General features: G+C 53.3%; 35 protein-coding genes and 1 pseudogene. 17 read left to right on the top strand and 19 right to left on the bottom strand.

The genetic code is table 11. The features are described from left to right. Positions 1-153: 153 nt before the first annotated feature. The 5 genes from Q0932_RS19170 to Q0932_RS19150 form a co-directional block, all read right to left on the bottom strand. Complete coding sequence (locus tag Q0932_RS19170; protein ID WP_299356660.1) at positions 154-1,413, bottom strand: glycosyltransferase family 4 protein; 1,260 nt, start codon at positions 1,411-1,413, stop codon at positions 154-156. Next, on the bottom strand, positions 1,413-2,372 hold the full coding sequence (locus Q0932_RS19165) for a glycosyltransferase family 2 protein (protein WP_299356658.1): 960 nt from the start codon (positions 2,370-2,372) through the stop codon (positions 1,413-1,415). Before Q0932_RS19165 ends, Q0932_RS19170 begins: the two co-directional genes overlap by 1 nt. 120 nt (positions 2,373-2,492) lie before the next feature. Further along, entirely contained in the window at positions 2,493-4,091 is a 1,599-nt protein-coding gene (gene xrtD / locus Q0932_RS19160) for a VPLPA-CTERM-specific exosortase XrtD (protein ID WP_299356656.1), read from the bottom strand. 211 nt (positions 4,092-4,302) lie between these two features. Further along, positions 4,303-5,703, bottom strand: coding sequence for a hypothetical protein (locus Q0932_RS19155; RefSeq protein ID WP_299356654.1), 1,401 nt, complete (start codon positions 5,701-5,703; stop codon positions 4,303-4,305). Between the two features lie 16 nt (positions 5,704-5,719). After that, on the bottom strand, positions 5,720-6,352 hold the full coding sequence (locus Q0932_RS19150) for a polysaccharide biosynthesis/export family protein (RefSeq protein ID WP_299356652.1): 633 nt from the start codon (positions 6,350-6,352) through the stop codon (positions 5,720-5,722). Between the two features lie 247 nt (positions 6,353-6,599). Between Q0932_RS19150 and Q0932_RS19145 the strand changes: the two genes are divergently transcribed. The 4 genes and pseudogenes from Q0932_RS19145 to galU all read left to right on the top strand — a co-directional run bounded on the left by Q0932_RS19145 (position 6,600) and on the right by galU (position 9,660). Further along, the gene (locus Q0932_RS19145) at positions 6,600-6,917 is read left to right on the top strand and encodes a sugar nucleotide-binding protein (protein ID WP_299356650.1); all 318 of its coding nucleotides are present in this window, start codon (positions 6,600-6,602) and stop codon (positions 6,915-6,917) included. 26 nt (positions 6,918-6,943) lie between these two features. Continuing rightward, a pseudogene (locus tag Q0932_RS19140) lies at positions 6,944-7,303 on the top strand (sugar nucleotide-binding protein). A 1-nt stretch (position 7,304) separates the two neighbouring features. Next, on the top strand, positions 7,305-8,180 hold the full coding sequence (gene rfbA / locus Q0932_RS19135) for a glucose-1-phosphate thymidylyltransferase RfbA (protein WP_299356648.1): 876 nt from the start codon (positions 7,305-7,307) through the stop codon (positions 8,178-8,180). A 580-nt stretch (positions 8,181-8,760) separates the two neighbouring features. Further along, positions 8,761-9,660, top strand: coding sequence for a UTP--glucose-1-phosphate uridylyltransferase GalU (galU, locus tag Q0932_RS19130; protein ID WP_299356646.1), 900 nt, complete (start codon positions 8,761-8,763; stop codon positions 9,658-9,660). A gap of 710 nt (positions 9,661-10,370) precedes the next feature. On the opposite strand, the gene Q0932_RS19125 is transcribed toward galU, so the two are convergent. Together Q0932_RS19125 and Q0932_RS19120 are read right to left on the bottom strand one after the other, a co-directional pair. Then, on the bottom strand, positions 10,371-12,803 hold the full coding sequence (locus tag Q0932_RS19125; RefSeq protein WP_299356644.1) for a tetratricopeptide repeat protein: 2,433 nt from the start codon (positions 12,801-12,803) through the stop codon (positions 10,371-10,373). A 75-nt stretch (positions 12,804-12,878) separates the two neighbouring features. After that, positions 12,879-13,580 (bottom strand): sugar transferase, encoded by a 702-nt coding sequence (locus tag Q0932_RS19120; protein WP_299356642.1) that lies wholly within the window; start codon positions 13,578-13,580, stop codon positions 12,879-12,881. A gap of 610 nt (positions 13,581-14,190) precedes the next feature. Here Q0932_RS19120 and Q0932_RS19115 point away from each other — a divergent pair. From Q0932_RS19115 to Q0932_RS19100, 4 genes are read left to right on the top strand one after another with little or no spacing between them, the layout of a single operon-like run. After that, entirely contained in the window at positions 14,191-15,045 is an 855-nt protein-coding gene (locus Q0932_RS19115) for an AAA family ATPase (RefSeq protein WP_299356666.1), read from the top strand. Further along, positions 15,046-16,599, top strand: a complete 1,554-nt coding sequence (locus Q0932_RS19110) for a lipopolysaccharide biosynthesis protein (RefSeq protein ID WP_299356640.1) — start codon at positions 15,046-15,048, stop codon at positions 16,597-16,599. Positions 16,600-16,643: 44 nt separating this feature from the next. Continuing rightward, complete coding sequence (locus Q0932_RS19105; RefSeq protein ID WP_299356638.1) at positions 16,644-17,492, top strand: CpsD/CapB family tyrosine-protein kinase; 849 nt, start codon at positions 16,644-16,646, stop codon at positions 17,490-17,492. Next, entirely contained in the window at positions 17,473-18,366 is an 894-nt protein-coding gene (locus Q0932_RS19100) for a glycosyltransferase (RefSeq protein ID WP_299356636.1), read from the top strand. The genes Q0932_RS19105 and Q0932_RS19100 overlap by 20 nt, the downstream gene beginning before the upstream one ends. A 62-nt stretch (positions 18,367-18,428) precedes the next feature. Here Q0932_RS19100 and Q0932_RS19095 read toward each other — a convergent pair whose 3' ends face one another. From Q0932_RS19095 to Q0932_RS19085, 3 genes are all read right to left on the bottom strand, one after another. Continuing rightward, positions 18,429-19,241 (bottom strand): VPLPA-CTERM sorting domain-containing protein, encoded by an 813-nt coding sequence (locus Q0932_RS19095; RefSeq protein WP_299356634.1) that lies wholly within the window; start codon positions 19,239-19,241, stop codon positions 18,429-18,431. 245 nt (positions 19,242-19,486) lie between these two features. Continuing rightward, positions 19,487-21,664, bottom strand: coding sequence for an adenylate/guanylate cyclase domain-containing protein (locus Q0932_RS19090; RefSeq protein WP_299356632.1), 2,178 nt, complete (start codon positions 21,662-21,664; stop codon positions 19,487-19,489). Positions 21,665-21,718: 54 nt separating this feature from the next. Continuing rightward, positions 21,719-22,414 (bottom strand): FecR domain-containing protein, encoded by a 696-nt coding sequence (locus tag Q0932_RS19085; RefSeq protein WP_299356664.1) that lies wholly within the window; start codon positions 22,412-22,414, stop codon positions 21,719-21,721. Between the two features lie 493 nt (positions 22,415-22,907). Here Q0932_RS19085 and Q0932_RS19080 point away from each other — a divergent pair, with 493 nt between their 5' ends. Next, entirely contained in the window at positions 22,908-23,591 is a 684-nt protein-coding gene (locus tag Q0932_RS19080; RefSeq protein ID WP_299356630.1) for a DVUA0089 family protein, read from the top strand. 10 nt (positions 23,592-23,601) lie between these two features. Here the strand turns inward: Q0932_RS19080 and Q0932_RS19075 are convergent, their stop codons facing one another. The 5 genes from Q0932_RS19075 to Q0932_RS19055 all read right to left on the bottom strand — a co-directional run bounded on the left by Q0932_RS19075 (position 23,602) and on the right by Q0932_RS19055 (position 27,347). Next, positions 23,602-25,212, bottom strand: coding sequence for a hypothetical protein (locus tag Q0932_RS19075; protein WP_299356628.1), 1,611 nt, complete (start codon positions 25,210-25,212; stop codon positions 23,602-23,604). A 108-nt stretch (positions 25,213-25,320) separates the two neighbouring features. Continuing rightward, entirely contained in the window at positions 25,321-25,587 is a 267-nt protein-coding gene (locus tag Q0932_RS19070; protein WP_299356626.1) for a hypothetical protein, read from the bottom strand. A gap of 36 nt (positions 25,588-25,623) precedes the next feature. Beyond that, the gene (locus Q0932_RS19065; protein WP_299356624.1) at positions 25,624-26,124 is read right to left on the bottom strand and encodes a glycosyltransferase; all 501 of its coding nucleotides are present in this window, start codon (positions 26,122-26,124) and stop codon (positions 25,624-25,626) included. After that, on the bottom strand, positions 26,121-26,606 hold the full coding sequence (locus tag Q0932_RS19060) for a UDP-N-acetylglucosamine--LPS N-acetylglucosamine transferase (RefSeq protein WP_299356622.1): 486 nt from the start codon (positions 26,604-26,606) through the stop codon (positions 26,121-26,123). Before Q0932_RS19060 ends, Q0932_RS19065 begins: the two co-directional genes overlap by 4 nt. Before the next feature lie 63 nt (positions 26,607-26,669). After that, positions 26,670-27,347, bottom strand: a complete 678-nt coding sequence (locus tag Q0932_RS19055; protein ID WP_299356620.1) for a rhomboid family intramembrane serine protease — start codon at positions 27,345-27,347, stop codon at positions 26,670-26,672. A 325-nt stretch (positions 27,348-27,672) separates the two neighbouring features. Here Q0932_RS19055 and Q0932_RS19050 point away from each other — a divergent pair, with 325 nt between their 5' ends. Then, positions 27,673-27,882: a hypothetical protein gene (locus Q0932_RS19050; protein ID WP_299356618.1), complete on the top strand. Its 210-nt coding sequence runs from the start codon at positions 27,673-27,675 to the stop codon at positions 27,880-27,882. Between the two features lie 105 nt (positions 27,883-27,987). Here the strand turns inward: Q0932_RS19050 and Q0932_RS19045 are convergent, their stop codons facing one another. Continuing rightward, entirely contained in the window at positions 27,988-28,743 is a 756-nt protein-coding gene (locus Q0932_RS19045) for a metallophosphoesterase (protein ID WP_299356616.1), read from the bottom strand. Positions 28,744-28,975: 232 nt separating this feature from the next. Here Q0932_RS19045 and Q0932_RS19040 point away from each other — a divergent pair, with 232 nt between their 5' ends. Both Q0932_RS19040 and Q0932_RS19035 read left to right on the top strand, forming a co-directional pair. Then, the gene (locus tag Q0932_RS19040) at positions 28,976-29,119 is read left to right on the top strand and encodes a PEP-CTERM sorting domain-containing protein (protein ID WP_299356614.1); all 144 of its coding nucleotides are present in this window, start codon (positions 28,976-28,978) and stop codon (positions 29,117-29,119) included. Positions 29,120-29,246: 127 nt separating this feature from the next. Next, positions 29,247-29,540: a VPLPA-CTERM sorting domain-containing protein gene (locus Q0932_RS19035; protein ID WP_299356612.1), complete on the top strand. Its 294-nt coding sequence runs from the start codon at positions 29,247-29,249 to the stop codon at positions 29,538-29,540. A gap of 87 nt (positions 29,541-29,627) precedes the next feature. Here Q0932_RS19035 and Q0932_RS19030 read toward each other — a convergent pair whose 3' ends face one another. Both Q0932_RS19030 and Q0932_RS19025 read right to left on the bottom strand, forming a co-directional pair. Continuing rightward, positions 29,628-30,656 (bottom strand): ParB N-terminal domain-containing protein, encoded by a 1,029-nt coding sequence (locus tag Q0932_RS19030; protein WP_299356610.1) that lies wholly within the window; start codon positions 30,654-30,656, stop codon positions 29,628-29,630. Positions 30,657-30,792: 136 nt separating this feature from the next. After that, a complete protein-coding gene (locus tag Q0932_RS19025) occupies positions 30,793-32,184 on the bottom strand; it encodes an AAA family ATPase (RefSeq protein ID WP_299356608.1) in 1,392 nt (463 codons plus the stop codon). A 513-nt stretch (positions 32,185-32,697) separates the two neighbouring features. Between Q0932_RS19025 and Q0932_RS19020 the strand changes: the two genes are divergently transcribed. From Q0932_RS19020 to Q0932_RS19005, 4 genes are all read left to right on the top strand, one after another. After that, the gene (locus tag Q0932_RS19020; protein ID WP_299356662.1) at positions 32,698-33,681 is read left to right on the top strand and encodes a replication initiator protein A; all 984 of its coding nucleotides are present in this window, start codon (positions 32,698-32,700) and stop codon (positions 33,679-33,681) included. A gap of 205 nt (positions 33,682-33,886) precedes the next feature. After that, positions 33,887-35,605 carry a type I secretion system permease/ATPase gene (locus tag Q0932_RS19015; protein WP_299356605.1) on the top strand — a complete coding sequence of 573 codons (1,719 nt, stop codon included), beginning with the start codon at positions 33,887-33,889 and terminating at the stop codon, positions 35,603-35,605. A gap of 6 nt (positions 35,606-35,611) precedes the next feature. After that, on the top strand, positions 35,612-36,910 hold the full coding sequence (locus Q0932_RS19010; protein ID WP_299356602.1) for an HlyD family type I secretion periplasmic adaptor subunit: 1,299 nt from the start codon (positions 35,612-35,614) through the stop codon (positions 36,908-36,910). Positions 36,911-38,424: 1,514 nt separating this feature from the next. Continuing rightward, positions 38,425-39,108 carry a hypothetical protein gene (locus Q0932_RS19005; protein ID WP_299356599.1) on the top strand — a complete coding sequence of 228 codons (684 nt, stop codon included), beginning with the start codon at positions 38,425-38,427 and terminating at the stop codon, positions 39,106-39,108. Between the two features lie 62 nt (positions 39,109-39,170). Here the strand turns inward: Q0932_RS19005 and Q0932_RS19000 are convergent, their stop codons facing one another. Continuing rightward, a complete protein-coding gene (locus Q0932_RS19000) occupies positions 39,171-39,785 on the bottom strand; it encodes a transglutaminase-like cysteine peptidase (protein ID WP_299356596.1) in 615 nt (204 codons plus the stop codon). 308 nt (positions 39,786-40,093) lie between these two features. On the opposite strand from Q0932_RS19000, the gene Q0932_RS18995 reads away from it, so the two are divergent. Then, on the top strand, positions 40,094-41,488 hold the full coding sequence (locus Q0932_RS18995; protein WP_299356594.1) for an efflux transporter outer membrane subunit: 1,395 nt from the start codon (positions 40,094-40,096) through the stop codon (positions 41,486-41,488). Positions 41,489-41,716 lie beyond the last annotated feature (228 nt).

Below are 41,716 nucleotides of genomic sequence, written 5' to 3'. Positions count from 1 at the left end.
AGCAGCCAATGACGGGTAGATATTCAAAAGAAGCCCTAAAAAGGAAGACAAAAGAACAAGAACTTTATAATTGGAGATGTACAATCGCATTAGATCTCCTCTGAACTATCCGAACGTTCGGGAAGGTCGGTTCCGCTTATTGAATACACAAGCCTACTTATTAGAGAGCCTTTGATTGTAATGTGTTTGTACCGTTTCCTGATAAAGATCCAACATTCGCCGTGCTTTAGTTTCCCAAAGGGCATCTTTGATTATCCGCTGGCGGGCCCCCTTGCTGAGCTGATTCCGTAATACTAAATCATCGGCTAGATTGGCTATATGTTTGGAAAGTGACAAGGCCAATTCATTCGGTTCGGTCAAAGGGCTCTTCAAGCCGCAGCTCTCATCGACAATGAATCCAGGCCCTCCGTAGTCTACAGTTATTACAGGCATTCCCCAACGCATTGCCTCATATATAACTCCCCCCATAGACTCTCGAAATGAAGGAAATAGTAGAACATCATGGCTCTGATAATAGTCCTCTATTTCATGTCTCGGTTTGCGCCCTTCAAAGCTAATTCTGTCAAGGACTCCCTTTTCCGCTGCCAGCTCTCGCACAACATCAATTTCCGGCCCATCTCCAATCACAGTTAAAGTAATTTTGGGTCTATTTTTTATTTGGGCGAGAGCCAAGATAGCTTCGCGTAGTCCTTTAGTCCTAACGGCACGGCCCACAAACAGGAGCTTTAGTACTTGTGGGGTGCCAGCCCGCTTAACACTGGGAGCAAGGCATTCCACACCGATGCCGAGAAAGGGCTCAAACCGGCGGAATGACATTTCCCCCATAACTTTTTGCATATATGGGGCAACACCCAGAACCAAGTCTGCCTCTGCAAAACCTCGGCGTAGTGCAACATCATATCTGAAGCGGTATTGATCTAGCTGCCGGAGTTTGGTGAACCATGGATCCGTACTTTTGTGGTGTTTAAAGTTTTTGGGAGTCGGAATGGCACCTCCTACTGGGCCAATAACATAAGGTACACCCAGCCCTGATAGCCTAGAGGTGTAACGGGGTGCGCGAGGCAAAATTTGATGTATTAAATCAAACTGTTCACCTTCTGCGATCCGTGCCTTAATCCATTGGCGTGTTTGTCTATAAAACCATGGGATGGCAGGCTTAGCCATCGCATTGAGGCGCTCGAACCGCATAAGCCAGGCGGGCTCCCTCCATGTATGTACTTCCAATTCAGGGAATTGTTTTGATACGGGTTCTCGTTTTGGGTTCTGCAGGACCAGCAGAATTGGAGAAACCTCACCAGTGTCGACCATAGCGCGGATTAATTGGTAGGAGGTGCCAACTTCACCTACATCATTACGATCTAGGTTGTGTGCTATGATTACTGGGCGCAACTGGCCTGTAATCTGTCGGTACATCAAATACCCCCCCGCCAAACAACTGATAGGTCACATACAACTGCACGAAAATGCTTAGCGCGTTGTTTGGTATAGGTGCCATTATCAAACAGGCTGCGAATTGACCAAAACACTGCTCGAGAACAATTAAATAGTGCAACTATAACCCAAGCAACAGCAGCAGAATAAATGCTCTTCTTTCGGTGAAGGCGTACCTTCGATCCTGCGAGTAAGATATCACGCTTATGACTCAATTTTTTAGCTGAAACTGACCCGTAATGCGTGAAGGTTCCTATGGGTGAAAACATCAAAATCCAGCCGACGCGCCGCATGCGATCACACCAGTCTGTTTCCTCTCCAAAGAAGAAAAATCCTTCGTCAAATGGGCCAACTTGGTCTAGTATTTCACGACGGACCAGTAAGTAGCATCCAGAAATGACCTCCACTTCTCGCTCCGTGTCTCGTTGCCAGTCGGTCATGTGGTAGCGCCCAAAAAATTTTGGCCATTTCAGTTTCCACAATCCCGAAGCCATAAGAAACATGTTGAGTAAAGAAGGAAACTGCTGGCAGGTCATCTGTGTAGTGCCATCGGCATTAAGGGCTTTGATACCCAAAGCTCCTACTTGGAGATTTTTATCCATATAGGCAACCGAAGCGGACAACGCGTCCCCATGCACCAGTGTATCTGAGTTCAATAGGAGAATGTGCCGCCCCTTAGAAATCTCGAAACCTTGGTTATTCGCGGCAGCAAAGCCTTTGTTTTCTTGATTCCTAATTAGGACTACATTTGGAAATTCACGTTCAATGGTGTCAGCTGATCCATCTTCAGATGCATTATCAATCAGTATGACTTCCGCTTTGATTTTGGGAGCTTCGGAGTTTTGCAAACTTTCAAAAACACTACGTAGACAATCACAAGTCATATCGCGTGTGTTCCAGTTCACCACAATAATTGATAAGTCTATATTCTTCTGTCCCAAATTTCTGCCGCTTTGCGATTGTTTCGAATGAGGCTTGATATTTCCGAAAAGCGGTACGAGTATGACTTCTCTATGGAAAATGAGAGTGTTCCCCTCATCTATGTCGGTAGGTAGGCACCACTAGTCCGGCACAAATTCGGGCAGCCGCTTCAGACTCTTGGCCATAAACTCTTGCAGCCGCGTATCCGCGTCGGCTTCCGTTTCATCTCCAGCAATAGCCGTCACAAACCGCACCATTGCACCGTCTGAACGGCCCATGGTCAGGCTGTCATAGATCACGCTGGCCTTGGCTTTGAAGTCGTTGGTCATGCGCTTACCTCGCTGTTCGAACCAGTAATAGACGAGCTGCTTGCTGAGACCCTTCTGAACCACAGCGCGGTTGACATCGAACATGCCATACCCGGTGCTGCTCATATCGACCTTATAGGGGTCCAAGCTGAACACTTCCCAGCCACCAACCGGAAGACAGACCTCGGGAGAGTGGATGCCGTCCCCTTCGGTCTGTTTGTGGTAGAATGCCACGAACAGGTTCACCATCTCTCCAGTGTTACCGGAAAAATAATTGGCGTTGAGATAATCATCCGCCCCCAGGACCACTTCCACTTCTGGTGTCAGACGAGAGGTTGTCCCGGACCATTCAGAGATCTGGCGGGGGAACAGGGCAAAGGGCCGTCGGTCAACCAGAACAGCTTCGCGGTCGCTCTGTGTGGCCCAGGCGGTGGAAACCATCAGTGTGATCAGCGCGGCAATGGCAAGGGCAGGGGAGGGGCGGATAGCCAGGATGCGCACAAATATTGGCCCAAAGCCTTGGGTGTCCAGATCAATCGCCTCGGCAAGAGGTTTGGGATCCTTGGTCAGCCGTTGCAGTGTGATGGCCATGACAAACAGGATGGCAATGCAGATCAGGAAGACAACCCATCCTTCAAAGAAATGCATGAAGCCTTCGGCCTGTTCAATACCATACCGGTTGACGAGTATGCCAATTACACCGATCCGCACAGAGTTCATCAGGACTGTCAGTGGCGCCGCTGAAAGCAATAGAACCGCTTTATGCCACATCGGTCCGCGATAGAGGATCGCAAAGAGATAGGAAAAGCTGAGGATCGGGAAGAGATATCGCAGCCCCGAACAGGCCTCGGCCACCTGAAGCTTGTAGACCCCGAGATCGATCACATTCCCCTCAAGGAAAACAGAGACACCGGCAAGGCTGACAAACCAGACACCCAAGGTCGAAGAGACCCATTGCAAGAAGATGGTCAGTTTCCAATAGAGGAACTGCGGCAGGGGCAGCATGAAGATCAGATGGAAGACGGGCAGTTGATGCCTGATCCCGCGTTTCCAGCCGAACACCGTCAACACTACGCCACTGATCCAGAGGATCATGGCGTAGGTCACAATGTCCGGAATACGCGTCAGATTTCCAAAAATCGCCAATATCAGAGCCGCAATGACAACCAGAACGCCGGGCCAGCGATCTTTCACATCCGGATCTGTCGGGGGCGACTGGCGCAGCTCGCGCAGAAACAGATACAGAGAGATGATCGGAATGAGAGGGCCGTGGCTATATTCTGGTGTTGTCCATGCATCTATCAGAGACACTAGCCCGATCCAGAATATGTGGATCGAACCGGCCACAAGGAGCAGAAACCAGAAAAGCCCCACCAGGTTGACCCTGACTGGTGAAATTCCAGAAACAGAAGCATTGTTCAAATTGGACATGTATCAACCCGAATTTTCAAACTCGTACACAATGGTAGTTTGCCAAATCGCCCCGATGCAAATAACAAGCACGAGATGGACCTTGCTGTAACTAGACTATTTTTAATAGATTTTGTCACAAAGGCCTACACATAGTGCAGAAACAGGTTGTTTCTTTTTCACCCCGTATTTGTTCCTGATTTGACTGCAACTGTTCCCAAAATTCACTACATCACCTAAGCGTTTCAAAGTCCCTCTCAAGCGTTAGAAATACTCCGTTGGACTTGGATGATGCACCACTGTCGGGATCAAAATACTTGTATTGATATCCGACCACCATGTTCCAGTCCTGGGTCAGGTCATGGATATAAGACGCATATAAACTGCCGCGTGACCGTCCGGCACCGGACGTTCCGATCCCCACCAGATTGATATCGGCCAAATAGAGATCAAAAGAGATCGCCGAGACATTCGTAACATCCACTCGATACCCCATGCTAAAGCGGTTTGTTTCGGTGGCTTGGTTCAGCTCGTCATCAATCGAAGCGGTGCGCGACAAAGATACATCGAAAGCACTGCGGGCGGTTTCCGTGCTATAGGCAAGCAACCCAATCGGCCGCGCGTCAAAATCTTCACCCGCCGCGGCCCCAAGGCTGAACTCAAACCGTCCGGATGGGCGCTCATAAACTCTGCCAAATTCGAGGGTTGTCTCGCGCCCGCGGCTGGTCAGTGTTGTATCCAGCGAGGCGGTAGCAACCCCATCTGGCATCAGGCGGCGATAGAAAATCTCGCCGACCGGGCCGTTGAGATTATTCTCAACACCAGGCAGGGCATCGAACGTTTCCACGACCTTGGAATGGCCCAGATCAACGCTCAGTCTATCGGTGGCCGAAATATCGTAGTCCAGACCAAAGGTCAGTCGCCGCGTATCAGTGTTAGTGCTACTCGCATTCTCGGCGCGGTAGTATTTTTCCGATACGTCAATTCGCCCGCGCGCCACATTGGAGAGCCTGAAATTGACACCAAGTCCCGCATAGTGCGTTTCGTTTGAATACAGCAACGGGTCTGTCACATCGCTATAGCTGTTTCTCCGGCTATTGATATCGATCACAAACCCCAGAGGAGATTGCAAACCGGTTTCCAGAAAAATGCCGCCATAGAATTCTTCACGAGTGCCACCGCCCCTGTAGAAATCCTGAGAGCCGATGTCGTCTTGCTGCAGCGGGTCCTGAAAGGCGAGGTCCGGTTTGTAGTAATTGGCAAAGACCGAGAGACGGCTGTTGGCCGCGTTTCTCATGTAAAAGAGATCAACCTTGGGATCGCGAAATCCTGAATCAGTGCCAATAATCGGATCATCCACGATACGCCCGACACCTTCGGCAAAGAAACTGAAAGAATCTGTTCCGTTTTCCGTCGTCACGCCAAACGAGAGGGCCGTATCGGAATAATAGGTTGCACCGGCGGAAGACGGATCCAGCCGGATATTGTCGTCGATGCCAAACTGTTGCCTAATCCCGAAGGTGAAAACCTGATCGCCGGCCTCCTGCGCCAAAACGGGAAGAGAGGCGGCGTCTATTCCAAAAACCGCAGCCCAGATAAGTATCCTAGGCCGCTTGCGATTGCTTCGGGTCATTTTTCTTTCTCTTGTGCTACTCGAACAACTTGCGCTGAGGTATCTTCACAACATCGCCCGGCGCCAGCTGCGTTCCGCCGCCGATCCCGGAATCCCCGCCTGCAGGGACACGATAGTTGAAACGATAGGTGGTTATTTTACCTGTTTGTGAATGGGTACGGTGCAGTTCAATCCGTTTGTCTGCTGCAAACGTGCCCAGCCCACCGGCTTCGGCGATGAACTGCAATAACGTGGTGCCGCGTTTGACTTCCTTGCGCCCGGGGGCTGCAAACTCACCAACCGCATAGACATCCATCGTGCCCCGCCCTGTGCTCGCACTGGGTTGGGCCGCTGCCAGAGAGGCGACGGACACATAGACATTCGGGGCGGCCGCAAAATTGGAGGCAAGCGCTGTACTCAGGCTCTGACGCAGCTGATCTACGGACTTGCCTTGCGCCTGAACGGTGCCCGCCATGGGGAAACTGATACTGCCATCTGGAAGAACCAGCGTACTCCTGTTGAGGCTGGAATCTTCCAGAACCTCAACCTGAAGTGTGTCGCCCGAGCGGATCACATAATTGTTCTGAGCCGTGGCAGATACCACACTCATGATCAGAAAGACCGCCATGACAGTGGCAGTTAGAAAGATTTTATTCAAACGCAGCAGCATCGTTGACCTTCTTAAGATAATTCCATGGTTACATTACCCTGATTTTGCCCCACCTTTGTATTGTAATGAAAGAAAAAAGGACAAGTGCGGCAGATTTATCGTCAACGGGACCTATCTCCTCAAATATCTACCTGAAATGCGGAACACTCCAGTGGAACTTTTACTGTACCACATCTTTTTTGTTGACCCTTTTCATATGCTTCCCTCCAGTGTAATAGCTTTTAATTATTAGGCACTTGAGAAAGCCATGTCTTTGTTAGAGGTTCTTCCAACCCGCTTGCCCGAGTTTTTATGCCCCTCCCCACAACGCTTTGGCGGCAACCGGGATTTTTTCAGCGAACGCTGGAATCGTCAACGTATGGCGCAGGCCTGTTCTGAACGCGATCTGCCTTTTGTGCATATCTCGACCGATTATGTATTCGACGGACAAGAAACCAGACCGTGGAAAATCACTGGTAAAACATACCCATTAGGCGCCTATGGGCGGCCCAAGCTGGCTGGTGAACAGGGTATTCGTGCGGCGGGAGGCCGGACCGCCATTTTGCTAACCAGTTGGGTTCTCTAGGCCATGGCACAAACTTCGTGAAAACAATGCTGCACCTCTCTGAAACACGGGCTTTGCTTACCATCGTAGCCGATCAGATCGGTGGTCCGAGGGCAGCCGCAGATATCGCTTCAGCCTGTCTGTCGATGGCCGAACAGGGGGGAGGCATCTATCAGTTCACCGGCACACCCAAAGTCAGCTGAGCGGATTTTGCACGTGAAGTATTTGCACAGGCCAACCGAGATATCCGTGTTGTCGACATACCCGTTGCGAATTACCCAACGCCGGCAGCACGGCCCGGGAACTCACGTATGGATTGGTCCGATTTACAAACTGATTTTGACATAGTACGGCCAGATTGGGGCATTAGCCTCGCCGCTGTTCTGAAAGAGTTGAAGGTGATTTGAGATGACTGCGCGCAAAGGCATTATTCTGGCTGGTGGATCTGGAACGCGGCTCTACCCAATCACGATCGGCATTTCCAAACAACTTCTGCCAATTTATGACAAGCCGATGATCTACTATTCGATCTCGGTTCTGATGCTTGCGGATATTCGCGAGGTAGCCATCATCACAACACCTCAGGATCAGGAGCAATTCAAGCGCACGCTTGGGGATGGCAGCCAATGGGGCATGTCTTTTACCTATATTGTCCAGCCCAGTCCGGATGGCCTGGCACAGGCCTTCATTCTGGCCGAAGATTTTCTGGCAGGAGCCCCTTCGGCACTGGTACTGGGGGACAACATCTTCTTTGGCCATGCCTTGCCAGACCTGCTGTCCCGCGCCAACGCCAAAGAGACCGGCGGAACCGTGTTTGGCTATCGCGTCGCCGATCCGGAACGCTATGGCGTGGTGGATTTTGACGCTGAGGGTCAAGCCATCTCGATTGTTGAAAAACCCGAGATTCCACCCTCAAACTTCGCGGTAACAGGACTCTATTTTCTCGATGGTGACGCCCCGGCACGGGCAAAACAGGTGACCCCGTCCGCACGCGGAGAGCTGGAAATCACGACCTTGCTCGAAATGTATCTGCACGACGGACTCTTGTCGGTTGAGCGCATGGGGCGTGGCTATGCCTGGCTTGACACAGGCACTCACGGAAGCCTTCTGGATGCGGGTAATTTTGTACGCACCCTGGAACAACGGCAGGGTCTGCAATCAGGTAGCCCCGACGAGATTGCGTTTGGGCAGGGGTGGGTCAGCCGTGAAGATCTGCTGGCGCGCGCCCAGCTGTTTCATAAAAACGACTATGGACGATATTTGAAAGGCCTCGCGCGGGAGTAAGGTGCGAGGCGTCAGTTGTCTGACACATGAAAAAGCCTTTTCATTGCATTCAGGCCTATCAGGGCAATACCCAGGAATTCCAGAATAGAACTTAGCTGCTTTGGATCCATCCCACTCCCAATCAGGATCCCAACGCAGTGAACCCCGGCGGCGCGGATCAGGATGAATACCGCCAGACACCCAGCCCGACCAAGGCCAGTCCGTTATATTTCAGGCTTGTTCGCATCCACCAAATCAGGAAATGAGAACAGTCAAACTGACTAATATCAGTAAAACAACAAAAACCAGCTGTATCTCTCATCGTTACTCATACCATCCCTGCAATTGGGCCAGGCATTTTCCTGTGGCTGTTAAAGCGGAATACAGATCCATTTACTTATTCACTGCCAGCAGGTGAAACAGGCTGCCAAAACATAGACCAAAACGGTGATCCCGCTGGAAAAATCCGAATCACCTATTGAAGGCATCCAGCATTCTGAAATACGCAGTTAATTCTCAACTTTGCCCTAAAAAAACCGCGAAGATTGCTTAGGTGGAAAGGATACCGAGGGTATTCGCAACACACTGAGAGTTCCATTTGATGCAGATCATCCGCAAAGCTGTATTTCCCGTTGCCGGCCTGGGCACCCGCTTCCTTCCGGCGACCAAGGCCATGCCGAAGGAACTCTTGCCAATTATCGACAAGCCTGTGATTCAGTTTGCCGTCGAAGAGGCGGTTGATGCCGGCATCACGGATCTGGTTTTTGTCACTGGCCGCACCAAGCGGGCCATTGAAGATCACTTTGATGGTAATCCAGAGCTTGAGTCCGTATTGGCTTCACGTGGTAAAGACGTATTGCTTGAAGAAATCCGCAGTATCATTCCATCAGGTGTGAACTGTATTTTTGTCCGCCAAGCCGAAGCTTTGGGACTGGGGCACGCGATCTTATGCGCAGAGCCCGTTGTGGGGCACGAACCTTTTGCCGTGTTGCTGCCTGACGACCTGATGGCAGGCTCCCCGTTGCCGACAAAGGCTCTTGTTCAGCATTTTGAAGAAACCGGGAAAAGCAGTATCTCTGTCACGCCCGTCGAACATAACATGCTGGATCAATACGGGGTGATTTCACCCATTTCCAACCTGCATACTGGCACCGTGCAGATTTCCGGCATTGTCGAGAAACCGGAGCCTGACAAAGCACCTTCGAACCTAGCAGCCATTGGGCGGTATGTTTTCCATTCGGAAATCTTCGATAAATTGCGCGTTCAGACGGCCGGGGTCGGTGGGGAAATCCAGCTGACCGACTCGATCAACGCTCTTGCGAAAGCCGGTAAGGTTGATGCTCTGGAATTTTCAGGCCACCGCTATGATTGCGGTTCAAAGTTTGGGTTCCTTGAGGCCATTGTTGATCATGCCCTGGAACATCCGGAATTTGGGCAAGACTTTGCATCTTTACTGCAGGCAAGGGCAAACCTTCTATCAAAGACGCGAAATATTGCCTGATACCGCCTGCACGGTGCGTACAGATATCACATTGTTTTCCAACAAGAGTCGGCCTACAGGGTAGCCCGCTCTCCAGGATGCATACACGACCGGTAACACTTGTTATGTTAAGTTTTTATTTTTTTCTCTGCAAACTTAAATCGCAGCGACGGAGCTCTCTTGTTGCATTCAGTCCCCAACATAAGGGTTACCCAACACAGGATTCCGGTTACTTTTGGATGAAGTAATGGGGAGAGCAACCAAACCGAGTTCCAACTCTATTGCATTTTCCGGTGACGTTTCCCCCATCTGGACACTCTCCTCCCAACACCCCTTAGCACAAACCCTAGGCAGCCCCGACTATATCCGCGACAAAGTCAGCCAGCTCTCTGTGCCGCCCAACGCTTGGCTGTATCAATTCAATCATTCCGCCTAGCAGGACAGCACCCGGCAATACAACTATCAACGCGCGCGGGAACAAAACCGCACAAGGTAAGGATAAAGCTCCAAAAGCAACAAGGTGATGGAGCTTGTCAGATCCCGGTGCACCCGGCGGCAAGGTGACCGGGATAAGGGCAAAGACGGAAATGACAATCGCAAGAACAACCGTCACAAAGAGTACCAGCCTGTGGCGGGGCGCACGGTGCTGCGGATGAGTGAGCCACTGCCATGCCCGATCAAACAGCAAATGCGCCTTCATTCCGCCCCGCTCATCAGAAGCCAGTCGGTTTTTAATTCTGTTCACCTGAAAGCCGGGCAATTTCTGCCTCGACCTTATCCATGAAATCGGGGCGACGTGCCCCGCCCTCTACCAGTTCCACTACTTTGCGGTACTGTTCCAACGCTTCTGCACTGAGACCGCGTGCGGCATAGTTCTCTGCCAGATGGAATTGAACAACGGGATCCAAGGTCAAAGCCTTTGCGGCAGGCTCCAGATATTCCAATGCTTCATCATGGTTTCCCAGCCTGTGGGCAATCCAGCCATAGGTATCTTGGAAGGCCGGCACCTCTGTCCCCCTCAAGCGCCGCGCAATATCATAGGCGCGCTGGAGGCTGGCATTATCGGTCCGATAAGTGGACACAAGGCTGGCAAGGTTGTTGGCAATAATGACGTTATTGCTATTTGCAGCATAAAGCTCTTCGTAGATGGTAATCGCACCATCGATATCGCCTTTTTGTTCGGCTTCACTGGCAAGGGCCCATTTGATTCTGGCACTGTCAGGCAGAGCCGTAAGTGCCAGGTTCAGAGTCTGGGACGCTGCATCAACATCCCCCTGGCTTCGGTGCAGCCTGTAAAGGGCTAACCAGATTTGCTCACTTTTCGGAAACTCTTCCGCCAGCTTCTGCAGAATAACCATTGCTTCCTTGCGCTGCCCATCCACAACCAGCACTCCTGCCCGCAAGTATCTGAGAGCCGGGGCATTTTGATCCTCTGCGGAAAGTTCATCTATATAGGCAAGGGCACCATCCACGTCATCTTGAATCAGCCGCAACCGAACAATTGAAGCTGCCGCCTGCAATCCCGAAGATTCTTCCGCCATTGATGTGAGAAACTGATCCAGTTCCTGCGCCTGGTTTTGACCCGCCAGCTTTCGTGCGGTCAGTTCATTTGCCATAGCATCCGCCTGACTTATGCCAAGGCGAGACAGTGTATCAATCACATGCTGTGCCCGAGCCCAGTCATCCATCTGGATGTAGAGCCCTCCAAGGGCAAACAACAGCGTGGGGTTGGCGCTTTGCAACCGCAAGGCACTCTTCAGAATGTCTTCTGCAGGCAGTAATTTTTCTTCAGAAATCAGGAACCTAGCATAGCGCAGCGATTCTTCCGGCGCACTCCCCGACGCCTCAACCGCCAGCGACAGCATTTCCCCCATGAGATCACGATTGCCGGTGCGTTCATGCGCATTGGCCATCAGAGTCATGACCTCTGCATCGCGGGGGGCCTGATCCAACGCAACACGCAATTCAACCAGGGCGTCGCCAGGTCGATCATCCTCAATCAGCCAGCCAGCCTTGATCTTGATGGCATCTACCTGGCTTGGATCGTGTTCCAGAACTTCCTCGATCTGTGCACGCGCGCCGACGGAATTTCCATTCCTGACAAGCATCTTTGCATAGGCCACTTTGATACGGTCCGCTTCTTCCGAAGCCTCCAGTCCTTTCAGAACATCTTCCATCTCTAGAAGGGCGGCATCCTTGTTGCCGGCCTCAAAATCCAGCCCCGCTCGAATGGATCGGAGCAAAGGTTCAAACTCTGTACTTTCGTTCAGCATCTGATCGATTTCGGCAATGGCTGTATCCCGATCACGCACCCGCGCCAAAAAGGCGACAAGCTCGAGCTTGGACGTTGCGTCTTCTTGATCATCACGTTCGGCTCGTTCCCTCAGATAGGCCTCTGCCTCATCCAGACGCTCTTCGGCAACAAGGCGACCCACGAGTGTCTGGTGCGCCCCCGCATCCGGGAACTTCTGTTCCATATCCTTCAACTGAACTACAATGTCATCATTCCGGCCAAGTTGCTCCAGAACTCCAAGACGCAACATGTAAAGATTGAGGCTATCGCTGAACTTTAAACCTTCTTCGATTGCCGCAAGGGCCCCCACCCAGTCTTGACGGCGCAAAAGGTCATCAATCACAACCTGACGTGCCGCCGGCAGATCTGCATTTTCCTGCAGCAAGATCTCGGAAACTTTCACTACTAGGTTCGCAGCCTCTAGGTTCTGACTGCGCATGGCGTCGTGGTAATCAACTCCGGCGCGCACCGACATGATCAGAGGATCCTGAGGGGTGATTTTCTCGGCAGCTGCGACATGTCGCTTTGCCTCTTCCCAGTTATTCAGATGCGCCGACATCCGCACCAAGGCCCGAAGCCCGTCCATGTTTTCAGGATATTGCTCAATCAGTCGGAGATACTGGCCATAGGCCTGTTGTAGGTTACCTCTGTCTTCCTGAACTTGCGCATAAGCAAGGCGCGCTTCTTTATGGTTCCCGTTCAGCTTGAAAACATTCTTGAACTCGATCAGAGCTCGGTCCATATCCCCTTCTTCAAGCAAAGCCATGGCTTTTTCGAAATGCTTTTGCGCCCGCTCCTCAGCAGATTCACAACCCGCCAGCGCAACCGAAAAGGTTAACGCCAGCGCCAGAGTCATCATTTTTTTTAACATAAGAGTGCCACTAAGATTGGGTAAATAAAAGCGTATCTGAACGCATCTAACAGCTTAGCGAGATGCGTCCGGCATTCAATACCCTGTGCCGCGCAACACAACCCCGATCGTCCTGGCAAGCAACGACAGGTCCATCCCCAAAGATACATCACAGTAGTATTTGTTATCGAAAGTGGCGCGATCCGCAAAGCTGGTGTCGTTGCGATCGGACACCTGCCAGAGGCCGGTGATCCCTGGGCGAAGTTCGTAATACAGCTCGCCGGGATACAGATCTTTCTGGTCCACCATCATGGGGCGCGGCCCAACCAGAGACATATCCCCTTTAAAGACATTCCAAAGCTGGGGAAGCTCATCAAGAGAGGTCTTGCGCAGAATATGCCCGACCTTTGTCACTCTTGGATCGTGGCAAAGTTTTTGCTTGAGTTCCCATTCACGACGGGCTTTGGGGTTTACCCGCAGATAACTCGCCAGCGCCTCATCCGCATCATCGATCATGGTGCGAAGCTTCAGTATACTGAAATGCCTGCCTCCACGGCCCACGCGTTGCTGCCAGTAAAATGGCGAACTGCCATTAACAGCCACAAGAAAAGCAAAAACACCAATCAATGGTAAAACGATTGGCAAAGATAAAATAATTAGGATGCAATCAAGCAGACGTTTGCCCACTCCAACATAAAACCCACGCCAAACCGGGCGCGTCAAACCCTCAACACTTCTCACAATAGCTTCCGTTGCCGCAGGTTTGGAAGTCGTGGGGGTATTAAACTGAATAGTCATATAAAAATTCCATTTACCATATTGTACCAGCAGTCTTCAGAAGAGGACCGCAAACACCTGATGTGAGTGTGAAATTCCCCCCCCACGGGGTCGGTCACATTCACGCCATATTCGCGCCTTAATTGTAACAGATCCAGAACACGTATGTTCAAGTAAAACTTTTAAAAAATGCGACTACCGTCAGATTTTTTAGAATATCATCTCGCAGACCCCCGGCCGTAGTGCACTGAAATTTAATTAAAAAAAAGCAATACTTACGCTCAAAATTAGCTACAGTAACCCTGCGATAAAGAGTTTCCAAAATTAGCACAATGCTTCCTGAGAGCTGCATTTAGGAAGTATTAGCAACAAGCCGCAAGTCAGGATGTGAAAAAGGGCAAAACGCGCCGTGCAGAATATTCCTTTGATTCGCCTAAAAAAAGCTGAGTTTCTTAATTATAACCGCTATCAAACAAATGAGCAGTCAAAACCTAAATGAAAAAAGGCCATTTAACCCGCCGCAAGAAGATTCTATCACCTGCATCAGTTCGCGGCCGTTGCAGCGCTGCGCGAGTCTGGATTTGTTTGTTGTTTGATTTTAGCAGGGTTGGAAAGTTGTCCCGTGAATAACATGCCCTCTAATCAGCTCTATGCCTCTTTCTTTGGCCTGAAAGAACGCCCGTTTTCTCTGCTGCCCGATCCGGATTTTCTTTTTTGGTCTCCGCAACATAACCGAGCCTTTCTGGTTCTGGAGTATGGCATCATGTCCAAAGCTCCGATCACGCTGATTACCGGTGAGATCGGAGCCGGAAAAACCACCTTGGTTCAGAAACTTCTGTCCAAGATTCGGGATGACACAACCATCGGGCTGATTTCCAATGCCCAAGGCGGGCGCGGTGAACTTATTCAGTGGGTTCTGAATTCACTGAATGTCGAAGTGGATCCCGGTGCCAGCTATGTCCAGATGTTTCAGGTGCTGCAGGATTTCCTGCTCAAGGAATATGCCTTGGGGCGCATGGTCGTGCTTATTTTTGACGAGGCCCAAAACCTGTCCCTGGAAGGGCTGGAAGAGTTGCGCATGCTCACCAATATCAATGCCAACAAAGATGTCCTGATCCAGCTTATTCTCGTCGGGCAGCCCGAGTTGCGCGACATGGTCCAAAACCCGAACATGAAGCAGCTGGCACAACGGATCGCTGCAAACTTTCATCTCTCCCCGATGTCTTCCGAAATTACACAGGACTACATCTCGCACAGATTGAAGACCGCCGGCGGGACGGGGCAGGAGTTTACCTTCCAGGCCTGTAGACGCATCTTCGAAGAAACCGGGGGGATTCCAAGGCTGGTCAATCAACTTTGTGACTTTGCCATGCTCTACGCCTGGAGCGCGAATGAATTGATTGTCACTGAAAAAGTGATCCACTCCATCATCGAAGATGGGGTCTATATGGGGCAAACTTCCGCGACAGAGAAGGACACGGTCTAAATGAGCAACGTGAGTTACTATTTTTCCATTTTCCGGCGACGGCTTCCCTATTTTCTGCTCATTGCGACGGCGATTTCGGCAATTTCCATAACGGTGGCCTATACGCTGCCGCCGGCCTATGAAAGCCGCATGATCCTGCTGGTCGAGTCACCGCAGATTCCGACAGAACTGGCCCCGACAACCGTTAAGACACCGGCCTTTGAACAGCTCCAAGTTGTTCAACACCGCCTGCTGACCCGGGCCAATATGCTTGAAATTGCGCGCAAACATGATGTTTTTCCAGATTTGAATAAAATGGGTCCGGATGAGATCGTGAACGCCATGCGTGCCAGAACATCCATTTCCACATCCAATCAGCGGCGCAAGGACGCGCCTGTGATGACCATCACATTTGAAGCCCCGCAAGCCCGCACCGCCGCACGGGTTCTGAATGAATACCTGACTCTGATCCAGAAACAGGATACAGAGTTACGCAAAGGGCGGGCGGGCGAGACGCTAGCCTTCTTCTCGCAGGAGGTGGAGCGCCTGAGCAATGAGCTTGACCTGCAAAGTGTGCGTATTCTGGAGTTCAAACAAGCCAATACCGGGGCCTTACCCGACAGCCTCCAACACCGTCTGAGCCAACAAGCCAATTTTCAGGACCGTCTGATTCAAACCGACCGAGACATTGCCGATTTGCGCAATCAGCGCATTCGGTTGCTGCAACTTTTCGAACTGACCGGCAATATCAACACCCCTCAGGACAGGCCGCTTTCGCCGAATGAGCGCCAGCTAGCATCCCTCAACCAGCAGCTCGAAGAAGCCCTGTCGGTTTACTCGACAGAGAACCCTCGTGTAAAAATGCTGGAAGCGCGTATTGAACAGCTGGAAAACAAGATTGCCGCAGCGTCTCCGGCCACCCAAGCACCACAAACCCCCGAAGGTGAAAAGGAACTGCCTCCAATGCTGGTTCTCCAGTTGGGTGAAATCGACAGCCGCGTCCAGACATTACAGGCTCAGAAGATCGGCATTCAGGCCGAGATTGACAAGCTCAAACAAAGCATGAGCAAAACACCTGCGGTTTCGATCAAGCTGGAAGAAATGAACCGCAAGTATGAAACCTTGCAGAACCAGTACGAGATGGCCGAGCAACGCCTGTCCGTTGCCCAAACCGGTGACCGCATCGAGACACGCTCCCGCGGCCAGAGGATTGCCGTGATCGAGCAGCCGGCAATTCCAAGCTCTCCGACGAAACCAAACCGGACGCTTATTGCAGGCGGCGGCTCTGCCTTTGCCATTATCGCCGGTCTGGTCTTCATCTTCATCCTGGAACTTTTGAACACAACGGCCCGACGTCCGGAAGACATCATTAACAAACTTGGCGTCACCCCCCTCACCACAATTCCCTATATCCAGTCCCGCTCACAACAGTTCCGCAGGCGCGGGATGAAGCTGTTGGTCATTCTTGTCATCCTGATTGGCATCCCCGCCGTCGTCTTTGCGATACACACATATTACCTGCCGCTGGACCTGCTGGCGGAAAGAGCCATGAACAAATTCGGGATACGGTGGTGATGGACCGGATATACACAGACATACGCGACGTGGAGGAGCTCTGAATGGAACGGCTACAAGCGGCAATGGAAAAAGCGCGTGCGCAGCGCGACCAAACCTCTCCCACTTCAGCAGCCCCTGCGGCCCCGGCTGAGCATCCGCCTGAATCCAAACAGGCGACCTCCACCACACCGCCCAAGGAGGAATGGCAGCTGCCGCCGGCGCTTTCAGTTGACCGGAAACTTCTTCATCGCAACCGTGTCACAACAGTCGAAGGTGGCCTCGACAGTGCGCCTTTTGATCTCTTGCGTACACGTGTGCTGCAACAAGCCCGCCAAAATGAGTGGAAACGCATTGCCATCGTCTCACCACATGCTGGCTGCGGAAAATCCACAGCGACAGCAAACCTTGCCTTTGGCCTCTCCCGACAAAGTAACCTTTACAGTCTGATCTTTGATTTCGACCTGCGCCGCGCCGGTCTCACCAAGATTATGGGACAGCGCCTCAATGACAGCATGGCTGCCGTCCTCGAACGGAAAATCGGCTTTCAAAGCCATGCCCGCCGCCTTGGGACAAATCTCGCCTTTGGTCTCAACGGCGGCCCAAAGGCAAAAAACCCGTCGGAAATTCTCCAGAACTCCATGACCACTGAGGTGTTGGATGAAATCAGCGCGCAATATGAACCTGATATCATGCTGTTTGACATGCCTCCCCTCATGGCAAGCGATGACAACTTTGGTTTCCTGCAGAATGTCGACTGTGCCCTGATCATGGTCGCGGCAGAACAGACCAGCATGTCGCAGATCGACGTGGCCGAACGCCATGTGGCCGAACTTACCAATGTCATGGGGATCGTGCTCAATAAATGCCGGTATTCTTCCGGAGCGCATGGTCATGAGTATGACTATTACTGATCCCGCACCGGATATCGCCGTCATTATTCCACATTACAATGATGTCGACCGGCTGGAACGCTGTCTGACCGCATTGATGCAGAATGATGTTGGTGCCGCAGAAATCCTGGTGATAGACAACAACTCCCCTACCCCGCCAGACCGGCTGCATGGCATGTTTCCGTCGGTCCGCTTTCTGTCGGAGGCCAAAAAAGGTGCCGGCCCGGCCCGCAATCTTGGGGTCGCTGAAAGCACTGCCCCCATCCTCGTCTTTATCGACGCCGATTGCGTGCCGTCCCATGGCTGGCTCAGCATGGCGCGGCAGGTTGCCCCCAAAGCGGATCTGATCGGCGGCAGGGTCGATGTGTTTGATGAGACCCCCCCACCCCGTAGCGGTGCCGAAGCCTTTGAAAAGGTCTTTGCGTTTGATTTCAAAAACTACATCGAGGTTCAGGGGTTTTCCGGGGCCGGAAATCTGGTCACGTCACGTGCAGTCTTTGAAGATGTGGGGCTTTTCAAGACAGCCGTTTCAGAGGATCGTGATTGGAGTCTGCGCGCCACCTCTAGAGGATACCGTTTGATCTATGAAGACAATTTGCGGATCAGCCATCCCAGCCGCTCCGACTGGGTTGCATTGCGCCTCAAGTGGAAACGCCTCACACAGGAAACTTTTGCGTTGCTACAATCCTCTCGCCCGGGCTTGAGCGGGCGAGTATGGTGGGCTCTCAGAGCACTTGCCATGCCAGCAAGTGCGCTGGCCCATTTGCCTAAACTTTTGTTCAGCACCAAACTGGACAGCTTTGGAGAGCGCCTGCGCGGCGCAGGTATCCTGATCCGTCTGCGTTTCTTGCGCATGGGTTGGATGCTGAAGCAAGCGGTTGGCACCTCTATCTGAACCCACAAGAGAATAGGGCCGCTCGAAAGCGGCCCTGTGTGCAGTCTTTCTAAAAACTTAGGTCAGGACGTCTTGCGACGACGGCGGCCTACAAAACCCAGCCCACCAAGGGCGCCAACCAGCAAGAAGCCAGCGGCAGGGACTGGAATGGGGGCGATCCCAACTTTGATGCCATCAATACTCAGGCCATCATTCGTCAGGAATGCTTCTCCGTTTTCAGCAAGGAAACTCACAATATTAATGAAGCCCTCAGTAACATATTCGTCAAACTGAATGACGACTGTCTGTACATTCCCATTCGCTTGGGGAGGCGTCATAAACGCTTTATCTAGGTTGAGAATGTCTTCGGGCGTAGGATCGTCCCCCAAAGCGGTTTGAGAAGCGGTAACGGCAACATATGCGCCTTGGTCGCTCGCATCCGACAGGGTGAATACGACCGTATTGAAATACGAATCATCTTCGAGTGATACATTCCAGCCAATGCCATGTGTGTCATTAGTATCTAGGAACTGGCCTTCTTGTCCGTTGTTCGGGTTACGCGTACTTTCACGCCCGAATACATACCCATCACGAATACACAAAGCAGCAGCCCCAGCACCTTGGCACGATGCAGGTGCACCGGTGACTGTACCCCCTGAACCAATGCCCCCGAGGCTCTGGAAAACTCCTACATCAAATGTGTCGGTCGCATCGATTGATGGATCACCAGCGAAGTTGTCAAAGTTTTGACCTTCAAGCTTTGTGAAGCCGGGAACACCCGGATAATTTCCGGGATCATACGTTTCGATCGAAATACTTGCAGCATGAGCCGAAGTCGCCGCCACAAAGGCGGCGGCAATCGCGCTCACTTTAAATTTGTTAATTTTGATTGGCATAACTTACCTCCAGAGAAAGACTGTCCTTATATTCCACATATTATTGCCACAAAGTCACCACATTTCCAAAAAATATAGCTGTCACCGCCCGCAAAATCATTTTTTCGCCCTCAACTGTTTCTGCGTTGGCTACAATTGTTCCAAAATTGCGCAACTTTGTTTCCCGAAAACCCTAATTGTCTATCAACATTCTCAGGAAGCCATAAATAGGACTGGCCGATTCGCTCACAAATTCAGAGCATAATTCAGGCCGTCCTCACAAAATCCTCACTCCGCCCAATCAGATTTTCGTAAAATCTCTGCAGATTTGGCTCGAGTTTTCTGGCTTCCTCCGCACACCGCTCAAGCAGCACCTGCCATTCGGACGAATCCACAGCCCCCGCCAAAGCTCTGACAAGCGCTTCGTGGCTCTCGGCCAATGCCCTGAAATCCGAGCTCTGCGCAACCTTCTGATCTCCCACCGCCACAAAAAGCGAAGCGCGTTCGGCTTTCCCTTTCAACTGGACCCTCCCCGCAAACAGGAATGCAAACCGGGCCTCTGTCATCTCCTTCACGCCTTCGGACACAACGATGTCATATCCCACCCTGCGACAGATGGCTTCGTTGCGTGCCGCTGTATTCACCACATCGCCGACAGCCGTGTAATTGAAACGGTGCTTGGAGCCGATATTACCGACACTCGCCTGCCCCGAGGCAAGCCCCATGGCAAATTGGATGGGCGTCTTGCTTTCGAGTCGGCGGGTCTGATTCATCTTGCCAAGGGCCCTGCGAATCCCAAGAGCCGCCGCAACCGCGTGTTCTTCGTGGCTTTCAATTTCGACAGGCGCATTCCAGAACGCCATGATTGAGTCCCCGATGAATTTGTCGATGGTGCCTCTTTCTTTGAAGATCTCGTCCCCCATACGGGAAAAGACATCATTCAGCAGGGCAATCAGCTTGGCAGAAGATATTTCTTCACTCACCGAGGTAAAACCGATCATATCGGCAAACAGGACAGTGATCTCGCGCGTACTACCTCCTAGCTCCAGATCTTTGCCACTGGTTTCAAGTTCCGTCAGCATTTCTTCAGCCACATAATGGCTGAACCAGTTTCGGATATGGCGCCTGTCCCGTTCGGTGATCGCAAATTGATACCCTGCCAGCACGCCAAAATTCAGCATACCGGCGATCATGGGAAAGGTTGCATCAAATAGAACCTCGTAGCGGGTATACAGAACCCAACTGGCCGCCAGAACAAAGGTGACGACAAACCCACCCGAAATGAACGACCGTATCGGACCCGAAATACTCATCACGGACAAGAGGATCAGACAAAGGGCCGCGTATGAAATGATCTCGGTCGCGGCAGTGATGTCCGACCTTTTGAGTGTTTTCCCCAAAAGGATCTGCTCAATCACCTGAGCGTGGATAGAAACACCGGGAACAGTTTCCCCGAGAGCGGTTTGGCGGGCATCCAGCAAGCCGGCTGCAGAGGCCCCCACCAAAATCAGGTTACCCTCAATCTGAGATGCAAGTTGTTCATGATCCGCCGACTGCAAAACATCCACGGCCGAAATATAAAGTGCCTTATTGTCCTTTCGAAAGTTCAGCCACAGTTCCCCGTTTTCCGTGGTTGGAACCGTAAACCCTCCCATCTCGAATGAGATCATCACGCCCGCCTCATCCTGAGAACCTTCCACAAAGATGTTGGGTTCCTGAAGCGCAACGCGGAGCAGTTCCAGACTGAGAGAGGGCATAACCCCTGTCGGCCCTCTCCAGAACAAAGGCACGGATCTTATGGTTCCAAGACCCTCCAGCGGTGAAACATTTATCCCGGCAATGCCCTCAGCATACTCTTCCAGAGGGGGGGCTAGAGGTGTCCAGGCAACTGCGTATGGAATGCGCCCCGTCACCTGTTCGCCAAACTCGATGATCCCCGCCTTGGGTCTTACCTGCTCGCCGACCTCTTCAATGCTCGCAGCAACACCCAACACAACCGGTAGCCGGAAGATCGCCTCGGCAAACTGCACATCACTGTCAAACTTTCCGATGTCTCCCGTCGCCGACAAAAGCTGGCCAATCAGCGGGTCTTCGGTAAGCCTGACAGGCGAGTAACGGTCAGGTTCGGCAAACAGGACATCAAAGGCAATCGCCGCAGCGCCCAGCTCTTCAAGACGAGTCACCAGATCCGCGAGCAAAGTGCGCGGCCAAGGCCATTGCCCTAGCGCCCCAAGCGAAGCCTCGTCAATTTGAACAACTTTGACTGGCAGATCAGGGTCAAACTCTCTGGGCTTCAACCTTTGAAGCGTGTCAAAATAGATCATCCGCGTCGCCGATACCGGATAAGGGTCGGACACGCGCACCAGTATGCCAAAGGCAATAAAGACCAGCCCAATAAGGCGAAACGACCACTTGCGTTTCTGACTTCTGGTCAGAGACGACATACGTCTACCGTATCGCACTCACGAGAACGCGCTCAAGTGGCACACCTTCCGTTCTCATGGCTTGGAAGGGGCGGGCTGGCTGGGCCTGTCCGGTTTGTCGGGGACATCAGGTTCGGGGGCATCAGGTTCGGGGGCATCAGGTTCGGGCTCGTCAGAGGCGCCGCTACCAGGGTCATAAGGGGTTGTATCGTCCACCACAGCTTTCGTTTTTTTGACTGCGACAGCTACATACTTTCCACAAGACGCTGTATCTGCTTGAAAACCCTCTCGCAAATCAGACTGATTCAAGAGGAAGGGAAACCCGGCCTGTACCGCTCTGGTCGCATCTTGGCCCGGTTCGACAATGCCGACTTGTCCACGGGAGTCTGTTGACATATAGCTGCAGTCTCCGGAAAAACTTTTGCACGTCCGGGCCTGCCCGCACATTCGCACAGCGCCACTCAGGATTATCACCGATGTCTGTTTGTGATCCGCCACCCAGAAATCGAATGTAGTGCCCCTGATCCCCATCGTCGCAGTAGGGGTTGTGATTTTATATGCCTTTTTCCGGCTTTTTCCAGAAATGAACCGAAAGCTTCCGCCAAGCGCCTTAACCGCAAAGTTGTCTGCCTTTTCCCTGTTCCTCAACATCGTGACTTCAAGAACCATCGAGGCATTCGGGCCTATCACTATTTTTGTCTCATCAACAAAAACCAGCTGAACCATACCCGTTCCATTTGTCTTGATAAGGTCTCCACTCTGTACTTCCATCCCGGACCGCAAAGACACACTCTCGCCGCCTGAGACAAGCTGGGCTTTGGTAGCAACTTTGACGACAGTTCCAATGGGAGTGGAGGCTTCGAGGCGAGCCGAAGTCGCAAAGAGCATCAGCAGACAGCAGGCGAGGCTTCGTATCGTCATTGTATTCTCCTGAAACAGGGGCAAAATTGGCTCAGACTCCCCAAAATCAACTGGAGCCCGGTAAGATATTCAAAAATCTTAGAAACTCGCGACACCAAAAGTTTCGCACAATCTTGTCAAAAATCAAGCTTGGGCAAACGCGACCACAATTTTCGCAAAGTACTTCTCCTGCATATTTTAATTAATATTCAATATTATAGAGCGTTATTAGGTCAGTTTCTAGAAACTGAAAACCGAGCCCTCCAACTGCCCGCATTAGCCCAGAATACGTTCAAGCATTGTGTCAGTTTGGCTTTTAGAAAGTTTCGCGTATACTCAACTCAAAGTATTCTGGGGAAGCCATTTGACGAAGCGAATTCACATCTTGTTGGCGTCGGCTGTCTATTTGGTCGCGAGCAGCATGGTTGTTCAGGCGGCCAGTTTTTCATTTTCCGGCGAACTCAGCCAGGATGATACCGTGGAATACATCTATTTCACTGTCGGTGAAAACCTGATCACGACCAGCGACACATCAACAAGTGTTGTGATCAGAACCTATTCTTACGGTGGGGGCATCCAGCCCGACGGCACCGTGGTTCCGGCCGGTGGGTTTGACCCCATCCTTACACTCTACGACGCGGCAGAAAACTTTATCGGTGAAACCGATGATGACACTACCGGTCTGGCTCAGGCTGATCCGAGTACCAGGGCCACCTACGACGCCGGTGACACATTTGATCTGGCACCGGGAACCTACACAGCCGCCGTTTCCCAGTGGAGCAACTACGCCTATCTGGCTTCAACACTGTCTGATGAATTTGTTGAAACCGGCGATGGTTTCTTTACCGGTGAATTCGGATGCAGCAATGGTCAGTTCTGCGACTGGACCGGTGCCAATCGCTCCAGTTTGTGGGCTTTTGGCATCGAGAATGTCGAAAGCGCCTGGATAATAGCCCCTGTCCCACTGCCGGCATCTGCATTGCTTCTGCTAGGCGGTGGCCTGTTCCTGCTTCCGCTCGGCTGGATCAGAGTCTCAAAACACGCTTGAACAGGGAATATCACTCCCCTGCCCCGAACGGCTGTTCTTTCACTACAAAGCGACCCTTTTCGCCCCGCTCCAACAGATAGCTGACCGCTCCAAGACCGCCTGACCCATCCTGCAAACTCCGACGGCCTTCCGAATTGTATTCTCCTTCGTCGCCGCGCCGATAGCGTGTCCAGCCCGAGATCAGGCCTTCGTCATCATAGTGATAGACATCCTTCCAGCGAGTATCCGGAAACACGCGTGGGTCGACATAGACACCTTTCTGCGCCTGCCGGTCGATCCTTTTCACCTTCGGCGGGCCATCTGCATCAAACGCATAGTCCCGTGTCTCATGCTGTGGCAGCAGAACCGAAATAAATGCCGGTGCGCTGTCATGAATACCGTTATTAGCAAATACCCCGATATCAATCCGGCTGGACATAATATCCGGGGACCCAGGCGCTGGCTGTGGCGCCTGCCAGTCCATATCTATTTGCGCATAGCGCCCATCCTCGGACAAGGGCGTGATCTGGATGCGGTCATGGTCCCCGCGCAACACGACCCACTCAAAGCTCAAGTCACGCCCATTGGGATCCTTGGTATCAGCAGCGGTCACAACCATGCTGCGGCGGCCTTCACGGGATCTCCAGACGCGGGCGATCGCCGACGGGGTATCAAACAGACGTTCCCCCAGCCCCTTGCCGAAATAGTCGATCCCCTCGGTCGCGCGGCTTTCTTCCAGAACTTTCAGCCGCACCATCGGCGGCACCTCGCCCGGTTGGATAGCATTGGCCAGCCCCACCATCCGCGCCAGAGCAATATCCCGATCTCGGAAAACTGTTGGGTGAGCCGCACCACTCAGATAAGCCGCGCGGGTGCGCACCCCGACACGGGCACGGCGATAAACCATCTGCACTGTCGAAGCGACCAGACCGTTTTCACGCAGGAACGCCTTGGTGTCAGGCCTGAACGCCGCCAGGATCATGGCCAGCGCCTCCAGATGCGGCCGGTCAGATCCGGAGGACCCTTGAGAGATCAGCATATAGGGGGTGTTTGCCGGTAGAAGGTCGCCGCTTTCAGGATCATGATCGGCGTTTTCGGGATAAACGTGAATCTGGCCGGTCACATAGTTCTGGAAAAGACGCTCGGCCCCTCCCCCTGTTGTCAGCGCCAGCCGTGGTAATGATCGCCACAACGGGTTGCCCTTCACAGCTGTGGACGAATTGCCGATCAGCGGTGCATCAAAAAACATTGTCTGGCCAAGACCATAATCCAGCCCCTGTTTCTGAAACACCTCTCCGTAGGTCACATGGGTCAGCTGTGGAAAGGCCTTGGGCGACAGGCGGGAATGATTGCGATCCCGGTTTTCATACAGATCCCCAACATTGCCCGCCGCCTGCCCGCTCACCACAAGGCGACGCAAAAACTGGTGGGCGGGGTCTTTCAGATGTGCGCCCAATACGGAGACCGGCGCATTGGGAAAAGCAATCCGCGCCAACCGGCGTTTCCCAGAGAGTTCCTGCGTGTTCCGGGGGGTCAGTACAACGACCCGACCGTTGGCGGAGATCGGAGCCGGTATCGCTGCCTCCTCTGCGGCAAGCGGTCCCGCCGATGCAGATATTCCCAAACCTGTCAGGACCGACATCAGCCCACACCGAAGCCTCTGAAAGGACCGGGTTTCTTGGAGCAGACGTTTCAAGCCTTGGTGACCCTAGTCATGGGCAGCCCCCGGGAGGCAAAGGCGTTACGTGTATCAACCACCGGAATATCCAGCCCGCCCGGCCTCGGTCACCTCTGCCAAAGCGTCGGGCGTAGTAACCGCATCGATATAGCTCTCGACCTTGTCCAGCGCGGTGATTTTGCTGTCATCAAGATCAAACCCCAGCACCGTAAAGCCTCGCGACGCCGCCGTCACCTCCAAAGGCAGGCCAACATAGCTCAGCCCGACCACGCCAACCGTGGCTGTCTGGTTGTTCAAAGCTGCCAGCAGCCTGTCTGGCGGTAGATTCTCTTGATCCATGCAGCCAATCCCTCGGACAAAGTCAAAGCAGACGCGTCAGTGTTTATGTATGAGCTCATGCAACGCATTGGTCAGGCTCTCGTCGGCAAAACGTGATATGCGTTCTTCCTGCATCTCAACCCCGTCTGCCAACAACTTTACGAGCGTATCTGACAGTTCCTTCTCATTCTCAACTGCAAACACACCTTCCCGTTCTCTGAACCGTTTGACAGTTCCATGTTGGTGGTCGTTGCGGTGCTCGTTCAGATGCGCCCGACGCGCCATGATGACAAGAGGTTTTCCAAGGTTCAGTGCTGTGATTATTGTCCCCATACCTGCGTGACTAACGATCACATCAGCCTGTTGCATCTTCGTATTGAACTGATCAGGCGCGATCTGCGCCTGCCACTCGAAATGCGTGGGCCTAAAACTTTCTGGTCCCATTTTGCCAATTTGTCCAAACACCTCGCGGCCGCGACCGGTCTGCGCACACCAGCCATCCAGTGCTCTGGCCAAACGGTCAAAAGGAAGCTGCGTTCCGACTGCGAGAAAAATCAAACCACCGCTCCGTGAAATTCAGGGCCTTCCGGCAAGGCCAGATGTTCCCATTGCGTGAGCCATAAATCGGCATGTTTCCCGGCCATCTGGCCAGACAGAGACAGTTCATCAGCATTGGCAATACTGTCGACCCAGACCGTTCTGCACTTAATGAGGCGACCCAGGCGAAGCGCAAAGTATCCCGGTGCTGCCCCGGTCGTAATGACCACATCAGGCCGCTGGCGCAGCATAACAAAGGCAATCTGCAGCAAAGACAACAAAAGGCGGAATTTCCGACTGCGATTTGCATCAGCAACCGAATGGAAATCAGCCTGTTTCACTCCTGCAGCTGCAGCAACATCCTTTGCCATATTCCGCAGATCAGGGTTCGTTGTTACATACGTAACCCTGCAATCCCGCCAGGCTGGTGACAACCGGGTCAGTTGAATCCAGTGCCCACCAGCAGAGGCAACCGCCATCACATGCGGGGTGCTTTTCCCCATAATACTCTCCCCACCATCACTCAATCCCGGAGCTCCGCATATACAAGGAAAATCCAGACTAGATTAATTAAATTTTTTCATATGATTACAAAGGTTTACAAAATATGCAACACCCCATCCAAATATGAAGCCGCCAAGATGGGTTTCCCAGGCAAGCGCGCCCTCCATCAGCCACCACATCATGAAGTTCAAAACCACAAGCCCCCCCGTGGTACGCCAAACCGGCAAGCGGCTCAAACCTTCATCGCACAGATCACACCATCTCCAGAACTGCCACGCACCGGCCAGTCCAAACAGCGCTCCGGACGCCCCGACCATGGGTGAAGCGCTTTGGGTCAGAAGCCCGAACACAATTGCTCCCCCCAAAGCAGAGACGCCGTAAATCATGGCAAAAGCCCCCTGCCCCACACGCTGCAACGCGATATCACTCAGGAAGGCAAGCGCAACCATGTTCCCGGCCAGATGCCAGAAACCGCCATGCAGGAACGCATAAGTGACAAACATGCTCAAGGGCTGCAAAGGAAAGTTAGGGCGCCAGTTGTCCAGCAATCCTGCCCAGAAGGCGCCATTCTGATAGACAATTCCGCGCCAGAGGCGCGTGCCCACCAACCCTGCATCCGCAGCCATCAGAGTCAGCTCTATCGCGCAACATATCATCACAAGGCCAAGAACCGCCGGCGCGCGCCACAGACGCGCCTGTGGCGGGGCTACATCATCCCCACTCCCACTTTCGCCCGACATATCCTGCCTCGCCCCAATCCGCTTTATTTCAAAAAGAGCATCCCCTTTACGAGACTAATCTTTTCGCCATTTTACAACCGCATTCTTGATTTACCCCATGGAGGTGCGTTCAACCTGAAAAACTTTCTCGGTATGATCCGCCGCGGACTGAGCGGACGGTTGGGATAGGCGCTAATCCGCACATCAGGGGCATAGTGATGCCACAATTTCACCACAAACGCCCCGAAATATGCAAAAGTGGTCGGAAGCGGCGTTTAACAGAGCGTTAAGCATTAGGTCCTAACCTGATCCACAAGACGCCAATTCCGCCGTCAGAGGAGCAGTTATGTTGGGCATTCTAGTACTCGCAATGTGTATCGGTGGAACCGCTGCTGTCATGGCACTGGTTTCAGGACATTCCGTTCTGATGGCGCTCGCCATTTACTCCGGAAGCGGTGTTCTTGGCGCGCTGCTCATCACTGCGGGTATGCTTGCGTCGTCGGCGCTGCATCGCGACCGGCAAATCTCAGGCCCTCATCCCGACGTTCCGGCCTGAGGGTGCGGCGTTTCGCTGACGCGCGCGGCTGTATTTTCTTAATCTAAACATTTCAGAACGAACACGTCCAAAGACAGCTGGCTGGCGGCTCACTTTTTGGGCTGCTCAATCTGCCTTTACTTGCATTATTTGCACATCTCCTTCCCCAACAAGAGCCGCTGTCAGCACCCCGCTGTGATAGGCCCCTGTATCCACGGGAATCCGCCCCTTAATCGGGCCGGGCTCTGAAGTAATATAGTGGCCATGCACCATCCAGTTGCCATCCCTGCGGGCATATTTCAGAGTGTCCCGATGCCCCCACAGAAGCCCATGACCGCGCCTTGGGTTCAGCGGCGCATTGGGATCGCCACCAGCATGGCTGACAATGACATTTCCGCTTTGCCAGAACAGGGGCCGCGCGCGCAGCCAGCGGATCATGTCGGGGCCCATCGCGGCCACAAGCTGATCGCGGGCATCGGGTAAATCTTTGGGCGTTTCCGGTGCCTCAATCCCAAAACTATCCAGCGTTTCCTGCCCGCCACAGCGCAACCAGCCGGGTCCGGTTTCTGCAGGGGCGTCCAGAAATTCAAGACACATCACCTCATGATTGCCCATCAGACAGATCACATTCGCAGGATGTTCTGCCTCAAATGCCATCAAGCGTGCCAGGACGCCGGCACTGTCCGGGCCCCGATCGATGTAGTCTCCCACCAGAACAATGGTTTTCGCGGGTGCGTCCCGTTCCAGCCGCTCCAGCAAAAGGTCCAGCAAATCCGCGCACCCGTGTATATCGCCAATGGCCCCAAACGCCTCATGCGGGCTCAGATCTCTGGAGGCACAAGCAAAAGCGCCGGATAGCACGGACATCAATTGTTTCTTCATGAAGGTATCATCAGGCGGTAATCAGACGTTTTCAAGGATGGGAAAGGCACTTTGTTCACACAACCACAACAAAGACACGGCAGCCGCATTTCAACTGGCCTTGTAGGGGACAACCTATGGTTAGGGCTTCAGCCTGAGCACCGGCGCATTCCAGGGTTTGGCCAACACCAGTATTCTAGGGCTTGCAAACGGATATCTGACTGCCGCAAAGAACTATACGGATCCCCAGCGCATGAGCCTGACCTTTCTGGAAAGCACCGAAGACGGTCGGCATCAGGACTTTGTTACCGCCACGCTGGTTCCTTCACCCGCTGCAGGGTTTGGGAGCATTGGGGGCATGGCAGGCCTGCGGCGTCGCAAACGCAAAGCTGCCTGATACGCTCAACACCAAAAACGGTACCGTTCAACAGCGCCTTTCGAGGCGCTGTTTTTGTCTGACGGACCCGAAGGTATGTTTCGCGTGCGAAACATTTTCCCCGGAACTCCCCGAAGGATCGAATCACGTGCGCAGGAGGGCGAACAAAAGCGAGCCGCAAACTGTTGTTTCCCTCCGGGAAACAACAACGCAAAAATGGCCAGAACAGTTTCCAAACCACATTGCGCAGGGCTCCTCGATCGATTTCTATCTGGAAGAAGGCAAATTCAAGGGCTTTGGAAGCTCCGTTACAACAGGAATAACCTTTGTAGGCAATGATATTGCGCCAATCCCCCTCCCTGCAGCTGCCCCCATGCTGCTTGCCGGCATCGGAGCAATAGGATTTGCAGGACGTCGTCGTAAGAAAAAGAAAGCCGCCTAAAACTGGCGCAGCTTTTTGATCCTATTAAAAGGGGCGGCTGTTGTCGCCGCCCCTTTTTACGTTTTGCGTCAACAGTCACCACATCTATCAATCTGCGCTAGACAACCAGCGCATCAACCGGGCCCGGAATTCTACATTCACAGACGGGCCAAAGAGCGTCAGGCTACCGTCCGGATTGGTGCGGAGTTTCACATCGCTCTTTGCAGATTGAGATCGGTTTTCGCCCTTTCCAGAGTCTGATTTTAGCGCTGGCGCGCGGGGGGAGGGGGCAACAAGAGCAGCCTGAATACAGGCCAGCTCGGACGCGGCATCGGTAATCTTGCCTGACGCCCTCGCCTCTCTCAGGTCTCCGCGCAAACGTGATCCCAGGGTTGCCTCCCCCTCCAGAGCCTTGGACAGGGCCAACCCCAACTTCTCACTGATCACCTCGGGGTATTGGAAACCACCATCCAGTGCATGCACAATGCGAATAAAGGATTTGATCTTGGACCGTTTGGCTCGGGGCACGGCACCGTAAAGCCCCCTCAAAGCGTCTTGTTCAGTCTCGAACACACCGGCTTCTGTTGCTTTTACCGCAATTCGGGCACGCTCGTAAAAGCTCAGACCCAGCCGGATTTCATTTTCTTCGACCATGGCCAGGTAAGCATCGGCAGAGTGTTTAGGAGACCGCACAAGGGCCAGCACCGTATCAAAATCCCGCCCTCCGGGAACCTTCTCTTGCTCCAATTGCCTGAGCGCCTGAAGACGCCGCCAGCCCGAGATCAGGCCATATCGCCCCTGCCCCAGATTTTCGACCTCGATCGGGGTCTGCTGACCCCGCTGGCGCAAGCTGTTCTTGAGCGTTTCCATGCCTTCGACATCGAGGATGGCGCGATCCCTCACCAGGTAATCGGCTTTGATAGAGTCTAATGACAGTGTTAGAACCATCCTCCCCTCTTCCCGAGCCTGCCGCCATACATGAACCATCTCATCAAGAGCCGCCGCGTTCGAGGCATCACCGGCAACATCGGCAATCGGGGCGCGTCCGGCCTGTGGCGACGGTGCGTGCTGCGCGTCGGTCTGAGTGTCGCCCATGAACAGGGCCTGGGGTGGAGTCAGTCGTTTACGCTTGGCCATTGAGCACCTTTGTCTTTCCAAACGGGACGCATACTGCGCCAATCAGCCCATAACAGAGCCTGAGTGCACTGATCGAGGTCTGTCAGAATGTTTCGCACGCGAAACAATCGAGAAAAACGGAGAACCCCGGCATTCATCATGCGACAGCCTCCTTCTGGGCCAATTCATCCCGCCGCCAGGCTCCGATCAAAAGCTGCTTAAAGGCTGCATAGGTGACATCAAAGGTCTGCCGCCCGCGCACATAAGTCTCGCGGTTGAAGTTGCGATAGTCGGCTTCGTAGATGCCCTGCACCTGCTCGCCTGCTTGACCGATCAGCGCGGTAAAGTCCTGTCGGTGGGGAGAGAGGGTTGGCCCAAGATAGGCTTGCATCAACGCCGCCATTTCGGCCTGTTGCGTGCTGTCGTAGCGGGTCACAACGGCACGCACCGCATCCCATTGAAACGCCATCTCATCGCGCCCCAAGGCACGGGCGGCGAGGTTTTCGGCACTTTCAATCGACGAGAACGTGGAATGCAGCATGTCAAAAAAACGACCGGTGCTGTCAAACTCAAGGAACGAGGCGCCAAGCGGCACCAGAAGGATATCAGCGGCGGCCAGTCCGTTGATTGTAAGATACCCAAGGGCAGGGGGTGTATCGATGAAGACAAGGTCATACTCGCCTAGAATGCCATCTTCTTCGAACACGTCAGACAAGGCATCCCAGAGTTTCCAGCCGCGCCCCTGCATGCGCCAGACCGGAATCTGGAACTCGGCCCAGTAGAGGTTGAGCTGCGCGCCCATAATGTCGATATTGGGCCAGTGGGTTTTTTGAACGATATCCTGCGTTTTTACGTCCAGCGCATCAGACAGGGTATCATCCAGCGGTTGAGGAATATCGCCGCGATCCAGTCGCCGCTGGTTCTCAAGGCGCTGATATCCGGCATAGTGGCGTGCCAGCAGAGGAAAAACAGTTTGCCATTCATCTTCGACCTGCCCCCCAAAGATTGATGTCATCGATCCCTGACTGTCGAGATCCACCACAAGCACCTTGTAGCCGTCCAGCGCAGCGGACATAGCCAGATGGGCGGCGGTACTGGTCTTGCCAACACCGCCTTTGAAGTTGGCGACGGCAACCATCTTGGCTGGCAGATCTGCTGGGCGATAAGGCAGGTACTCTTTCGCCTTGGACCCTTCGGCCGCAAAAAAGGCGCGTAGTTTCAGAACTTCATCCAGAGTAAACCATTTAGCCCCTGCTGTGGTTTCACTGCGCCCTTGCGGCAGATCCGGATTCGCCTTGAGGACGCGCCGGAAATGTCCTTTAGCAACTGGAATCAGATAGCGGGTGATTTCCCAGGTTGAAAACATGCGCAATGATCGCTCACCGCTTTCCTCAAGTCCCCGACTGGACAGATCCTGCCGTCCCGCATCGCAGGCTCTAGCGATGACTCCAAATCCGTCTGTACCGGTGGAAGGGCCAAGAGAAGACAGCGCCTGGTCGGGATCAATGCTGAAATAAGGGGGGAGTTTTGCCTGAGATTCAGAAGCCATAGAAAACCTGCGATGTTAGCTCTTTTCTGCAGTATACCAGGGAAATGCGAACATGCGAGAAGAATGCGAACAAAACCGATTTTTTCTAAGCAAATATGAGTATTTCAAGCCTTTCAGGAAGAATTTGGCGCTGAAATGAGCCTGTTTGTTTGTTATTTATAGGTTATTTGTTTAGTTAGGGGAAAACCTTGATAGCTGCTTGCTCTTTTTTTTAAGGCGTATTTTGGCATTTCTTTCAAGTACGTGACTCTGAAACCCCGTTAAGGCGACTCTGATCCGCCGAAGCCCCGACTCTGATCCGCCGAAAATGCAATACTGGTGCTGGACGCATCCTGTGGATAACTTTAGGGTGTCATTAAAACGCCGATAACAAACCCGCAAAGCGGGTGATTCAGGGGCCGGGTAGACCCAAAACAATGGCGAAGATGTGCGAGGTTCAGGATAGGGCCCGTGCGTGTTGATGGGACAGATATGGCAGGCGGGCAGAATAGTCTTTCACATGTACATGGATTGATGCCGGACAGGCACCCGACGGGAGATCTGTTCGTTTGCGATGTTTTTGACGCGAGCCCCAAGGACGATCTGGGCAGCATGGAACATCCTATCTTTTCCCTGTCGACCCGGCCGGACCGCCGTATCCTGTCCTATGAGCATAATGGAAATACGGTTGAGGTGACGCCTTCGGTCCGGGGGCGGGCCACCATCCACGACAAGGATATCCTTATCTATTGCATCAGCCAGCTGATGGCGGCGCTGAATGCGGGGCGCGAGATTTCCAGAACCCTGCAGTTGCGGGCGCATGATTTGTTGGTGGCGACCAACCGAGACACCAGCGGTGACAGCTATGCCCGATTGCGCGAAGCATTCGAACGGCTGGCCGGAACACGGATCACCACCAATATTCCCACGGCCGAGACCGAGACCACGTCCGGCTTTGGGCTGATCGAAAGCTGGAAGATCGTGCGGCGCAGCCAGGGAGGGCGGATGGTCAGCGTGACCGTGACGCTGAGTGAGTGGCTGTTTCGGGCTGTGGTGTCAAAATCGGTCCTCACACTCAGCCGAGATTATTTTCGTCTGCGTAAACCGCTGGAGCGGCGCATTTACGAATTGGTGCGCAAGCATTGCGGTCGTCAGCCCGAGTGGCGGGTGAGCGTGGCGACCCTGCACAAAAAATCCGGCAGCGCGGCTCCGTTGCGTGTGTTTCGGGCAGCACTGCGCAAGATGATCCAGGCGGCGCATCTGCCGGAATATCACATGGAGGAAGAACCAGGGGACCTAATCCGGTTCTCACGCGCCGAGCAGGTGGTGGAAATATCTGGGGCGCCTGTACTGGGTCCCGAAACGCTTGGGATGGCGCGTGAGATGATGCCCGGAGCCGATGTTTATGCGCTGGAGGCCGAATGGCGCAGCTGGTGGGCGGAAACCGGCCGAAAACGGCTGGTATCACCAGATCATGCCTTTCTGGGATGGTTGAAAGCCCGGGCGGCACGAGGGTAGAGGAAAGCAATGGAACTGAACATAAAGGGCCGTTTGGCAAAAAATGGGGGCAGGGCCGCTAGGGTTTTCTCCACGCGATGGCGATAGGGACAGCGTTGAGAAGACGTGATGAGAGCAGAATGTGTTATGTTAGAGACTGTAAACATGCGTGGTGCGGTGCCGGAGCAGATCGAAACCGGGTAGCGTGAAGGACGGAGCGGCAGACGTGCAGAAAAATAAGATGCAACGCCCTTACCGCACAGCCTTGCGCCAGTTGCGGCGCAGCTTTGTGCAGGCTGGTCTGTTCAGTGCGGTGATCAACCTCCTGATGCTGACCGGGCCGCTTTATATGCTGCAGATCTATGACCGTGTTCTGAGCAGTGGGTCGATGGCGACTCTCACCGGCCTGTTTGCCATCGTCGTGGTGCTTTACCTTTTTCTGGGTGTTTACGAGTTCATGCGCTCACGGATCCTGTCGCGCGCGGCCTATCGTCTGGATGCCCTGACCTCCACGACCGGGTTCCGTCAGTTACTTGAGCAGGAGGGTGAGACCTCGGCTGGCGCCGGGAACGTGATGCGCGATCTCGAGATCATGCGCAGTTTTCTGTCTGGCCCTGCCATTCGCGGATTGTTCGATGCTCCCTGGATACCGATTTTTCTTGTGGCGGTGTTCATCATTCACCCTTGGCTAGGCTATCTGACGCTGGCTGGAGCGGGGATTGTGGTGGCCACTGCCCTGATCAACCAGTGGGTCACAAGCCATACAACCACGGTTGCCATGGCGCGGGAGGGCGCCGAGCGCGCCTTCTCGAGCCAGGTTCTGCGAAACAGCGAGACCATCCGCGCCCTGGGGATGCGTGGCGTGGTGAGTGAGCGCTGGCGCGAGATGCATGATGCAAGCCTTGTCCCAAGTCAAAAGGGCGGGGACCGGTCGGATGTATTTTCTGCAGGATCGCGCGCTTTCCGGTTGCTGCTGCAATCGATGCTTTTGACGGCTGGCGCCTATCTGGCACTCAATCAACAAATCTCGGCGGGCATGATTGTCGGCACATCGATCCTTGCAGGTCGCGCGCTGGCCCCGGTGGATCAGGTGATTGGCCAGTGGCGCAGCATCAGCCGGTCCTTTGTGGCGCATCGCCGCCTGAAAGAAAGTTTAGACTCTGTTTCTGCAGAAAAGCCCCGGGTATCGCTTCCAGCCCCGCTGGGGGCCATAAGCCTGACCGGCGTGACCAAGAACATGTCAGGCGGGGCACAGCGTGGGCGCAAACACATTCTGGATGGGGTGAGTTTTGATCTGGAGGCAGGAGATGTGCTTGGTGTCATCGGAAACAATGCTGCGGGCAAATCCAGCCTGGCGCGCCTTCTGGTCGGAAGCTGGCAGCCAGATGAAGGTGAAGTCCGCCTGGATGGGGCGACCCTGACACAATGGGATCCGGATGTTCTGGGGCGCCATATCGGGTATCTGCCCCAGCATGTGGAAATGTTGCCGGGGACGGTTGCAGAGAATATTTCGCGGTTTGATCCCAAGGCGCGGGAAGGCGATATCTTTACGGCGGCGCGCGCTGCAGGGGTGCATGAGCTGATCCTGGGACTCCCAGTGGGCTACGCAACCCCGGTAGGGGTGCCAGAGCAGCCGTTGTCCGGGGGACAGGTCCAGAGGATCGGACTGGCGCGCGCCCTTTACCGTTTGCCCAGCCTGATTGTTCTGGATGAGCCCAATGCCCATCTGGACGGTCATGGCGACGAGGCGCTGGTTGAAACCATCCGCTTCCTGCGCAAAAGAGGATCCACCGTGGTCGTGATGGCCCATCAGCCGAATGTACTGGCAGAGGCGAACAAGGTGCTGATCCTTTACCAGGGCAAGTTAGCACAGTTTGGTCCTCGTGAAGAAATCTACCGGCTGGCCATGCGCGCTGTTCCCGCCAGAAACAAAAAGGTTGGGTGACGCGCCATGGAAGTCGCACGGGTTAAAACTGAACTGAGTTACGGAGAGCGACGGGGAGGGTTTATTGGTTTTCTGGCCCTGTTTGCTATTTTTGCACTCTTCTACTTCATAAAGATTGATAGCGCTGTGATTGCCCAAGGGCAGGTGCTTGTTCAAGGGAAACCGCGGCCTGTGCAAAGCTTGGAAGGTGGAGTAGTTCGTGACATCAAGGTCAATAATGGCGATCGGGTGGAAGCAGGTCAGGTCGTTGTGCAATTGGACCCGGCCCTTGCCGAGATAAACCGCGATATTATGCGCGGGCGATTGGCGGAACTGATCGCACGTGAAGTTAGGCTTGATACAGAGCGGCGCCAGCTTGATACATTTCCACCACTGCAGGTTGGCAGCTATGTTGATACAGGCGCTGTGAAGAAACACTTATCTGGCCAGCAAGAACTCTTTCAATCACGCCGCGCAGTCCTTGAGAGCCAATATGCCCAACTGAAGGAGCTAAAACTCCAACATGAAGCCCAGATCAAAGGGCTTGAGGCTCAAATAGTAGCCTCTCAGCAGCAAAGCGCGTTCATCACACGCGAAGTAAAAAATCTTGAAACCCTGCTTGCCCAGGGGCTAGTGCCCGAAAGCCGTTTGCTGGAGCTTCAGGGACGGAAAGCCGGGATCCTAGGGCAGATTGCACTGCACCAGTCAGAAATATCCAGGATGCGCAATTCCATCCGTGATGCTGATCTGGAGATTACGCAGACTGAACGGGAATTTCGTGAAAAGGTCATTACTGAACAACGGGATGTGGCGGCAAAAATAAGCGAAAACTTATTGGAACTGGCTCGCACAGAAGCGCAAATGAAGCAGCTTGAAATCCGCTCTCCTGTTACGGGGATTGTGCATGAAATGCAGATCTGGACCAGCGGCGGGGTTATACCCCCGTTGGAAACACTGATGTCAGTCGTTCCGATTTCGCAAGGGGTGGACTTTGAAGTTCAGGTCCCGCCGGATGCGATCGACACGGTGTATCTGGGTCAGGAGGCGCGCGTTCGCTTCCCCGCGTTTGACCAGCGCTCCACGCCGGAACTTACAGGCTCTATTTCAGGGGTTTCTCCTGATAGTGTCACCGATCCATCAACGGGGCGCAGCTTTTACCGCGTGAATGTGGCGCTGTCAGATACAGAACTGGAGAGGCTGGGCGAGGCTGAACTGCTGCCCGGCATGCCGGTCGAGGTGTTCCTGCAGACAGGTAACCAATCCATCCTGAGCTATCTGCTCAATCCTCTGATGGATCAGCTATCATATACATTCCGGGAGAGCTGATCCACCGGTTGCCCGTTCTTGGTGCGGCCCCGTGAACGTGGGGCGGTCTGTGTCAGGGCCGGGCAAATCCGTCAAAAGTTGTCTTTGAAATGATGCGGGTCGTAGCTGGAAGGGAAGGGGGGGGGCTTTTTCACCACCAGAGGCACTTGACACGGCTGGGGTGGGAGAGGCGGCGGAGTGATGCTCATCGGTATTCTCCTTCTAAGAAGGCCGACTGGGCTAAACGCGCCCAATCGGCGCAGGCAGTGAAACTATTCGTGTGGGGCAGCCATTCCAAAATAAATTGGTGCAAAAAATTCCAAAATGAACGGAATGGTGCTCCACCAGTTAAACCTGTCCCATTTTTCTATCCCTATCTACGGTGACCTTTGAAAAACTCTGTCTTCATTTTGGAAAAAATGTGACTGGAATGTGGCGGGCCAATTCTGCCTTGTGTTTGCGGCTCGGGAAAGTTGAGGGTTTGGCGAATGGGTTCTGGGGAATTTATTGCAGGACTTCCCCTAAATTTGCTACGATTGGATGCATATGTATCTAGTGTCCGATTGCGGACGCTTGGTCGCAGCTCATTGCCCACACCCACAAGGCAAGCTGCGGCCTTGTTTGTTGAGCGATCCGGTCCCAGGTTTACCACCAACCAAAAAACGTATGCATCCCAAATAAAAGTATAAGTCGTGGCCCACTTGAGACGGTCACAACAACTGTGGCGCTCAGAGGTTTTTTATAGAGTTTGCATTTTGCGCGTTTTGGTATGGGGTGATTCGTAAATATGGCAAAAATGTGACTATATGTTTCTCAAATCAAAACAAAAATGGGGGTGGCGCTTGATTGGTCAGTCTTTTAAGTGAAGCAAGGCAGAAATAGGGCTAAAACTTGACAGCTTTGCCGTTATTGCTCAGACTTATTATGGGTGTGGGCATTTTGATGAGTGAGAAGCAAAATGCTCAGAATATCGAATGTAGTAGCCGTTGGTCTTTTGGCCGGCGCTTCGTTGCTTGGCAGCTCTGGTGTGAGTGTCGCCAAAAATGCGGGGTTCCCTGAAAAGCAGTGCACTGTAAAAACGGCTCGACAGGTCTCGAGTCCGTCCGAACTGTGCGCTTGCACGACTGTCACCAAAGGTATGGTGAGCTACATCCAAAGAAGTAGAAAATTTGGGGATTTCCTCGCAGAGACATCCCAAAAATGCCCTCCTCTGGCAGCTATTTTGAGTGATTTGCCAACTGCAGCTATCGGTGATAACGGCGATGAACCCGCAGGCCCTGACGGTATCAGTCGATCCACTTCAGGCCCGGAGACAGACTCCCCTGCGCCGGAACCAGAAGGCCCTGCGCCGGAACCAGAAGGCCCTGCGCCGGAACCAGAAGGCCCTGCGCCGGAATCAGAAGACCCCGCAGACAATGGGTGTGGCGGCAGTTGCCCTCCAGGTCGCGGTGGTTGAACAAGTTGAACAAGTTTTTTGTAGAAGTGCGCGACGTAATGATTGGGCACTATCTAGCAAGTACTTTGAGGAAAACGCTATGAGTAAAAAGTTTGTGACCATCGGTCTTTTGACCGTGCTGGGTATGATCTCCACTGGTGCCGTACATGCTGCGACCGTGGGGGCTGTGAGCGCAGTTGTCGACGTAGGCGGATCTAGCTCCGGTCCAATTTCCGCCACCTATGACCAAAGCGGCCTTTCTAGTAACTACGTCTCTGGGGTCACTGATTTTGATGCGTTTGTGACAACTACGACTCATAGTAGTTACTGGGCTACTGAATGGTGGGCCGATGTCGGTCAGACGGCCGTCACAGTGACCTACGACTTTGGGCAGTTGCGACAAATCAACAAAATGGCTCTATGGAATGAGGACTATTCCGGAATACACTCGCTTGATATTTCCATTTCGCAAGACGGTTTGAACTTTTTGACTCTTTTGAGTGGCTTATCACCGACTAACCACGAAAGGGTCGGGGATTATGCAGCGGATATTTTCAATTTTGAAACCACAGAGTTCCGCTACATTCGCCTTGCAGGATCCGGCTGCCCACAGAGTGCAAGCCCCGGCTCCATTTGGCAATATAATGATAATGCTTGTGCCATCGGCGAAGTTGTTTTCAACCAAGTGCCTCTCCCGGGGGCGGGTTTCCTGCTCATCGGCTCCTTGGGCGGGTTGGGCTTGGCAGCTCGTCGTCGTCGCGGACGGGCTAAAGCAACAGAATAATATGTCGATTAGGTAGTTGCAGGCACAGCAGTCAATATCTTTTGCTGCGCCTAGCTATCACGTCAAATTCCAGCGGAAACTGCAACCCACGTTGTGGGTTTTTGTGGGTTCTGCATGCGCATGAACGTGTATTGAGTGGCCCGCCAAGGTTGAATTTTGTTGGTCAGGTTGTCGAGGATCAGATCACCCCCCTCGGTGCGCAAAACCAAAACAGCGTGCGCGCCTTGTCTACGGTCAAAAACCGTTGCCAAAAGTAGGCGCGACGGATCAATGCCAAGAGCAATCAGTTCGCGCTTCTTCAGTAGAGCGAAATCTTCGCAATCCCCGCCTTTTCTGGTTGGCAGAGCCCAGACTTCGCGCTTTTTGTATTGTGCCTGATCGGAGACGCTACGGACTCGCCCGTTTATTTTTTTGTTAATATCCCCTACCATTTTCAGGGTCCGGTTTGAGAGCCCATTGGACTTCCTAGTCGTCGCACATGCCCACTCATATGTGGTGCAAAGCTTAGTTGCGCCGGAGGGTGCTGCTATTGCGCCTAGAACTTGAATGTATCGACTATTAGCAGCATTGTTAGCGCTCGATTTCATAGGTACGGCAGAGAATAGAGGTATCAATAATGCCAAAAGAACCGGCACGTTTGATCCCTTTGAAGTCATCTGGCGAAGTTTTCTAATCACGACTGAACCACCGTTTGCAGAATTGGCCCAGCCAAGGGTATGGGCAGTAATTCCAGATAATTGCGAATGCTTTGTCGATAACCTCTTCTAGAAGTGTGGCAAAATTTGGCTGCAATTGGTGCTATATTTAGTGCTCGTGAAGTTTTTATCCACAATTAGGTGGGGCACAAAAGCCGCATACATCAGGATAACTACCTAAAAATAAGCATAAATATTGCTCGATCACTGACGTAATGGCAAAGTTTTTATTCGAATGATGCCCCTAAAAAAGTCGTAAAAAGCGGCATGGGGCGAGGCAGGAGCAGAACATGACAAGGACTGACCAGCGGAAATCGCTGCGCGGTGTGATGTGCGTTGCGAGCGTACTGGTCGTCGCCAGTTGCGATGTTACTCCGGAATTTCTGACCCCGAGTTTTGCATTTGGACCATCCTATGTTGCCAAGACTTCGGGCCTTCCTGTACCACAGGAAGAAGTGGCGTGGTGGACCAGATTCAACGACCCGACTCTGAATGCGCTTGTCGAAGAGGCGTTAGCGGGCAACTTGGATCTTGCCGTGGCAAAGGAACGGGTGAAAGAGGCGCAAGCCTTGGCACGTTCTGTACCTGAGTCAGTTACAGTCACCGGCACAGTCAGGGCAGGGCGCGAAGGTGGACGTGACATCAGCGACGCTAACGGAGGCGATGGCACATTCGGATTCGACTGGTTGCTGGACCCCTGGGGCGGCCGGGCGGCAGAGCTTCGGGGCGCGCAGGGCGAAATCGATGTTGCGGAGGCGGAGCTGGATGCGGCGCGGTTGCTACTTTTGTCCAACATAGCAACAGCTTACATTGATCTCCGGTTTCAGCAGCGATCGGTGCAACTGCGCCGGGCCGAGTTAGAGTCCCGCAAAACTACACTCGACCTTATCAAACAGCTGCAGGCAAGTGGTGTCGCTACACGTCTGGACATAGTGCGCTCTGAGGCGCTTGTTTCGGAAACACGTTCTCTGATCCCGCGGTCCGAGGCCGCAGTCCGAATTCAACAAAACCGGATCGCAACACTGCTTGGTAAAACGTCCGGTGCTCCGGATGGCCGTCTGGTATCTTCCGGCAAGGGGCAGCCGCTGGCAGGCGTGCGTGCCGATATTGGTATCCCGGCGGATTTATTACGCAACCGTCCGGATCTGCGCGTTGCAGAGCGGCTTTACTATGTCGCTGTGGCGGATGTTGGCGTCAGAACTGCGGAACTCTACCCGTCACTGTCTATTTCCGGGGAAATTTCTCTGTCATCCTATGGGGGCACCAAAGCGTCGGATTATTTCTTTGGCCCAACCCTACGACTGCCTGCTTTGCCTGAAGGCTCCCGCCGGGCGCGGGTCGAGGCGCAACAGTCTCGGGCCAACCAGGCGCTGACCAGGTGGCAATCCGATGTCCTCGGGGCAGTTGAGGAAGTTGAAAACTCGCTGGTGAACTATTCCGGCAGCCTGGCGTCGGCAAACTCTTCGCGGGACACCGTACGCCTTTACCGGGAGTCCGTGGAACTGACGCGTGGACTTGTTGGCCGGGAGGGTGCCACCGTGCGCGATCTTCTGGACGCCGAACAATCGGTTGCCACGGCCAACTTTCTTTTGTCCCAGAACCTGCGCAATTTGGGAACTGACTTTGTCACCCTTAATGTGAGTCTGGGGGCAGGGCACGGATATGGGGGAAAACCGGCGGATTAGTGCCTGTTTTTGAAAAACATGCAAGTTTCAGCCACCCTTGGAACTTGCAACTGGAAATCCAAAATTTGATGTGTTTTTGGGGCAACCTCTCAAGGGGGGCCCTAAAAATGCCTTTTTTTGGTCCAGCCGGTGACGAAGATCTGTGATGAGTATTTGGGGATGAGGCGCTCTGACATCTGTCAGGAGCAGTTTGCAAGTGGGACAGGCAGGATTATGAGCATGATTTAC

Origin of the sequence: uncultured Shimia sp. (assembly GCF_947498095.1) — a bacterium.
Classification (GTDB): Bacteria; Pseudomonadota; Alphaproteobacteria; order Rhodobacterales; family Rhodobacteraceae; genus Shimia.
Note: the sequence above shows the minus strand (reverse complement) of the source record. Positions and strands in the feature narration are given on the sequence as shown.

What these genes read in the sequence shown, in the direction of transcription:
- Q0932_RS19020 (WP_299356662.1), top strand. Translation starts at nt 32,698, where the DNA reads ATGCCGGACAGGCACCCGACGGGAGATCTGTTCGTTTGCGATGTTTTT.
- xrtD (WP_299356656.1), bottom strand. Translation starts at nt 4,091, where the DNA reads ATGTCCAATTTGAACAATGCTTCTGTTTCTGGAATTTCACCAGTCAGG.
- Q0932_RS19030 (WP_299356610.1), bottom strand. Translation starts at nt 30,656, where the DNA reads ATGGCCAAGCGTAAACGACTGACTCCACCCCAGGCCCTGTTCATGGGC.
- Q0932_RS19110 (WP_299356640.1), top strand. Translation starts at nt 15,046, where the DNA reads ATGAGCAACGTGAGTTACTATTTTTCCATTTTCCGGCGACGGCTTCCC.
- Q0932_RS19120 (WP_299356642.1), bottom strand. Translation starts at nt 13,580, where the DNA reads ATGACTATTCAGTTTAATACCCCCACGACTTCCAAACCTGCGGCAACG.
- Q0932_RS19050 (WP_299356618.1), top strand. Translation starts at nt 27,673, where the DNA reads ATGTTGGGCATTCTAGTACTCGCAATGTGTATCGGTGGAACCGCTGCT.
- Q0932_RS19145 (WP_299356650.1), top strand. Translation starts at nt 6,600, where the DNA reads ATGTCTTTGTTAGAGGTTCTTCCAACCCGCTTGCCCGAGTTTTTATGC.
- Q0932_RS19045 (WP_299356616.1), bottom strand. Translation starts at nt 28,743, where the DNA reads ATGAAGAAACAATTGATGTCCGTGCTATCCGGCGCTTTTGCTTGTGCC.
- Q0932_RS19070 (WP_299356626.1), bottom strand. Translation starts at nt 25,587, where the DNA reads ATGGATCAAGAGAATCTACCGCCAGACAGGCTGCTGGCAGCTTTGAAC.
- Q0932_RS19115 (WP_299356666.1), top strand. Translation starts at nt 14,191, where the DNA reads ATGCCCTCTAATCAGCTCTATGCCTCTTTCTTTGGCCTGAAAGAACGC.
- Q0932_RS19055 (WP_299356620.1), bottom strand. Translation starts at nt 27,347, where the DNA reads ATGTCGGGCGAAAGTGGGAGTGGGGATGATGTAGCCCCGCCACAGGCG.
- galU (WP_299356646.1), top strand. Translation starts at nt 8,761, where the DNA reads ATGCAGATCATCCGCAAAGCTGTATTTCCCGTTGCCGGCCTGGGCACC.
- Q0932_RS19060 (WP_299356622.1), bottom strand. Translation starts at nt 26,606, where the DNA reads ATGGGGAAAAGCACCCCGCATGTGATGGCGGTTGCCTCTGCTGGTGGG.
- Q0932_RS19085 (WP_299356664.1), bottom strand. Translation starts at nt 22,414, where the DNA reads ATGGAAGTACAGAGTGGAGACCTTATCAAGACAAATGGAACGGGTATG.
- Q0932_RS19090 (WP_299356632.1), bottom strand. Translation starts at nt 21,664, where the DNA reads ATGTCGTCTCTGACCAGAAGTCAGAAACGCAAGTGGTCGTTTCGCCTT.
- Q0932_RS19105 (WP_299356638.1), top strand. Translation starts at nt 16,644, where the DNA reads ATGGAACGGCTACAAGCGGCAATGGAAAAAGCGCGTGCGCAGCGCGAC.
- Q0932_RS19005 (WP_299356599.1), top strand. Translation starts at nt 38,425, where the DNA reads ATGAGTAAAAAGTTTGTGACCATCGGTCTTTTGACCGTGCTGGGTATG.
- rfbA (WP_299356648.1), top strand. Translation starts at nt 7,305, where the DNA reads ATGACTGCGCGCAAAGGCATTATTCTGGCTGGTGGATCTGGAACGCGG.
- Q0932_RS19170 (WP_299356660.1), bottom strand. Translation starts at nt 1,413, where the DNA reads ATGTACCGACAGATTACAGGCCAGTTGCGCCCAGTAATCATAGCACAC.
- Q0932_RS19100 (WP_299356636.1), top strand. Translation starts at nt 17,473, where the DNA reads ATGAGTATGACTATTACTGATCCCGCACCGGATATCGCCGTCATTATT.
- Q0932_RS19155 (WP_299356654.1), bottom strand. Translation starts at nt 5,703, where the DNA reads ATGACCCGAAGCAATCGCAAGCGGCCTAGGATACTTATCTGGGCTGCG.
- Q0932_RS19150 (WP_299356652.1), bottom strand. Translation starts at nt 6,352, where the DNA reads ATGCTGCTGCGTTTGAATAAAATCTTTCTAACTGCCACTGTCATGGCG.
- Q0932_RS19025 (WP_299356608.1), bottom strand. Translation starts at nt 32,184, where the DNA reads ATGGCTTCTGAATCTCAGGCAAAACTCCCCCCTTATTTCAGCATTGAT.
- Q0932_RS19075 (WP_299356628.1), bottom strand. Translation starts at nt 25,212, where the DNA reads ATGTCGGTCCTGACAGGTTTGGGAATATCTGCATCGGCGGGACCGCTT.
- Q0932_RS19040 (WP_299356614.1), top strand. Translation starts at nt 28,976, where the DNA reads ATGAGCCTGACCTTTCTGGAAAGCACCGAAGACGGTCGGCATCAGGAC.
- Q0932_RS19095 (WP_299356634.1), bottom strand. Translation starts at nt 19,241, where the DNA reads ATGCCAATCAAAATTAACAAATTTAAAGTGAGCGCGATTGCCGCCGCC.
- Q0932_RS18995 (WP_299356594.1), top strand. Translation starts at nt 40,094, where the DNA reads ATGACAAGGACTGACCAGCGGAAATCGCTGCGCGGTGTGATGTGCGTT.
- Q0932_RS19010 (WP_299356602.1), top strand. Translation starts at nt 35,612, where the DNA reads ATGGAAGTCGCACGGGTTAAAACTGAACTGAGTTACGGAGAGCGACGG.
- Q0932_RS19125 (WP_299356644.1), bottom strand. Translation starts at nt 12,803, where the DNA reads ATGTTAAAAAAAATGATGACTCTGGCGCTGGCGTTAACCTTTTCGGTT.